We start from the raw sequence: 53,178 nt of genomic DNA on the forward strand, positions 1-53,178 counted from the left end.
GGCGATAGATCTGATCACCAAACGCCATGAATGTTCAATTATTTCTTTATTATACTATTGTTTTTTATATACATTTTGTGGGGATTTGTCAGGGTCAGAATAAAATTAAACCTGCTTACGCCAACCTACGGACGCTCTCGCTTAGCCCCATGCTGACGTAGCGCTGTTAAAATGTCAACTTCATGTTTAAACTGGTTATTTCCCAAGACTTTGCGGTCAAGTTTTCTAATTGCGGCATAAAGCTAGGCGGCTAAACCAGAAAACCCCGGTAAAAATAGTGTGATTATATTGGCAGGTGTTACTAAGCGTTATTAATCCAGCCCGTTGTTTGCTAACACCTTTAGCGAACAAGAATTACAGCCCTAAGCCACCTCTTTGCCGCAGTAAAGCCGCTTTTGCGGCCTTTGTACTTTACAGCTGCTTAAAAAACTTTCACACTGCGGCTATGCATAGTTATTGAGTAAGCGGCTAATGAAACAATTACTGCCATTCTTCCTAAGCTTTTTACTGTTGGCGGGCTGCAGTGAAAAACCGACAAGTAATGCCCATTGGGGCACACCCGAGCATATTGCTACCGAGTTTTTCCATGCGCTTTATAATGAAAAAGACTTAGATAAAGCCAAAAGCTACAGTACAGCAGAGTTTGCCAGCCTGTTAGAGGCTTATGTTACGCCGCGCCAGGTTGCCAGAACCTTGCTGAACATGTCGTATGATGAGGTTACCATTGAAGTTAATCGCAGTGGCCAAAACCTGCGCCAACAATATGATGACGATGCCGATGTTACCTTGATATTTAGCGGACAATTCAACGGTAAAAAAGTGGATAATATGCGCACCGTTCAAATGATCAAAAAAAGCGGCAAATGGCTGGTTCATTCCGTAAAAATCGACCGCTTTAGTAATACTGCCAGCTATTAATTCACAACAATGCTACTTACTATACTACTTACTTACTTAATGCCACTTACTTAATACTACTTACTTTTTCGTTAAAAACCCGCGCAGTTGTTGCTGACACGTTTCGCCTTGCAGCAGTGCGCCAAATACTTCTAGCTCAACCGTAATCACTTTTTCGGCTTGGCGTTTAATTTTACCACGTAACAGGGCTTTGCTTTGCTGTACTGCCGCCGCAGGCAATTTTGCCAGTTGCAATGCTTTATCAGCAACAAAAGCCAACAAGTCTTCACTGGCAACCTGCTGATTAACCAAGCCCATAGCTTCAGCTTGTGCCGTATTAAACGCTTCGCCCAACAATAAATACTGCGCCGCCCGTTGATAGCCGACTAATTGTGGTAACAATAAGCTGGAAGCTGCTTCCGGACACAACCCTAACTGACTAAAAGGCATTTGAAAACGACAGCCAGGTGCCGCATAGACTAAATCACAATGTAGTAAGGCGGTGGTGCCTATGCCAATTGCCAGCCCGGCTACCGCAGCAATAATAGGTTTACTAAAAGCATTAAGCTGATATAAAAATACCACGGTTGGATGGTTGGCGTTTAAATCACCTGCTGATAGAAAATCCTGTAAATCATTGCCACTGGAAAAGCAGCTGGCAGACCCCTGTAATACCACAACCTTTATGGCAGCATCGCGCTCGGCTTGCTGCAATGCGCCAGTTAACTGGCGATACATAGCCAGGCTTATTGCATTTTTTTTATCCGCTCGTTGCAGGGTAAGCGTTAACACACCCTCAGGGCTTTGTTTTATTTCAACCGTCATCGTTAGTTCTCGTTGTTACTATTTCATTTAACCAAAAACGTTATTGTTATTGTTAATGACCCGCTGCCGTGCCCTCACGACGCGGATCCGCGACACCTTCCAGCGTGTTCGCTTTAACTTCAATAGCATGAATACCTGAGTTTAAATCTTGTATCCGCACCTGGTATCCCATTGCTTCCAGCACAGGCTTTAATGCAGTAAGCGGGGTGCCCGCTTCCAGCGCCAGATAATCGTTGCGGTGGGTAAAGCGCGGCAAATTTACTGCCTGCTCTAAATTTAACTGCCAGTCGAGAACGGCTACCAGGTTCTGCAGCACATAATTAATAATGCGGCTGCCACCGGGCGACCCGGTTAATAACTTCAGGTTATTATTGTTATCAAACACCATCATTGGCGCCATTGAACTTCGTGGCCTTTTACTGCCCTCTACCCGGTTGGCAACCAGTTTACCCTCAACGCTGGCACTCAAACTAAAATCGGTGAGTTGGTTATTAAGCAAATAACCGTTCACCATTAAACCTGAACCAAAAACGTTTTCGATGCTGGTGGTCATACTAACCGCATTACCGTACTGATCAACTACTGATAAATGGCTGGTATTTTCAAACTCTATGGCAGCAACGTCAGCAAGGGGCATGGCCCCTTCCGGTTGCCCTGCGCTTACAACTGCCAGATTACGCTGCGGCAAAATTAACGCGGCTCTGGCCGCTAAATAATTGCTGTCTAACATACCAGCTACCGGTACCGGGCTAAAATCTGTATCCGCCAGATAGCGCTCTCTATCGACAAACGCTAACCGCGCTGCCTGACTAAGTAAGTGCACGGCTTCAACCGAATTTGGCGCCAACTTGTTAAGTTCAAACGCTGATAAAATACCCAACATTTGCAGCACCGCTATACCACCAGAGCTGGGTGGCGCCATGCCGCACACCTGATATTGCCGATATGCCTGACACAATACCTCGCGTTCAATCGCTTGATAATTGGCTAAATCGTCCAGGCTTAGCTGTCCGGGGTTAGTTGCTGCCTGGCGCACTGTATTAACCAGTGCCTCGGCATTTGCGCCCTGATAAAACGCACTAACGCCTTCTTTGGCAATAGCCCTTAGCAATGCGGCATACTCAGGGTTAGTGATCTGCTGCTCAGCCGCCAGCGCCTGGCCTTCAGGATAAAAATAGTCTTTGGCTGGCGCTAACGTTTTTACTCCCTCATTCCAGCCCATTGTTAAATGATGTGCCATCCTCGGAGAAACGTTAAACCCTTGCTCGGCGGCGGTTATCGCATCGTCAAACAAGGCTTGCCATGGTAAACGACCATATTGTTGATGCGCCAACGCCAGAGCTTTTAACACGCCAGGCACGCCCACTGATTTACCGCCAACATAGGCCACACGCCAATCAAGCGTTTTACCATTTTCAGTGAATAATTGGTCAGTCGCCGTTGCTGGTGCCGTTTCTCTGCCATCAAAACTGGTTAAACGCTGGCCGGCTTTGTGCCAATGTAAAATAAAGGCACCACCGCCAATCCCTGAACTTTGCGGCTCAACCAAACCCAACATTAATTGAGTAGCAATGGCCGCATCAATTGCGCTACCCCCCTTGGCCAGCACACGTTGCCCAGCCGCTACCGCCAGCGGGTGTGCCGCCGCTACCATGGCATGTTTACTGCTAATTAATTGCTGTTGCGTTAATCCGGTGGCAGCTTCAGGCTCACGAATTTCCTGCTGCACGGGTGCGGCAACAATAAAATAACTGGCCAGCAGCAGATTTAAACCAGATAACAACAGATAGGGCGGCTTCATAAATTACTCTCGAATTAAGCAGTGTTACACCCTAACCAGAAGCGCAGAACAGATCAAGCGGCATCAGCCTGTTATCACTGGCGCTTAGCGAAATATAACTTGATATTCATCACAATTTAGTTTGGGATAGGTTCACTGGTATTTTCTTAGTTTATGGCAGAGTTGTATGCTGGCGTTATTTATCAAAAAACAGGGTTATGCTGCATACTGCATGCTGCTTTTGTTGGCGGTATTATTGTTTGTTTTACCCAGTTCTTGGCAGCAGTTATTAGCCTATCAACGCGAAAGCCTGGCGAGCGGTGAGCTATGGCGATTAATCACTGGTCATCTGCTGCATTCTAACCTTTATCATTTACTGCTAAATGGGGGCGGATTACTGATAATAATGCTGCTACATGCCAGTTATCAGCGCCAGCTTGCGCTACTGTGGCAACTGCTTTTTACCGCTATTGTTATCAGTAGCCTAATGTATTGGCGCCAGCCCGACATTCAGCAGTATGTTGGGCTGTCGGGGGTGTTACATGGCTTACTTTTTTTTGGCGCGCTGCTGGATATTAAAACCGCTAAAACCGGCGGTGTTTTACTTACTTTAGGTATTTTGGCTAAAGTGGCTTACGAGCAATATCAGGGGCCAGATGCCGAACTTGGCCAGCTTATTAATGCTACGGTGGCAATTGACGCCCATTGGTATGGGGTTATTGCCGGTGGCGTGATGTTTAGCTTGCTATACCTAAAAAACTTTTTTGTTAAAGAAACAGCTAGCTAGAAGATTTATAGATCAGCGTTTAATGCCGCCTAGCATGATTAACCACGGCTTTAAATAAATGACGCTGACAACGGATAAACAACAAAAACTCCGGATGCCATTGCACCCCCAACACAAAGGCAACGCTTGGATCTTCTACTGCCTGCACTATATTATCCAGATCACGCCCCACAACTTGTAAGCCTTTACCTAGTTTATCTATCGCCTGATTATGTAAACTGTTGATACGGGCTTTTTGGCACTGAAAAATGGCCTGCAAGGTAGAGTCTGCTTCGCTCAGGCACAACGTTTTTAATGGCAATACCGTCCAGCGCTTTGAGGTATGTTGCCGCAGCTTAGTAAGTTGCTGCAATAAACTGCCGCCACGGCTGACATTCAGTAGCTGCGCACCGCGGCAAATACCCAGTAACGGTAAATCGTTAGCTGCTGCCTGTTTTATTACTGCCAGCTCGAGCTCGTCGCGGGCAGAATCATATTTTGGCTGTACTTCAGCTTTAGCGGCATACAGTACCGGGTCAATATCATGGCCGCCCGTTATTACCACGCCGCTAAATTGCTGTGCATCAAGTTTACTAGAGGGCTTAAGTTGCAAAGGGATACCGCCATACCAACGCACAGCGAGTGCGACCAACAACCGTGGCCCGAAAGCGCCCCGCTCTGGCCCGGTTATGGCAATTACCGGCTTAGCCATTGCTGCTCTACCTCACTAATCCACGGTTTAACATTGTTACCCGCCTTGGTTAATTGCTGCCGATAAGCGGCCATGCAGCGCCGTAACCGCTCTGGTTCTGCTGCTAGCATTTCAACTTCAGCCCAGCCATTCCACGCTCGCGACAACCCCCATTCAGCCTGATGAATTTCACAGCTCGGCAAGCGGTAATGAAAAGTAGGCCGGGCTTTTATCAATTTATCGTCGGTTATCGCCCGTACCCGCTGTTTATCTAAATGTAAAAATAACGGCAAGCAATCTAGCGCCCGGTTGCGGCTAGCGTTGAACTGCAGATAGTCGTCAATTAACTCAGCAAGGTTTGGCTGATAGTCTTTATCCATAATCTGTAATTGGTATGCTGTTGGATAGGGCGCAATAAAAGACGTGAGGCTCCTGATAAAATCAATATTTTCCCGCTGTCGCAACCAGTCATGTAAGCAAACAAACGCCTGAATAACGTGCAGCAATGCGCTGGCGTCAGTGGCTGGTACTTCCGGGTTAAGTTGTAAACCAAACGCATACCGAAAAGACTCAGACGATCCTTTGGCACCAGCCTGATGCAGTAACGTGATCAGCTGTTCTACTTCGGTTAAACGTGCATAGGGTAGCGGCGGACTTACCAACTCTAGCGGCACGAGTGGTTTGGCGACAGCTGCCAGCAATGCCTCCAGCGAAGCTTGTAAAGTATCGGTTAGTGAGTCGGTATTAAACTTTTGTTCGCCCATCACAGTTAACAGCTGAAAATCCAGTTCAACCCGCCAGTCGCCGGCCGGATCACCCGTTAATTTATGGCGATAACGGCCACTGGGGGCGCCAGACAACGACAAATGTTCCGCCACCAACTGTTGTACTTCATTTAGCTCCAGACCGCTAAATTCAATTTCGATTCCAAAGCGCCGAGGGTGACCATTATAACTGGTTTGCCAGGGTAATCGCCTAAGCTGCTGTTGCTGCGTCACAAGCACCTCAAGAATAATGTTTTAAAATTAGCCTAAAGTAGCAGCCAGAAGATGTCAAATAGCCGCTGGGCTGCAGCCAGTGCCGCTATTTTAGGTTAAACTGCACGCATGTAATTTATAAAGAGGCTGTCTTGAAAACCATTTTTCGCTCTACCTGGCCGTTATTTCTAGGGGTGGCTATTGTTGGCATGACCACCGGACTGCAAAACACGCTGCTGTCACTGCGCGCAGAGTTAGAAGGGTTTGCCAGCGCCAGTATAGGGGTAATGTTAGCCGGCTATTTTATCGGGTTTTTACTGGGCTCACTGCGCGCACCCAAAATGATTATGCGGGTTGGTCATATTCGCGCTTTTGCAGCACTGGCCTCACTGGCGTCTATCAGTATTTTGTTGCACGCCATCTGGATTAATACCTATGCCTGGTTTTTTCTGCGCCTGCTGTCTGGTTTTTGTTTTTCCGCCATCTTTGTTATTGCAGAAAGCTGGATAAACGACAAAGCGGATAACCAGAATCGCGGTACTTTACTGTCAATTTATGTGTCAATGCTGTTTGGGGGCATTGGCTTGGGCCAGTTTTTGATTACGGTTGGCGATCCGCGAGACTTTATTCAATTTACACTGGTATCGGTATTAATCAGTGCTGCGGTTATTCCGTTATTGATCACCAAAACGCCTGCCCCTACTTTTCAGCAGGCTGAGAAAATGCCAGCACGCCAATTACTTAAAATTGCACCACTGGGTGTATTGGGCTGTTTTATTTTGCAGTTTGGTTACGCGTCAATGTTTGGCTTTGGCCCGGTGTATTTCTCAAGACTGGGGTTGTCGTTACTGCAAATAGCCAGCTTAATGGCCATTTTTATTTTTGGCTGTTTGTGTATGCAGTTTCAGTTAGGCAAATTATCTGACAAATTTGACCGCAAACTGATTATGACAGTCTGCGGTGTATCAGCCAGCATGGTCGCTATCTGGTTAGCTCAGTTAACAGCAGCCAGCGGCTGGCAGCTGTATTTAGCCTTTTATATTTTTGGTGCTTTATTTTTACCCCTTTATTCAATGGCAATTGCCCATACTAACGATCACCTGGCTAAGCGACAAATGGTAGCGGCCAGCAGTGTATTAATTCGGGCTAATGGTTTAGGTGCTATCGGCGGGTTGTTGTTGTCGGGTATTTTACTGGACCAATTTGGCAGTTTGGTATTCTTTTATTTTATTAGTCTGTTGCCGGCCATTGTGGCACTAATGGCTTTTTATCATTACTGTTTCCGGCGACAAACTAGCCAGCGCCCTCATTCTAATACGGTGTCACCCACTCAGGTTACCCAAACCATGATCAACAATTCACTGAATGACGATTAATTACCGCTGCCATACTGCCGCTGTGGCGCTAACCCGCCACACTAGGTAGCTGGCATATTCAGCAATCAGTTTGCTATATAAATCAAAATTACTAAGGTTAACGGTAAACATACAATTCCAGCTGCAGTTAAGCGGCCGGAACGTCTGACTGCTGACGGTACTTAACCCGGCATTTAATTGATGATAATGAAGCAGTTTACTCACACGCCAACCATGAAAATCACTGGTAATAAACTGTAATCGTTGCTGCTGGCTTACACGCTGGTTTAAACTGCTAAATTCCTGATAAGTGTTGCTACCTGCGTCAAAACAATCAATAACTAAAGGCTGGTGTTGCTGGCTTAACAAATAGTCTTGATACGGCTGACAATAACGGGTGGTGATAAGCACCGGCGCCATCTGACCGCCGAGGCTTTGCCCTAAGCGATCGAGCCTGGCGCGGGCACAAGCGGGTAACGCATTCGCTGAACCGCCACAACCCAGCACCACATAAGTAGTGTTACTTTGCGCCAGACTAGTGCCACTGATTTGCGCACTATAATAGCTACGTACCATATTGGCAAAAAACGTGTTACCCGCTAAATAGAAGCACAGTAGTAGCAACCACAGGCCTTTTTTCCGATAAAAAATACACGCCAGCAACAAGCCATACAAAAAAATATTTTGTGGGTATAAAAAAGGTTCAAGCAGATCTTTCATCGGTCCCTCGTGGTATTGCTGGTGTAGTAACTGGCATAGCAGTAATTAAAAGCGTATTAAACACTGCAGCATTTAACAAAGCCCAAGGCAACCACAGCATACCCGATGTTAATATGTGCCCGGCTAACATAGCCACGCCCAGTAGTAAAACATTAATAAACAACAGTGTTGCCGCCAGCGGGTGTTTGCTTAACTGGCGAAAACTGCTATAAAAAAACTGGCCAAAGGTCAGCCCAAATATGGCTGCACCCGCCACGCCATAAAACACCATTAGATCAAAAAGATCGATTTCAATAAAGTATTTTTTTAACAGAACGCTCACTCCTGCGACACCCACCCCAAATAATCGATGTAGCAGCGCATAATGTTGCTCTGTCTGTTGCCAAACTACGCTTAAATACAGGTCGCGGGATGACAAAACAATACCCAGCACGCCACGTTGCTGAAAGGCATAGGCTAATTTATCGTACAAGCCGGCAGCACGAAGTAGCGCTTCAGCTTGCCAAATTAATACCAATAACCCGCTTAGGGCCAGCAAAAGCGCAACCGCTATCTGCCGACGGTATTGCCGGTAAAATCCAGCTTTAGCGGATAAAAGTGGTATAGCGAACACCAGCATTAAACTACCCAGTAAGCCGGTTTTGGTCAGCAACAACAAGGCACTGGCAATGGTTAACAGGCTTATCAGCCCATAACGCGCTTTATGTAGCGGCCAACTGCGCCATAACAACCAACCACTGACCACCAGTAATACTGCGGCCAGTTCGTTAGTGGAATAAAAAAAGCCTTTAAGCCCTAAAAAAGGTTGCACTACATTGTCCATTGGCTGATACGCGGTATAGCCAAAGCCCGCCAGGCCTAGCAGCAAATTAACAACAATAACCCCAAAGCTTAGCAGCATCAGCCGGTCGATCATCACTACAAAGGCCGCGGGATAACGCAGGCAAAAATGACAAAAAAAACTAAAAGCCAATAGCGGTGCTAACGCCTTTATCAGCAAAGGCAGCTCGGTCGCCAGAAAACCAGCAGCCCCAACGTTTTGCAACGCCGCAAGGGTTAAATAGCTATAAAGCGGGCCACTTAGCGCCAGAAGCAGTAACCCCAGCAGTAGCACCAGCGCTTTGCTACGCCACAGAATTAACTGCCATAGCAGCACACTAAGCAATAGCGCTTTATACATTAGTGACCAAAGCAATGCCCCTGGCAGCTGTTGTAAGCCGCCACTAATACTATCGACCAGCAGGAACCAGGGCATTAAATAAAACAGTAGCCACGCTGGCCAGCTAGCGGAGTCAATGCGCGGCATCTGGTTGGATAATAATTGATTAGATAACAGAGCCAGCTGCATTATTTTTTGAACAACCCCGCCAGTCCTTTACTAAATAACTTGATGCGCCAGCTACTTAACCAGGCCATTTTTTGTTTCAAATAATAGCGACATTTTAATTTTTGCAAACCAAAGCGACTCAAGCGTAGTAATTCCAGTAAACCCAGTGGCTGCTTTTCCATCATTAATCGGTAAAACATCTGGTTTTGTAAATTACGCTCGCTCATTAGTTGACGGTGTTTTGCCACAAACTGTTTATGAGCGTCCAATCGTTTTGGTGAGTTAGTAATACGGCCCAGTTCATGGCCAACATTTACTTTATAGCTGGCATCACTTATCCGCAGGGCCGGACCAAAAGCAGCCACCACCCGCACCCACATATCATAATCTTGAAATGCCGCCAGGTTCTCATCAAACCCTTGTAACTGCAGCATACGTTCGCGTTTAACTAACGCCTGATTCGATAAGGTATGTAAGTCGAGCAGGCTACTTAATGTTACGACTTCATCTGTAGCAAATAAGGTTTTTTGCACACTGCCATAATCCCAGATATAGCCAGCACAAACACAACTGTATTGCGGATCATAGGCCCGATATAAACTGCTGAGACGATGCACTAAAAACTCGTCATCATCATCAATGCCAGTAACAAACTCCCCTTTTGCTGCAGCAATAGCACGGTTTCGGGCAGCACATGCCCCCTTACCTTCTAGCTGACGCAAAAAATGTACCTGCGGTACATTGCTATATTTGTCGGTCAAAATCGCCCAGGTATCGTCCGTAGACGCATCATCAACCACGAATAACTCAAAATTGGGATAGTCTTGCGCCAGCACTGAATCTATGGCCCGGGTTGCCATTTCTACCCGATTATAGGTTGGCATATAAACACTAATTAATGGCCAGTTTTGCTCTGCATTCATGCTTATCATCCTGTTTACACTTTACCCGTCCAATACCACCACAAATAGCGCAACAAGCCAAGCTGCCGCCCAATCCGGCTTGGCTGCGACAACAAGCGATATGCCCATTCCAGATTCAGTTTACACCACAGTAGCGGTGCCCGTTTCACATTGCCGGTATAAACATCGTAAGTGCCCCCTACCCCCATATAAAAACAGTTAGGGTGCGCCTGGCGGATCCTTTGGATCAACAACTCCTGACGGGGCGAACCCATTGCCACACTAACAATGCGGGCATCACTTTGTTTTATTTGGTGAATCAAGGCCGCTTCATCTTTAAAATAACCATCTACCGCACCAACCACAGTAGTTCCACTGGCAATAAGTTTATCGCGTGTTTGCGCCAGCACCTCAGGCTTTGCACCAATAATAAATACCGGTACCTGATAACTGGCCGCTCTTAGCATCAACGCTTGCCACAATTCACAGCCCGGGATCCGTTCAACATGACGGCCTAAACGACGGCGCATGGCTTTTACTACTCCAATACCATCGGCATAACGGATATCTGCCGCTTCAATAACGCGGCGTAATGCTGCGTTGTTACTGGCTGAGAGTACTTTTTCCGGATTAATGGCAATAGCAGAGCCGGCAAAAACCGGACCCGCATCCGGAATAATATACTGCAGCAGCGCTTGCATATTTTTAAAGGCTGCAACCTTAATTACCCCAACACTGATCTGCTCAGGCATAGTTGCTGTAAAATTTTCTGCAACAGTCTCTGAGATAATTTCTGACATGGTTATACTTCCTGATAAAGAACAATTAGCCGTTTGGCAACATCACTGACTAAGCACTGCTCTGCCCAGGCTCTGGCAGTATATTGCATCTGTTGATAATCGGCCGCTGGCAGCAACCACATTTTTTGCAAGGCATGTTGCAGCCCCGCTATTATTTGCTGCTCGTTTAGCGCCTCTCCAGCATCTTGCTGAGGGACCAAATAACCATTTTCACCCTCACGAAGCTGAGCAATAGAGCCATCGGTAACCGTTGCTACTACCGGAGTATAGCAAGCCATCGCTTCTGCCATTACCAACCCAAAAGACTCATTGCGTGACAAGCTTATAAAACAGCGGGCTTGCTGATATAAGTTGGCAAGTTCGCTGGAGGTTTGCGGCCCCACTACGCTTACATTTGAATATGGCGCTACAGCTTGCTGCAACCGCGCTAAGTAAGGGCCTGCACCTGCAATCACCACCTTTTTACTGGTTAATGTTGGCAATAAGCCAATTAACCTATCAATACCTTTATTGAAATCTAGGCTGCCTACATACAATACGTCTATGATTTTATTAGTAAAATCACGCCTCGGTTGCACCGCGAAACACTCGGCAATACCCGCCGACAACACAGTACTGTTTTTAATAGGCAAATTAAATCGGGCGGCCAGCGCGTCACTGGTAAAAACCCAGTGCTGAACCTTGCCAGCACACCAACGATAAAAAAAACCGGGTGGCTGATATTGGTAAATATCGCTACCGTGACAGGTAACAATAATGTTTGCCGCTGGATTGCGTAGCGCCCGATACAACAGCGCCAGCCAAATAGTGGGATAAAAAAAATGCACGTGTAAAACGGTATATTTATGGCGGCTAAAAATATAGCGCCAGATAAAGTCGAGAAAAAATACCGGATATTTTACTAATTGGTTCAGCTTTGAGTCAGTATGCCAACGCATAAAATGATAACCGGGTTTCAAGAGTGCCAATGCTTCCACTTGCTGACGGACAAATTGCCCCTGAAACGGTGCAGCCGGTTTCGGGCCCATATTGGTGATAATTAACACACTCGGTTTGCTACTCAAGGTTTTTCTATCCAAATGCCAGTAATACTGACTACAATAGGCGCAGTAGCCGCATAAAATACTTATTTTATAGCCAATTAGCGGGTGCTAACCAGTTAAGAATATACTAAAACTGATTATAAACCGATAGCAGCTGACGACAGGCTGAATAACGACAATTACGGGAAGACTATGCCACTACCTGAATTAACGTATACCGTGTTATTTGCGGTGGTAGCCAGCTTATTGGCAATACTGTTATTACGGCCAATGGCCGCTAAAATGGGCCTGCTGGACCTTCCACAGGGCCGCAAACAACATAACGGGGCCGTGCCGTTGATTGGTGGCCTTGCTATTTATATCACTTTATTACTGGTATTGGGCAGTAAAGTATCTTCCGATATTATGCTCGGCTATTATCTGGCTTGTGCGGCAGTAATTGTCATACTTGGTGCTTTTGATGATGCGCTGGATTTAAGTGTTAAGTTACGCTTGGCTATGCAGTTATTGGTGGGTATGGCCATGATTTACAGCCTGGACCTACACATCAGTAATTTAGGCAATATTTTTGGTTTTGGTCAGGTAGAGTTAGGTGTTTTTGGTATTCCTTTTACCTTAATTGCGGTTATTGCCGCCATTAATGCCTTTAACATGACCGATGGTATAGATGGCCTGGCGGGTTTACTCAGTATGGTAAGTTTTGGCAGCATTGCCGTGTTTATGTCGCTCTGGGGCCAACCAGGCGAAGCCATGTTACCCTTGGTATTTATTGCTGCGTTGCTACCTTACCTGGCGTTTAACCTTGGTTTAATTAACCATAAAAAAATCTTTATGGGTGATGCCGGTAGTATGTTAATTGGTTTATCGGTTATCTGGCTTTTATTAATCAGCACCCAAAGTGAAAGCGCTAGTTTTCGACCCGTTACTGCCTTGTGGTTAATTGCCATTCCATTAATGGATATGGTAGCAATAATGCTACGTCGGGTTTTAAAAGGCCAATCGCCGTTTCAGGCTGACCGGGAGCATTTGCACCATATCTCGTTGCGCCTGGGGCTAAGTTCACGCGAGTCATTAATGCTAATAAGCGCACTGGCTTGTGTGTTTGCCTGCGTGGGTATTATTGGTGAATATTTACTGGTGCCGGAAGTGGCCATGTTATTGCTGTTTTTTCTGGTATTTGCGCTGTATATCGGACTGATGCAAAACATCTGGCGCATTATTTCGGTTATTCGCCACAATATCGTTAACCGGCGTTAACCATCGTGTATTCTTTGCAACTCTTATTGAGCCCGTTATGCTAAAAAAACTGTTAGTCGCTCGCGCTACCGCTATGCTGGGAGATCGGCTGGTTAAACTGCTAGCAGGCGCTATATTAACAATATTTGTCGCAAGAGTGCTCGGTGCCAGTGAACTGGGTATCTATTCTATTGTGATGGCCTGGAGTTCGCTGCTAGTGCCACTTACCAGCATGGGCCTTAATAATAATGTTGTGCGCCGTATGGTGCAGCAGCAGAATGGCCAACAAGCCATGACGTTATTATACAGCGCAATAACTCTTCGCTTAGCATTGGGTTTGTTCGGTGGCAGCCTGATGTTGCTTGGCTTTTATTTTCTCTACCCTGAAATGTTTAGTGGTAATACGGCCATTGCCATTCCCATGTTGTTTTTATTACAAAGCTTCTTTGGCTTGCTGTTATTTGAATTTTACTTAAATTACCAGGGCACTTTTCGCAGCCCCGCCTACTTAAAAACGACTATTACGCTTTTTAGTTTTGGCGCTAAAATGGCGTTACTGTATAGCGGCTTTGGCATCGCCAGTTTACTACTAATGACCGGTATTGAATTTATGCTGGTTGGCCTGGCGCAATATCTGCTGTATCGCTATAAACACCAGCCCTTTATGGCTGGTGAAACCCGCTGGCCACCCTATCATCCGCGTTGGTTTAGTGCCGCACAGATAAAACCTCTGCTTAAACGTTCCAGCTGGTTATGGTTGTCGGGTATTGTCGCAGTAATTTACCTGAAAATTGATATTGTGATGCTCGGTAGCATGGCCGGCGCAGAACAAGCCGGTATTTATGCCGCTGCCAGCCGCTTGTCAGAACTGTGGTACGTATTCCCCGCCACCCTGGCTACCCGCTATTATCCTGATATGTTAAAAGCGTATCAGCAAGGATTACCCTATTATTACTTAAAATTACGCCGTTTTGCTCTGCTGTTTTTTGCTGCGGCATTTAGTATAGCGCTAATAATGACGTTGGCAGCGCCCTGGATTATTAACCTGCTGTTTGGCGAGGATTTCATTGCTGCGATAGAGGTGCTGCGCATTCATATCTGGGCTGGTTGCTTTATTTTTGTGCGTTATTTAATTAGCCAGCATCTGGTGATCACCGAACAAGAACCGTTATCATTACTAAGCCATGGTGTTGGTGCCTTACTTAATATCGGGCTGAACTTGTGGCTTATTCCTACCATGGGTATTGTTGGTGCGGCTTGGGCTACCTTAGTTTCTTATGCTTTTGCGTCGTTTTTCTTTTTATTTGTATTCGCCAGTACCCGTGCGCAGTTGTGGCAACTTGTTACCACCCGCCGCACTTCTCACCATAGCTAAAAGGTTTTTTTATGAACAAGCCACTGTTTGTGGAAATTAAAGGTGTGCAATTTCGAAATAAAGGCGCTTACCTGATGTTGTTGGCCTGTCTTGATGGCTTAAAAAGCCTACCAGACTATCAATTAGTGTTATCACCCGGCCCTAATTTACCCTACCCGGAGCGCGCGCGGCTTGGTGCCTGGCAAAAGCTGGCGTTTCGGCGCAAAGGGCTCGATTTAACTGGCCTGATTGGTAAGCTTCCCTCCGCTTTACAGCGGTTGTTTAAGCGTTATGGTATGGTAACAGAGCGTGATATTGATATTGTGCTGGAAGCCAGTGGTTTTGCTTATGGCGACCAATGGCCGCTGCAGTTTTTAGAAAATACCGCTAAAGAAGTTAAGCGTTTTAAGCAGGCCGGCAAACCTTTTATTTTTATGCCTCAAGCCTTTGGTCCTTTCGCCAGCGAGCAAAGCAAGGCCGCTATGCGGGATATTATTCAGCATGCCAGGCTTATTTTTGTCCGCGATCCGGTATCGCTGACACATTTGCAAAGCTGTCTTAGCCCACTGCCGGCCAGTGTGGTGTTAACGCCCGACTTTACCGTCGGTCTTAAACCCACTGCCCATTTTCAACTCCCTGTTATGGCTAAACCATATGTGGCACTTATTCCTAATTCAAAAGTGGTCTCTAAGTACAACCATGCTGATGCCGAAACCATGCGGATAAGTTATGTTGCGGCGTTTGCCGCGGCGGCAAACCAGCTAACATCGCTAGGTTATCAGGTAATGTTAGTTAATCATGAAGGGCGGGAAGACGCGGAGTTATGTGCTGAAATTGCCAATTTATCGCCTTGCGAATTAGTGCAACTTGAAGATCCATTAGCCGTAAAGGCGTTTATTGGTGGCGCCGAACTGGTTATTAGCTCACGCTTTCACGGTGCAGTTAACGCCTTAAGCCAGGCTGTGCCATGCATTGCAACAAGTTGGAGCCATAAATACCATGCCATGATGAGCGACTTTGCCATGGCCGATTATTGCGTAGAACAGTTGTCAGCCGACAGCCTATGTCAGGCTGTTGAAAAATTATTGGCCAACAAAGCAAACCTTTTACCGCAGTTGGCCGAACGTGCAGAGCAGCTTAAGCAGCGCAACCAACAAATGTGGCAGCAATTGCAGCAACATTTAACAACCGTTAGCGCTCGCTAAACGTTTATTCGCCGGTGCGACTAAAGTGAATAGCCAGCCTAAGGGTATTATCTACTTTTTCTGGCCCACCACACATTTCGTCATAAGCCGACTGGTGCACTAAAAATGCCTGACGCACCAGGCATTCATTCAAAGCCAACTTAACGGCCTCGATACTCTGAAACTGCTGTGGCCGGTTATTATCGGCCACTAAAAAACCTTTTCGGCCATCAAAATCGGCTTCGACTAAATAGATGCCCATTTCAAAAGAATGAATGATAACTTCGTCAATCCTGACATCTTGCCGGTTTAAATGGTCAATACGGTGGTTATGCATAGCAACTCTCCAATTATTATTATTAGTCATTTCGGTTCAACCATTTTTTCATACGCAGCAACATTCACTGTAGATTGTTTTAATTACTACGTCCCCAGATTAGCAAAAAGAACCAACCTACATAGTGCGCTAAACAACGATTGGCAAAATCAGCACTTTACCTGCAGATTAATTTAACGTTACTATCATGATAGGAGTAAGTTTATAGCGATATCTATCGCTTTTGAGTACCGCCATGGATGCCAGTTTTTTTCGTTGTAAACAGGTGCTTGTTGTCGAAGACAGCGCGCCGGTGCGTTCTGCCATTAAAATAATGCTGCAGCAAATGGGTTTCGAATCCATTCACCTAAGCCGTGATGCTAACGATGCGTTAAGCCGCTGCCATGACATTCCATTTGATTTTATTCTCTGTGATTTTAACCTCGGTGACGGCAAAGACGGTTACCAACTATTTGAAACCTTAAAACAGCAAGCGTTGATGCCTCCGTTATGTTGTTTTATCATTATAAGCGCCGAGAGTCAGCGCCAGCTGGTACATGGTGTTATTGAATTACAGCCAGACGACTACATTTTAAAACCTTTTACCTTTCCTATTTTAAACGAGCGATTAATCCGGGCGGTTAAGCTAAAAATTGCCTTGCGTAAGGTGTATCTAAACTTATTTGAAGATAACTATACCGCTGCTATCAAAGAGTGTGACAGCGTAGTGAGCCTAAAACCGGAATTTGCTTTTCAGGCACTGCGAATTAAAGGCGAGCTGTTACTAAATACTGAACAGTATCAAATAGCTGAAAAATTTTACAAAGCAGTACTGGCCGACAAACCCCTGCCCTGGGCCAGGCTGGGTGCGGCTATCGCCGCTTTTTATCTAGAGCGTTGGGACGATACCGAGCTGCAACTGGCCGATCTTACGCAATTTGACATTACCAAAGTAGAAGCGCTTGATTGGTTATCGCATTTATTAGTTAAATATGGCCGCTATGAGACAGCACAGCAAACGTTATATCAAGCCGTGTTATTGTCTCCACAAAATATTAAAAGACAACGAACGCTTAGCAACCTTAATGTCATAATTGGTGATAAAGAAGCCGCGGCTCGCATTAATGCCAAACTGGTGGCTGCCGCACGCTACTCTGTAGAGGAGTCAGCCGAAAACCACCTGAACCACGCCCGCAGTTTAATTGATGTTGCTTATAACAAAAACCCGCTGGAACGCACGGTACTTTTGCAAAATGCCAGTCAAATTCTAGATAGTGTAAGCAAGCGTTACACTGAGAACAGCTGGCTAAAAGCTATTAATGTAGTGCGTAGTCGCATTTTCGCCGCCAAAGGCCAACTTATCGAAGCCCGTAAACCTTTACTGGAGAACGGCGTTGCCGATAAAGCAGAAAAAATGACCATCGACAGCTGCATGGATGGTGCCAAGGCCTACTTCGAACTGGGCGATATTCATAGCAGCCAGTTTTATATTGATAAACTGGCCAGTTATTTAATTAATAATGATTATTTGACAGAAACCCAGAAAATTATGCTGAAAATGGAAAAAGTTCGGCACGAAGCGTTAAAAGCCACGATTAAACAAATTAGCACCGAAGCGGCTGCAGCCTACCAAGACGCCCTTTTTAACCAGGCATTTTACCTTTACTGCGAAACCTTTGATCATATGCCAACCAATAGCATTATTGCGCTTAATATCTTACAAACCGCAAGCAAGTGCAGCAATTTACCGATTAAATCACTGAGATACTGCAAACAAGCCATAAAGCTACTGCAAGCCTTTGTGCTGGAAAAGTCAAATAAGGACAAGTTTCAACACTACGTCATACTGCTGCGCGAGCAATACCCTCAACTTGTGGTTCGCACGCGTCGGCCTAAGGCTAATAGTTAACTGGGAATAGGTAGTAGAGGCAACTAGCGCGGTAAGATTTAACTCAGCTAAGCGTTAAACTATAAATACTAAAGTGAGTTTATGAAGGCAAAAAACCCGGCAATATCTGCCGGGTTAGTCTGGTTACTAATTACGGTTAGGTTGCCGGTTCTGGTTCTGATTTTTATCAGGATTAATTTCTGACTTTTGCTTATCCGGCTTTTGTTGATTCTTTTGATCTTGAGAACCACTTTGACGCTTTTCTTCATCCATTGCTGGACGACCACTTTGATCTTTTTGATTAGCCATGATAGGCCTCCTGATAGTAAGTTTGATAGTAAGTTAAATACATTTTTGAACATTACTAACGATAGAACTCATTACTTGGCGTAATATGACTCGACGGTCGAATTCCAACTGGCATCCGCCATATTTGGCCATTGGTCTTTGTCAAAGCCCGGTGCGTTCTTTATCTTCTCGGCATCTACGTCCAACATAAAACGCTTGTTTTCCTTATCCAACTTTAAAGCCTTCCATGGCACCGCAAACAGGCGATCACCCATGCCGAGGAACCCACCCGCAGACAACACGGCGTAACGTATTTTGCCCTCAGCCGTATCAATCATAATGTCTTGGATGTTGCCAAGCTTTTCGTCTTGCATATTGCAAACTTCGTCACCGGTAATACTGTCGGCGCTGAGTAACAAGCCGTTGGCCGGCATGTTACCTGCGGCATTTAAGCCACCGTTCGATTGTGTCTGTGTATAGTCCATTCCGATTCCCTCCTGGTAAAAGTGCCGTTTAGCATCTGCCTCTACCGTTCACTTAAGTAGCTACAGGGTGAACGTTTAAGTTAGTCTACTTTTGTAAACCGTTCTGTACGCTATCTAACGTAGCTCTAATAATTTAACTACGCCGGGTTTTAGATTAAACGACAGAGGCTTACCTTACCGTTTACTTACTTCCGCTTTCTGGATGTGATACCTCTTAATCCCGTTTTACGAACTTCGGTGCAGCAGTCAAGTTCTCACGGGTAACATCGAGCCGCAGCTGGCGATCATCAGCATTGCCTGATTTCGTTACATTTCCCCAGCCAATAGCTACGTCTTTTTCACCCATACCCAGGAAGCCACCAACACTGACCACAACAGCCACAACCTGACCATTACCATCAATAATCAGATCCTTAACCGAACCTAAATCTTCATTTCGGGAAGTTTTTATATCAGCACCAATCAGGTTGCTCGCGTGCATACCATTGGCCGGCATAGCGTTTAAATAACCACGGTTATGCATACCAGACTCAGCCGGCATATTTTTGCGTTCAGCATCTTTATGGGTATCCGCTTTCATAGTGCGCGGTGTGCTTTGGTTTGTTTGCTCAAGTTTGTCATTTGTTTGCTGCGCCAGCACAGAGCCTGCGCCTAAAGTAATTGCAGGTGTTATTAAAGCGTAAAATATAATTGAATTTAACTTTTTCATTTAAATCTCCGTCGAACTACTATGGCTATCGGACAATATGTCCAATATAACCGTTTCATTACAGCTTTTACTCCACGGTATTATTACCAGGAGGGAACTGAATCGCCATCCGATCTGGAATTCAGGATGAACGTTAATGTATAACGGGAAATGGGTTCAGTCGGTACGTTGTCGCACGTAGTGAGAACTAATAACGAAGGAAGGTAAATGTTCGATGGTAATTAATTCGACGGTAAATAATGTGGGATTAGCTGAATAAAGCCAATTATCCGCGAGTCGGCGCTGTTATCAAGGTTATCGTCAAGCACTAGATAATGCCCCGCGGGTACCTGCACTGGCGCAAAACTGGCAAGACTGCTGGAAACCGGCGCTAACTTTACCGTATGGCTAATGGTTGCTAATTGCTCAGTAAATAACATAGCGTTTTCTGTAACCGCTGAGTCGGCAGTACCAGTAATACCAGGCGCAGTATAATCCAGTGGCTTACCGTTAATGCTCAGTACGTTTTGCTTTGCTCATAACATTCCCTGTTCGTTATTATCAGCCAATTAACCTTACGTAGCTGCTGCCGGCTATTAAGCCTTTAAACCGTTCAGTCTGCCCCCCAAGGTTCAATTACTGTTAATTTCTTATATACCGACGTTTGTTATGTATGAACAATTATCTTAACGGCTGACTCATTGTTGTGAATTAGCCTCTCGAAACCTTCAGCTACCAAATCATCGAGTTTAATTCGCTGGGTAATGAAAGGTTCCAAATTAACTTTGCCTTCCTCCACCAGCTTAATAGTTTCTTCATGGTTATTTGCATAAGCAATCGTTCCGCGAATATCCAGTTCTTTCATCACGACGCTATGAACATTTACCGTTGCCGGATGGCTCCAAATAGATACGATCACTATGGTCCCAGCGGGCTTGGTCGTCTCTACCAGTACATCCAATACTTTATTGACACTGGTGCACTCGAAAGCAACATCGACACCGCGATTCCCAGTAATCCGCATAACCTCTTCGGTTACGTTAACTTCAGAGGGATCTAAAAGATAATCCGAAACACCGGTTTCTTCCGCTTTTTCCTTACGCTTTGCGCTCAATTCCGTGAGGATAACGGTTATACCCTTTGCCTTTAATACAGCCGCCAATAACAGGCCAATAGGCCCGCCACCGCCAACCAGAGCAATATCGCCGGCTTTGGCGCCACTGCGAACATACGCATGATAGCCAACAGTAAGCGGTTCAATCAAAGCGGCTTGATCGAGGGGAATGGTGTCAGAAATCGGATGCACCCAGCGACGTTTGACTGCGATTTTTTCGGATAAGCCGCCACCGTGGCCACCAAGGCCGATAAAGTTCATGTTTTTAGACAACTGATAACTCTCACCCGGGCCCGTGTCCACATCATCGGCAATAATATAAGGTTCAACCACAACATGCTGACCGATTTCAATATCGTCTACACCGTCACCAACAGCATAAACCACACCTGAAAACTCATGCCCCATTGTTATTGGCGCAGATTCTCCAGAGACTGGGTGGGGGTGGCCGCACGGAGGAATAAAGATTGGCCCCTCCATAAATTCATGCAAATCGGTACCACAGATACCGCACCAGGCTACATCTATGCCAACAGTTCCTGATTCTATGGTTGGTTCGGGGATATCTTCGATCCGAATATCACCTTTGTCATAAAAACGAGCAGCTTTCATTTGAATCTCCTTACGAAGATAATTATGATAGACCACATACCTAATCTATGCAAAAGGGAGCGATTTCGTTGGCGTTTAGATGTCTAGGTGATTTGACTGATTGTTGAATTAGCTTAATGGCAAAGAAAATTAGGTTTGCCTTAAATATACACTTTATTTTTGTATAATTTACCTGAATGGCCGTTGATCGCTCTTATGCGAAGTTCGGCTGCGTGCCATTTTTAGACAGTCAAACACCTCACTTAAAAGAGTCAATTTCAGCCAAAGTGAACATTTAATCGGCTCTGTATTGTGGGCTTTAACACGCCTAAAACCCTAAAATGCCGACTATCAACGGCTTGCCAATACTCGAAGCTTCAATTGACTTTAGCTGCATTGATGCAAAAACTAGGCTTAGTCCAAGGTTTTTATTAACATTTCTGACCCTCAAGGTTAAGAAATGCGAAACGAACAATGTATCGATAATTGTCTGCATTACAGCCGGTGACCGGTACGGCCCACTTGTTATTCTAAAAATACTGACTCACATCGATAAAAAAAACCTTCATTGACAAAGACAACGAATTTACTGCCGCCTATGCGAGCGCCCCCCTCAGCAAGACTTTGATTGGAGGATTTCAGAGGGTGCATGACACCAAACGGTGATCAGTGCTTTATATTATTCATTGAACGTGCACTCTTTCAAGAAGGGTGTGAGTTGTGGTGCTTGTTAAGGTCAAGAGTGGCGATTTTCTATAAGAATAAAGTGTATATTCAAGGCGAACTGACATGGTCTAATTTTCTTTGCCATCAAGCTACTCCAATAATCAGTTAAATCACCTAAATACCAACGAAATCGCTCCCTGTTGCATAGATCAGGGTTGTGCTTTATCCTTTTTATGCACTGCAAAGGAATATTACGACTATGAATACCAATAGATTAATAACACCGCTGCTTTTGATTTGGACGGCACTAGCGCTAACGGGCTGCAGTTTATCGCCATCGATGTCTGTTGGGGCAATAGTTGCCAAGGCCACAGTAGCTGAGTATATGAACTCTTCCGGCGTTGAGATTGAGATTGTCGATTACGATATCGACACCGGGCTTGAAAAGATTGCGGCCTCCGGTGTCTTTTTAGGCAATTTTACCGACCCAGTGATTTTTCGCAACAATAATGATGATAACGGTAATGGCATACCCGATGATCAAGACCGCATCGTCAATATTAAAGATGATGTGTTTGACATGACGGCCGGTGATTGCGCGACCATCGCCCGCTCGCCAGACTTTTCGAAAAGAGAATTTAAAGTTCCTATACTTAGCCACCACCTGCTTGACTGGGAGTCATGAGTCTCGACCTCACAAACGCCCAATGGGCCGGATTCTCGATCGTTGTACTGGGCATCGTGCTCTTACTGTCGGCTGTTATTCGGCGCTACGTCCCTCTCTTCTCAGCCCTGTTCATCCCGACTACGGTGATCGCTGGGTTTGTCATCCTGCTTCTTGGGCCCCAACTTCTCGGAGCGTGGACCGGCACCGCAGGACTGATCCCCGGCGAGGTTCTCGCCGTCTGGGCAACACTGCCCGGCCTGCTCATCAACGTCGTGTTCGCGGCTGTGATGCTCGGCAAAGCGCTGCCGTCGCCGCGGGTCATCTGGCAGGCCTCCGCCCCCCACGTCATTTTCGGCAGTGCCCTATCGTTCGGGCAGTTCGCGCTCGGCTCGCTCGCGGTCGTGCTGATCTTGACCCCGTTCTTTGGGGTAACCGACCTTGCTGGCTCGATCATCGAGCTGTCTTTTGCGGGCGGGCACGGCACGATTGCGGGCATGGGGCCATTGCTCACCGAGGCTGGAGCCGCTGAGCTGATCGACCTCGGGCTCGGCCTTGCCACCATCTCGATGGTGACGGGTATCGTCGGGGGTTCGCTGCTGGTGCGGTACGCGGTCAAGAACCCCCGAATTTCGCTCGCCCGCACCACGCCGCTCACCGGCAACGAGGCTCACGATCTCAACGCCTCAGGCGTCGACCCCACCGAGCTGGATGCGGAACCCGCGAACCGAGGAATGGGCCCGGTCACCGTCGCCGTCATGTGCATCGCCCTCGCGATAGCAGTTGCCATCGCGATTTTGGAGGGGTTCCGCTTCGTGTTCGGCTCCTTCGGCTCCGACATCTTCGAGAATTTCCCGCTGTTTCCGTTCACCGTGATCGGTGGCTTCCTTGTTCAGCTGATCGCTATCGCGCTGAAGCAAGATAACCTGATCGAGAAGCGGTCAGTCAATGGCATTTCGGCGATCTCGCTCGACGTGCTCATCGCATCCGCCATCGGCACCATGAGCCTGGCCACGCTGGGCGCTAACATCCCCGTTCTCATCATATTCACGGTGATCGCAGTGGTGTGGAGCGTGTTTGCCCTGCTCTACTTCGGCCCGCGCATCCACGGCCGTGACTGGTTTGAGCACACGATCGCCGACTTTGGGCAGTCGCAGGGCAACGTCGCGACCGGCTTTGTGCTGGCGGAGATGGTCGACCCGCAACGACGCACTAACGCGGCCAACGCCTACGGCTACAAACAGCTGGGGTACGAACCGTTTTTGGGCGGCGGACTGATCAGCGCCTTCTCGGTACCGCTGATCATCGCCTGGGGCTCCCTGACGTTCGGGATGGTGTCGCTGGCGCTCGCAGTCGGGTTCGTGACGTGGGGCATGCTGCGGCGTCGAAGCCTTAAGCGGGTTGACGTATAGGCTGACCGCACAATCCCGATAGAATAAACCCATTTATTAACAATTCAGTTATATTGCGGCGTCGTCAGATGGTTATTTCGCTTTATTCTTGATTTAAAGAGGTAATTATTAGACGTTATAGTGAATTTAGCGATATATTTTATTTAAGATCCCTCGGTTTTTATTATCCATACTGTTGACTTACACCTCAAAAATACCATGCTTGGATATGTATCGGTATTGAGAAATTATTATGCCTAAAAACACAAGTCGTAAAGTGTACTCGGCGAGAAGGTTGCCAGCCGTGGAGATAGACAATGAAAAACCGACCCGGCGATGACCCCGAGGTTACCGCATCGACCCAACAAGATGGTGACGCTGCGACAGACCTCAAATGGTATTCACTCGCCCAGGAAGATGTTCTCAGAGTTGTGGGCACTGGTCTGGATGGCCTGAGTACTGATGAAGCCGCGGACCGGCTTCGCAGAACCGGGCCAAACCGGCTGCCGGAAGCTGCACCCGACGGGCCGCTGCGCCGGTTTGTCAGGCAATTCCGCAATGTTCTGATCTATGTGCTGCTGGCGGCAGCCGGGGTTACGGCCGCGCTTGGTCATCTGGTCGATACCGGCGTGATTCTGGCGGTCGTGCTGGTTAACGCAGTAATCGGCTTCGTGCAAGAAGGCCGCGCCGAACAGGCGCTGTCGGCGATCCGCGATATGCTGGCACCGGACGCGCGCGTCCTGCGTGACGGACGCCGGGCAACGGTGCCTGCCGAGGAACTGGTACCGGGAGACATCGTGTTTCTGGACGCAGGCGACAAGGTGCCCGCCGATCTTCGGCTGGTCGCAGCCAAAGGCCTGCGCGTGCAGGAAGCGGTGCTCACCGGCGAATCCGTCCCGACCGACAAAGAGATAGATTCCGTCGCCGCCGATGCACCTGTCGGCGACCGCCACTCAATGGCTTTTAGCGGCACACTGGTCGCCGCAGGCACCGGGCGAGGCGTTGTTGTGGCAACAGGAGCGGCGACCGAAATTGGGCGAATTAGCGGGCTTCTTACCAGCGTCGAGACAACAACCACGCCGCTTCTGTTGCAGATGGAGGTCTTCGCCCGCCGCATTACCGGCGTTATCCTCGTGTTGGCCGCGATTATTCTTGCTTTTGGCTATGTCGTGGCTGAAATGGGCTTTGCCGAGATATTCATCGCCGTGGTCGGCCTGTCGGTAGCGGCAATCCCCGAGGGCCTGCCGGCCATCATGACCGTGACACTCGCCATCGGCGTGCAGGCGATGGCACGGCGCAACGCGATCGTGCGCCGTCTTCCCGCGATAGAGGCCCTAGGCTCGGTTTCAGTCATCTGCACGGACAAGACCGGCACGCTCACCCGCAACGAGATGACGGTGACTACGGTGGTCACCGCACAGCGGCGCTTTGCCGTGACCGGGGTGGGGTATGCGCCCCATGGCACCATCATATTTGACACACAGGAGGTCGGCCCTGGCACTCACCCGCTCCTGCGCGACCTCGCCCTTGGTGCCATGCTTTGCAACGACGCCGAACTGGCGCAAACAGACTCCGGCTGGACCGTCCAAGGCGATCCAATGGAGGGCGCGCTGGTCGCCTTTGCCTGCAAGGCAGGGCTGATGGCGGGTGATATCCGCCACGCTAATCCGCAGACCGACGCTATCCCCTTCGACGCGCAGCACCGCTTCATGGCGACATTGCACCATGATCAACACGGCGCAGCGACGATTCATGTAAAAGGTGCGCCCGAGCGTATTTTAGCCATGTGTATCTACCAGCACGCAGAAGAGGACGGGATTGGTCCGCTGGATGCGGAATACTGGCAGCGTGCAGCGTCCGAGATCGCCGCCCAGGGTCAGCGTGTTCTGGCCATCGCTACAAGAAGTGGGCCAGAGGGCGCGCGTAAGCTAACTTTCGACGATGTAGAAGGTGGCCTGACGCTTCTGGGGCTAGTCGGGCTGATTGACCCGCCGCGTGAGGAGGCTATCGTTGCGGTGGCCGAATGCCAGGCAGCGAGTATCCGCGTCAAGATGATTACCGGCGATCATGCGGGCACGGCCCTAGCCATCGCTCGGCAACTGGGGCTTGAGAACACCGAAGAGGTGCTAGAAGGCGGGCAGATCGACGGGCTGGGCGCCACAGAACTTATGGAGCGCGCTACTCGCATAGACGTTTTCGCGCGCACCAGTCCCGAAAACAAGCTGCGTCTGGTCGAAGCATTGCAGGCCAGCGGACTTGTTGTGGCGATGACCGGCGACGGGGTGAACGACGCACCTTCGCTGAAACGTGCGGATATAGGCATAGCAATGGGGCGAACCGGAACCGAGGTCGCAAAGGAGGCAGCCGATATCGTACTGGCCGACGACAATTTTGCCACCATTACCGCCGCCGTCCGAGCCGGCCGCACCGTCTACGATAACCTGCAAAAGGCCATTGTGTTTCTTCTGCCGGTAAATGGCGGCGAAGCGCTAGCGCTGATCGCCGCTCTCCTTCTGGGCCTGACACTGCCGATCACGCCGGTGCAGATCCTCTGGGTAAACATGGTCAGTTCGGTGGTTTTAGCCATGGCGCTTGCCTTCGAAGGTCCGGAGCCCGGCATCATGCGCCGCCCGCCACGCCCGGCCTCCGAGTCAATCCTGTCGCGCTTCGTTATATGGCGCGTAGCCTTCGTGTCAATTCTGTTCTGCGCGGGCATCTTTGGGATGTTTATCTGGGCGCAGCAGCAAGGCGCAGGAACCGAGGAAGCGCGCACTATCGCGGTCAACACTCTGGTGGTGATGGAGATATTCTATCTCTTCTCTGTACGTTTTCTGAACAGCACCTCACTGTCACTCAAAGCCTTGCTGGGAACGCGGCCCGTGCTTATCGCCATTGCTGTGGTCACCGCGCTGCAATTTCTTTTCACATACGCACCCTTCATGGAAGCCTTCTTCGATACTCGGCCGCTGAGCCTAGCGCAGGGCCTAACGGTGATTGCAGTCGGGCCGGTGCTACTTGTGATTCTTGAAATCGAAAAGCGTATCTTACTTCATCGAAGAAAACACTAACAGGAGCAGGTCTTGACCCCAATGCCATGCTGCTTTTTATACTATTACGAATATCGCTCAGTAAAGCCGGGTTAATTTCAACGCTAAATAATTGCTGATATGCTCTGGCACACCCGCCAAATAAACCCGGGGAAGTCTTGCCATACCAGAGCCGTAGTGTTGTGAAGGCGCAGGTTGAGCATAGACAATTTAATTCTGTTCTGCCCCCCTTTTATTAACATTAAACCAGCAATTAAGATCAGTAATAAAGCATTCGACGCGCTATCTTTTTATTGTTTATCGCCATTTTTCGCTATCAAAGAGGTGACAGTAAAACCAATAATGACACTGATTAAAGCCAATGGGCCAATGTTAACCGCTAACATTATTTACCTAGCATTTTATTAAGTGCTTCTGGTCTTGGTAAACCTTGAGTACTCACTACTTCGCCGTTTTCATCTTTATAAAAGCTACTGGGGGTTGCTGAATAACCTAACTCTTGAAGTAGCTGGGTATTAGCATTAACGCCAGCATTACCGTTTTTAATCGCTTTCTGGTCTTGTTCGATGCCACCATCCCCTAACATTTTATGATGCTGTAATAGTGCCTGAACAGGATCAGCCGCACCTAAAATGTTTGCCGCTTGTGATGGGCTATCTTGACGGATAATACCAACCATAATATGGCGTAATTGCACAGTACCCGCAGCAATTTCTGCAGCAGCTGCTGCACGCAATTTATGGCAATAAGGACAGTTAGGATCGGTAAAAGTATAAATAATCCGTGGTGCACTAGCTTTACCATCGGCTACCCAGTTTGAATCACTTAAACGCTGCCACGCTTTATCGTTGGCAGGGCCAGTGATAAGACGCTGTATTGCCTCAGCACCTAAATCATTGCCTTGAGCATCAATTAAATTGCCAATCATTGCATGCTTTTTATCTGGCGTTAAGTACACGCTTACCGCACGGCCATTAATAGTAACAGCGTAACCGGTTAAGCCGGCTTTTGTTTTAAAAGTATCGACAACTTCAACACCTTGTTGCTCTAAAAACGTTATCACTTCTGGCGTTTTTTCTTGTGCATAGGCAAAGCTGCATAAGGCTGCAGTTAATCCGATTATTGCGATGTGACGAGAAAACTTCATTCAACTACTCTCCAATTTAATACACGGCTTACACTATAATATTAATGTTATGTCACCTTAATTGGCAGTAGAACGGATTTAGCCGGAATATATTTCAACTAAATGAAACTTTATTAATTAGCAACTGCGCAACTGCTGAATGATGTATCCAATCATAAACACAGCATTAAACACTTGAACTACATCATCAGGATTTTCAGCTCCATGTAAATTAATTTAGTAGAGCAGTCTGATATATGATTTTTAGTTTTTAAAGCTATGAATTTTTAGCATCATCTGACCGGCGGCTTAGAGCGTGAAGCAGCCGTTAAAGACCGTCAATTTTTAAATAAGCCAAGGTCTACTTTGCTTTAAAAGCGGACATTGCTAACTATTCTTTAATTGACTTTAGCTGCATTAATGCAAAAACTAGGCTTAGTCCAAGGTTTTTATTAACAATTGGATCTGCCCCCAAGGCTATAAATATGCACCTGCTAATACCAGCCTATTCCTTTAGCCAGTTCGCATAGGCGGCAAAATCTTCGCCGCAGGCAAAGCATAGCTGCCGGTTATTACCACGCTGAATGCTATGCTCTGGCACACCCGCCAAATGAACCCGGGGAAGTCTTGCCATACCAGAGCCGTAGTGTTGTGAAGGCGCAGGTTAAGCATAGACAGTTTAATTCTGTTCTGACTTCCTTTTATTGCTGACCCCTCTCATTATTAATAAATAGTGCATCACAATTATTCCGCTTTAACCGTCGCCTGCCAGTTCACTGCCTGCCATTTGCCGTTATTGCGAATAAAAGTACCGCTGTTTAAAAAGCGCAGGGTTTTAGTATCGGAGGTGCCTACCAGAGTAAAGGCGACGACAGCGGTGTCACCATATTGCAGAATTTGAACATCTTCACTACTGTAGCGCATGTCAATATCATCAGCAGAAAGTTCGCCACGGCTATTTACGGATTGCATTAAAAACGTTTTACCAAAGCGGCTACCGTTTGAGCTGGTGTAAATAAGCTCATCAGCCCAATATTTATTATGTATAGCTGGGTCGTTCCGAGTGGCACCGTCTAAAAACTCACCCAATAAGGCGGTAAGTTCGGCTTTATCGTCAGCGATAGCAAAAGTTGGGGTAAATAGCGCCGGGGTAAGTAATAGCGTGGCAAGTAGTAAGCTGGTTTTCATGCAAAGTTCCCTGTTAAATGTCCCGTTTTTACAGTTAAGCTACCACACAATTTTGAAATATACCTAAATTTTGATAGTGACAACTATGCAAAGACAGGATGACTGCGAATGCTTACTGCAGCGCTCACAAAGATTACATCCCAGTACCTTTTACCTGCGAGGCATCAATGCCGCTAATACCCGTGCACATTAACCTTAGGGCCTCTTAGAATTTACGCTAAATTTTTACGTTATAATCCAACAACAGCAAGCAGCTTACATGCTAATGCCGCCGTCGATTTCTACTACACGGCCGGTGAAAAAGTCATTTTCAAATATGTATTTGGCGGTATGGGCAATTTCGCTGGCCTCACCTAAACGACCTACTGGCTTCATTTTTTCCAAGCGGTCACGGGCTTCTGGCTTCATTGCGTCGGTCATGGCGGTGCGAATAACACCTGGCGCGATAGCACCAACCCGAATACCGTAACGGCCAAGCTCACGCGCCCAGGTGACTGTCATGGCCACCACACCGGCTTTTGAGGCGGCGTAGTTGGTTTGGCCCATGTTACCGCTACGAGCTACGCTCGACATATTAATAATAACGCCCTTAATGCCGCGCTTAACCATCACTGCGGCGGCTTCACGGCCACATAAAAACACCCCGGTCAGGTTCACGTCAATTACCGATTGGAACTGTGCCAGTGACATTTTACTGACCAGCTCACCGTCTTTGTATTTCAGCAGCAGGCCATCTCGCAAAATGCCGGCGTTGTTTATCAGGCCGTCGATGCCGTTAAAATCGCTGTCGATTTGGCTAAAGGTTGCTTCAACCTGCGCTTCGTCTGCCACGTTGGCGCTATACGTATGCACGGTGGTATTGGCCGAAAGCTCGGCTTTAGCCGCCGCTAACTGGTCGGCATTCATATCAATTAAGGCCAGTTTGGCGCCCTCATTAGCACACATGCGTGCCATTTCGAGGCCTAAGCCTTGTGCACCGCCGGTAATAACGATGGTTTTGTTATGCAGCTTCATCTGAGGTTCTCCATAGAGCCTGCGCTACGAACATTTTTGCTGCGACACGCCACGAGCCTTCCCTGGGGCTCGATTCCGGCCATCCATGGCCTCCAACGGTCTAACGCAAAAAGTATCTTCGCGCAGGCTTATCATCTTGTTTTGAACGAAGTCTGCAACTCCGCTCTGTTTAAACTCGTTTAAGTTTGACAACTGCTACAGCGGCTGACACGGATGTACTTTTTTGGCAGACCGTGTTTTTCATGGATGAAAAACAGGAGCCTACAAGGACGTATTTATGGCGTGTCTGACAAAAAATGTCAGCAGTGGCAGGCGATCTATCCAACTGCCACCGTTAAACTCAAACTAACCAGATTACTTTTCAAACATCTTAAAAATGCTGGAAAAATCCAGTTTGCCGTTGCCTGCCTGCTGGTGCTGCACATATAAACTATGCGCCAGTTCTCCTAACGGTGTACTGCTACTGCTCTGGTTAGCCGCTTCTAGCGCCAGGCCTAAGTCTTTGGTCATTAAATCAACCATAAAGCCGCCCTGATACTCATTGCTTGATGGCACATTTGGCATAACACCCGGGCAAGGGTTGTATAATTCCAGCGTCCAGTTACGGCCCGAGCTTTTCAGCATAATATCTGAGAGTATTTTTGGATCTAAGCCATTATTTACGCCCATTTGCAGCGCTTCAGACGTACCCGCCATCAGTATACTCAACAGCATGTTGTTGCAGATTTTTGCCACCTGCCCCGCACCAATAACGCCGGCATGAAACAGGTTTTTACCCATATCAGCAAGTACCGTTTTGGCATTGACAAAATCTGCTGCCGCGCCACCAATAATAAAGGTTAAGGTACCAGCTTTAGCACCACCTACGCCGCCTGATACCGGCGCATCAATAAAGGCAATACCTTGCTCAGCCAGCCCCGTACCAACCTTGCGGGCACTGTCGGCGTCAATGGTAGAGCAATCGATTACCAATGCTTGTTTGCTAATCGCACCAGCAATGCCTTGCTCACCTAAATAAAGCGCCAGTACATGCTTACCCGCAGGCAGCATAGAGATAACATAATCAGCACCCGCCACCGCTTCTTTAGCCGAATTGGCTACCTTAGCACCTTCTGCTGCTACCTGTGCAAGCGCTGCCGCTGATAAATCAAAGGCGATAACGTCATGGCCGGCTTTCACTAAATTAATGGCCATCGGGCCACCCATATTTCCTAAACCAATAAATGCAACTTTAGCCATTATAAATTCCTTGCCGTTGTCTTTATAAATTAATTATCTAACCGGCCTATGTCTTTTAATGGATGTTCATCATCCGGCCAGGGTGAGCTAAACAGTAAGTCAATAACCTCAGCGGGCACCTCGGCTACAGTCGGGTATTGCCATTTCGGTGTTAAGTCTTTATCAATTAACAAGGCGCGCACACCTTCCTGAAACTCGCCTAATTGGCCACACTGCACGCTGATACCCAACTCTAAGCGGAAACTGTCAGCCAGAATTTTGCTTTGGCCAAGCTGCATCAACTTAAACACAATATGCGCAGTAATAGGGCTGCCATAAGCCAGTGACTGTTTAGCTTTAACCAGCCATTTGTCATCGCCGTCTATCGCATTAATGGCACTGATAATATCTGGCATACTACTAATATTGGCCAACGCAGTAATGGCGCGCTGATGCGGTCGAATTTGACTTAATGGCATCTTGTTGCGGCACGCCTCTTCAGCACCACGCAGCGTATCTGACAACTTTTGATGATTAAGCGCAATGGTCTCGCCCCACTTCACTGTTAACAGCTTATCTAACAGGGCCGCTTTTTCTTCATGCAGTAAAAAATGATCAGCCAAATGAATAAATTTAGCATCGGCGGCGTTAATTGAAGCACCGGTTAAGCCCAAAAATATACCGCAGCCTGCCGGCATACGATTTAAAAACCAGCTGGCACCAACGTCAGGGTACAAACCAATAGCCATCTCGGGCATGGCGATGCGGCTAGTGGCCGTTACAACCCGGTGCGATGCACCAGCCATTAACCCTAAACCGCCGCCCATAACGATACCGTTACCCCATACCAACACCGGTTTGTCGAAGGTATGGATCAGGTAATCAAGGCGGTATTCTTTAGTAAAAAACTCTTCAACATACGGGTGATAGTAATCCGGGCTTTCTTTCATTGCCTGGTATAAGTCCCGAATATCGCCGCCAGCACAAAACGCTTTATCACCCGCCCCTTGTAGCAATACCATAGCAATGGTTGGGTCGTCTTTCCAAGCCTGCATTTGCGGCAATAACGACTCTACCATCGGCAAACTTAAGGCATTTAATGACTTTTCAGAGTTAAGGGTAGCAACCGCAATTTTTTTGCCGTTGTCAGCCGTAAGTTCCTGATATAACACTACGTCTGTGCTCATGCTTATCACCCGTTTATCCAGTTAGCCTGGCGTTTTTCTAAAAAGGCCTGCACCCCTTCTGCCTGATCTTTACTGTCAAACAACCCAACAAACAGCTCGCGTTCCAGCGGTAACGCTGCATTTATATTGCCACTGCGCCCTTGCTGAATCAGTTTTTTACAGGCACTTACTGCCACCGGGCTTTGCGCAGCAACATTTTCGGCCAACGCCATTGCAGCATCTAGTGCGGTACCGGTGGCGACCACTTCTTCTACCAGATTAATTTGCAGCGCTTTTTCAGCGTTAATACGCTCGCCGCATAAAATCATGCGCTTGGCCCAGCCTTCGCCTACCAGCCAGGCCAGGTTTTGCGTACCGCCGGCACATGGCAGTAAGCCAACTTTGGCTTCAGGTAGCGCCATTTGTGCCTGTTGCTCGGCTATGCGAATATCACAGGCTAGTGCCACCTCTAAACCGCCGCCCATAGCATAACCGTTAATAGCGGCAATCGACACGCCACGAAAAGCACTTAACGCTTCAAAGGCTTCACCAAAAATACGCGCCATATCACTGGCAACCGCTTTGTCGCCGTTAGCAAACAGTTTTAAATCGGCACCCGCTGAGAAGAATTTGTTACCTTCGCCGGTAATCACTAACGCATAGATATTTTTGTCGTTGTTCAGACTTTTTATGGTATCGCGCAACTCGGTTAAGCTGGCATAGGTCCAAGTGTTGGCTGGTGGGTTAGCCATGGTAATAAGCGCTGTATGACCACGCTTTTCTAGTTTTAGTTGAGTCATTGCAGTCTCCTAATATTGGCAATACTCGTGCGTTGAATGAGGTGAATAAGGTTTATTATAAGCCGACCGTTGTGAACAAACCTGTTTCACCTTTTCGCTTAACCACGAACATTATCCGTTGTCTTGGTTACAGAATGTCGCCTGCAGCTTCATCTAGTAAACGCCGGCCAATGATCAGCCGCATAATCTCATTGGTGCCTTCAAGAATTTGGTGCACCCGCACATCGCGAAAATGCCGCTCCAGCGGATATTCTTTAATGTAACCATAGCCGCCGTGCAACTGCAGTGCCTGGTCACACACCTGAAAACCAACATCGGTGGCGAAGCGTTTAGCCATGGCACAGTAAGCAGTGGCTTCACTGTCCTGCTGGTCTAATTTAAACGCTGCTAAACGCACTAACTGCCGAGCGGCGACCAACTCGGTTGCCATATCAGCCAGTTTAAACTGCAGTGCCTGAAACGCCGCTAATGGCTTGCCAAACTGCTGGCGCTCTAACATATAATTACGGGCGGTGTTCATCGCCTGTTGAGCAGTGCCAATAGAGCAGGTGGCAATATTAATGCGGCCGCCATCCAGGCCCTTCATCGCAAAACCAAATCCTTCACCTTCATTACCCAGCAGGTAATGGGCCGGAATACGCACATCAATAAAGGTAATTAAGCGAGTTGGCTGAGCATTCCAGCCCATTTTCTCTTCGGCTTTACCGTAAATAACGCCTTCAGCATCCGCTGGCACAATAAAGGCTGAAATACCTTTAGGGCCTGCTTCACCGGTGCGGGCCATCACCACTAATACTTCAGTCTCGCCGGCGCCTGAGATAAACATCTTCGAGCCGTTTAACACATACTCGTTGCCCTCTTTTTTAGCACTGGTACGAAGGCCTGCCGCATCGGAACCTGAGCCAGGCTCGGTTAAACAATAAGACGCCAGTTGTTGACCGGTCGCCAACGGCTCAACCCACTCTTTCTTCGCGGTATCGGTGCCCCAGGTAGCGATCATCCAGGTGGCCATGTTATGAATAGTTAACATAGCGGTAGTAGCGGTACAGCCCATGGCCAGTTGTTCAAAAATAATTGACGAGTCTAAACGGGATAAGCCCATACCGCCGTCTTCCTCTGCAGTATACAGCGAGCAAAAACCCAGCTCACCAGCTTTTTGAATCACGTCTTTTGGAAAGTGATGATCGCGGTCCCACTGTGCGGCATGTGGCGCCAATTCTTGTTCAGCAAACTGCTTGGCTACATCAACAAAGGCTTGTTGGTCTTCGGTTAAATTGAAATTCATTAATACACCTTTCAGGTTGAGGTATTTTCACACCTGCACTTTTACTAAATGGCATTTACAGCGGGCTTAGTGGCACACTTTACACGCCGACACGCTATAAACCATCCATGGAGCTCGGTTCCGGCCATCCATGGCCTGCAACGGTCGGCTAAGTAAAGTCTGCCACGCCGCTTTATTCTCTAAGGCTCTGAGTTTAGCGCAAGTTAATCGACATATTTGGGCCAGATACCGCAATATCGTCATCAAACCAGCGCGCGGTAATGGTTTTGGTTTCAGTATAAAACCGCACCGCCTGCTTACCATAAGCATGCTGATCGCCATAAAACGAGCCTTTCCAACCGGTAAACGAGAAAAACGGCAGTGGTACCGGAATAGGAATGTTAATGCCCACCTGGCCTACTTCCACTTCATGCTGATACTTACGCGCAGCAGCACCACTGGCAGTAAAGATAGAGGTACCATTACCGTATGGGCTATCGTTCACTACTTTTAATGCTGCGGCTAGCGAGTCAACATGCATGGTAGTGAGTACCGGGCCGAAAATTTCTTGCTTATAAATTTCCATATCAGTAGTAACATCGGAAAATACGGTTGGGCCTACCCAATTACCGTTCGGGTAACCTTCTACTTTGCAATCTGAGCCATCCAGTACACAGGTAGCACCTTCTTTTTTGCCTTGTTCAATTAGCGATAACACACGGGCACGGGCCTGCGGGCTAATTTGCGGACCATAAGCCGCGTTCGGATCGGTGTACACGCCCGGGCGTACTTTACCAATGGCAGCAGCCACCTCCGGGATCCACTCTGCGGCAGCACCCACAAACACCGCTACCGAAATAGCCATACAACGTTGGCCAGCAGCGCCTACTGATGCACCCACTAAAGCATTAACCACTTGTTGCCGGTTAGCATCAGGCATAATTACCATATGGTTTTTGGCACCGGCAAAAGCCTGTACACGTTTCAGGTTGTCGGTGCCGGTCTTATAAATATACTGGCCAACATTAACCGAACCAACAAAGGAAATAGCTTTAATGTCCGGGTGGTGCAAAATGGCATCTACCTGCTCTTTCGCCCCGTGTACCACTTGCAACACACCTTTTGGTGCGCCGGCTTTGACAAACAGCTCAGCAATTTTATTTACCGTCATTGGGTCTTGCTCAGACGGTTTTAAAATAAACGTATTACCGCAGGCAATGGCCATGGGGAACATCCACAGTGGGATCATGGCCGGGAAGTTAAACGGGGTAATACCCGCACACACGCCAAGTGGTTGAATATAACTGTAGGTGTCGATGCTGCGTGCGACGTTTTCTACCGTTTCGCCCATCATTAATGACGGAATGTTGGCCGCTTGTTCTACTACTTCAATACCGCGCCACACGTCGCCTTTGGCATCTTCTACCGTTTTACCTAATTCCTGACAAATAATGTCGGCAATTTCACCCTGGTGCTCTTTTAATAAATGGGCAAAGCGCATCATTAAACGCGCCCGCTCTGAAACCGGCACTTCTTTCCAGGTTAAAAAAGCGGCTTTAGCCGATTCAACTGCACGGGTCATTTCCTCCGGGGTAGCGCAAGGTACCTGGGCGATAATTTCCTGCGTAGCCGGATTAGTGACAGGAATCAGTTTGTCACTGGTAGAGGTGACGAACTCGCCGTCGATAAAATGTTTAACCTGATGTGTCATAGTGCTTCTCCCGGTTGTTTGGGTTTTGCCGTCGGCTTTATTAGAATTTAAAACACGCTATTTGCGCCGCGGCTTGAGATTATCTTTCATGCTAAAGTAGGGTTTGGTGCAAAGAAATCGGTTGCGATACCCTTTCTGAAAATCGTTATAAAACTTCAACTGCTAAGGCAACGGCTTCACCGCCACCAATACACAGTGACGCTATACCTTTAGTCAGGCCGCGCTGGCGCAGCGCATAAATCAGGGTAACTAAAATACGAGCGCCTGAAGCACCAATTGGGTGGCCCAGCGCACAAGCACCGCCGTTCACGTTTACTTTGGCGGCATCTAAACCTAATTCGTTAATGGCTAACATGGTGACCATGGCAAAGGCTTCGTTAATTTCCCATAAGTCTACCTGCTGTTTATCCCAGCCGGCTTTTTGCAGTACTTTTTGAATAGCGCCCACCGGAGCCACGGTAAACAAGGCTGGTTCCATTGAATTGGTAGCGTGGGCAACAATACGTATGAGAGGTGTTAAGCCCTGTGCTTTGGCATCGCTTTCTCGCATTAATACTAAAGCGGCTGCTCCGTCAGAAATAGAACTGGAATTCGCGGCGGTAATGGTACCGTCTTTGGCGAAGGCTGGCCGTAAGCTGGGTATTTTGTCTAATTTTGCCTGGCCTGGTTGCTCATCAATGTTAAAGGTCATTTCACCTTTTCGGGTCTGAAATGTTACCGGGGTAATTTCAGCTGCAAAATCGCCATTGGCAATAGCATGCTGTGCCCGGGTGGTCGACTGCACGGCAAAGGCGTCCATTTGCTCACGGGTTATGCCTTTTTCATCGGCGGTATCCTGCGCAAAGCAACCCATCGCTTTACCATCGTAGGCATTTTCCAGGCCATCCAGCATCATATGATCTTTAATTTCGCCATGGCCCATCCGGTAACCGGCGCGGGCTTTTGGCAGCAAGTAGGGTGCATTAGACATAGACTCCATACCCCCGGCTACCACTACATCGGCACTACCGGCTTTAAGTAAGTCACTGGCTAACATCACGGCTTTTAAACCCGAACCACACACTTTATTAATAGTGGTAGCACCGGCACTTAATGGTAAACCCGCTTTTAAGGTAGCTTGTCGCGCAGGGGCCTGGCCTAAACCCGCTGGCAGCACGTTGCCCATAATCACTTCACTTACCTTATCGCCGCTAATACCGGCTTGCTCTAATGCCGCTTTAATGGCAGTTGCGCCCAGCACTGTAGCGTCTACCTCGGTTAAGCCGCCCATAAAGCCGCCCATAGCGGTGCGCTTAGCAGCAACAATTACAATAGCGTGTTGTTTATTATGTTCTGTATTGTCCAATGCCATTTTACTCTCCTGATAAGGTTGGCCGGAAAAGATGCCAAAGAGCCTACACCAAATTTACGTTTACGCCAACGTCAACCATCTAACACTATGGTAGTGGCAGCGAATTATAGTTCTGTAAATGGTTCAATAAACTGTACACCTTACCCCATAAAATTTGGCATTTTTGCTTTACAAAGCCAATCAAATTAACCCTTAGTACATTTTTTACGCTAGCACCCAGCTTTACCTTTACGTAAACTTCACTTATAGTTGATGGCGTTTTTCGGGAAGGCAGTTATGACAGAAAAAGAAGAAAAAACCTACAGTATCAGCGAACTGGCAAAAGAGTTCGACATTACTACCCGCAGCATTCGTTTTTACGAAGATCAGCGGCTGCTTGCCCCACTACGCAGTGGCCAAACCCGTATTTACAGTAAACGCGATCGGGTGCGCCTAAAGCTTATTTTGCGCGGCAAACGACTGGGGTTTAGCCTTGCTGAAACCGGCCAGTTGTTCGAACTGTACGACGCTGATAAAAGCAGCGTAACCCAATTAAGTACCATGTTGAAATTGATAGAGCAGAAAAAAATCGAACTGCATCAGCAAATGGACGACATCAAAGTCGTGTTAATGGAACTGGTAACAGTAGAAAAACGTTGCCGCGATACCTTAGCCGACGCCAAACAATCAAAAACTGCTTAGCCAGTTTTAGCATACAGCAAACGGGGATTTACCATGATAAGCACTTATAAAGGCCTTAACTTTGATTTAGGCGAAACCGTCGATATGATCCGCGAACAGGTTAATGCCTTTGCCCGCGAAGCAATAGCACCACGCGCTGAGCATATTGATCAGGTTAACGAATTTCCAAATGAGTTATGGCGCAAGTTTGGTGATTTAGGCCTGCTGGGTATTACCGTTGATGAAAAATACGGCGGCTCTGGCATGGGGTATTTAGAGCACGTGGTGGCATTGGAAGAAATCAGCCGCGCCTCTGCTTCGGTTGGTTTATCGTATGGCGCGCACTCAAATCTTTGTGTCAACCAAATTTTCCGCAACGGTACTGAAGCCCAAAAAGTGAAGTACCTGCCTAAACTTTGTTCAGGTGAGCATATTGGCGCCTTGGCAATGAGCGAGCCTAACGCCGGCTCTGACGTGGTGAGCATGAAGCTGCGCGCGGAGAAAAAAGGCGATATGTACATTTTAAATGGCAATAAAATGTGGATCACCAACGGCCCGGATGCCCATACCTATGTCATTTATGCCAAAACGGATATCAATGCCGGCAGTAAAGGCATAACAGCGTTTATTGTAGAGCGTGGTACCAAAGGTTTTAGCACCGCACAAAAGCTTGATAAACTGGGCATGCGCGGCTCTAACACCTGTGAGCTGGTGTTTGCAGACTGCGAAGTACCTGCCGAAAACGTACTGGGTCAAATAGGCGGCGGTGTAAAAGTACTAATGAGTGGCCTAGACTACGAGCGAGTAGTATTAGCGGCCGGCCCGTTGGGCATAATGCAAGCCTGTATGGACGTGGTAATACCTTATATTCACGACCGTAAACAATTTGGCCAATCTATTGGCGAATTCCAGCTGGTGCAGGGCAAACTTGCCGACATGTACACCCAAATGAATGCCGCTAAATCTTATGTGTATACCGTTGCAAAAGCCTGCGACCGCGGTGAAGCCACCCGCAAAGATGCCGCGGCGGTTATTTTATACTCAGCCGAACTTGCCACTAAAATGGCACTGGATGCCATTCAGTTATTAGGCGGCAATGGCTACATTAACGAGTACCCTACTGGTCGTTTATTACGTGATGCCAAGTTATATGAAATTGGCGCCGGCACCTCAGAAATACGCCGGATGTTGATTGGCCGCGAGTTGTTTACCGAGTCAAACTGATATGACGAAAATTAGCAGCAAAATTAACCCTCGCACGGAGGAGTTTCAGAAAAACGCCAGCGCTATGCAGGCCGTGGTCGACGATCTGAATAGCAAGGTTCAGCAAATCAAACTCGGCGGCGGCGAAGCCTTAATTGCCCGCCATACCGCTCGCGGTAAGCTGTTTGTTCGCGATCGCATTCAAAAACTGTTAGACCCAGGCTCACCATTTTTAGAAGTAGCCCAGTTTGCCGGTTGGGAATGCTACGACGATTATGTGCCAAGCGCAGGGGTAGTTGCTGGTATTGGCCGGGTTAGCGGTATTGAGTGCATGATAGTCGCCAACGATGCCACGGTAAAAGGTGGCACCTATTATCCGCTTACCGTTAAAAAACATTTACGGGCGCAAGAAATAGCTGAACGCTGTCACCTGCCCTGCATTTATTTAGTAGATTCTGGCGGTGCTAACCTGCCCCGCCAGGACGATGTTTTCCCCGATAAGCTGCACTTTGGGCGTATTTTCTTTAATCAGGCGAATATGTCCGCTAAAGGCATACCCCAAATTGCAGTAGTAATGGGTTTGTGTACTGCTGGCGGTGCCTATGTGCCAGCGATGGCCGATGAAAGCATTATTGTTAAAAACCAAGGCACTATTTTTTTAGCCGGCCCGCCGCTGGTTAAAGCGGCTACCGGAGAAGAAGTTACCGCCGAGGAGCTGGGCGGTGCTGACGTGCACTGTAAAATTTCTGGGGTGGCAGATCATTATGCATTAAACGACGAGCATGCGTTGCAACTGGCCCGAAATGCCGTATCCCGCTTAAACCGCCCTGCAGCTCACGCCATGGATATAAAAACGCCTGAAGAGCCGCTTTTTGACAGCCAAGAGCTGTATGGCATTGTTGGCACCGACTTACGCAAGCCGTTCGATGTTAAAGAAGTAATTGCCCGCATTGTTGATGGCTCAGATTTTGATGAGTTTAAGCAATACTATGGCGCCACATTGGTCTGTGGTTTTGCCCGCATTTTTGGCTATCCGGTGGGTATTGTGGCCAATAACGGCATATTGTTCTCTGAATCGGCACAAAAAGGCGCGCACTTTATTGAACTGTGCGCCCAGCGAAAAATTCCGCTGTTGTTCCTGCAAAATATTACCGGTTTTATGGTCGGTAAAAAGTATGAAGCTGAAGGTATTGCCAAACACGGTGCCAAAATGGTGATGGCAGTTAGTTGTGCCAAAGTGCCGAAATTTACCGTGTTAATTGGTGGCAGCTATGGCGCAGGTAACTACGGTATGTGTGGCCGTGCCTTCGACCCCACCATGATGTGGATGTGGCCCAATGCCCGCATTTCGGTGATGGGTGGTGAGCAAGCCGCCGGCGTTATGGCGCAGGTCACCAAAGACGGTTTAGCCCGTAAAGGCGAAACGCTGTCAAGCGATGCTGAAAAAGCACTTAAACAACCCATTATTGAGCAGTACGAAAAACAAGGGCACCCTTATTATGCCAGTGGCCGCTTGTGGGATGACGGCATTATTGATCCGGCGCAAACCCGTATGACCGTTGGCCTGGCGTTAGCCGCCGCACTGAATGCGCCGATTGAAGAGACTAAATTTGGTGTGTTTCGGATGTAGATAGTTGTGAGGGGTGCTCGGAGCTTATGTAATTATCGAAGACGCCATCACTCCTTGCATTTTTTCTGCGACACGCTTGCTGGATCAGCTATAGAGGTAAGTGCACAGTACATTTAGCCAGAACCGTGTTTATCATGGATGAAAAACAGGAGCCCCCATGGAAGGGTTTACGGCGTGTTCTGGCAAAGTTGTGCGGCGCGCTTGCCGATTTAGAAACGCACATATTTAGCAACCGCCATGTCAGAGAAATAGTGTTTCAAGTTGCATTACTACTTTCGGAGATAAAATGAACCAGGTTTACACACAAGTAAGTATCGACCAGCGTGGCGTGGCCAGCCTGGTACTAAACCGGCCAGACGTTCATAACGCCTTTGACGACCTGATGATTGCCGAGCTTATTGCCGTACTTAACCAGCTGGCAACAGACGACAATGTGCGGCTGTTACTGTTAAAAGCTACTGGTAAAAACTTCTCTGCCGGCGCCGATTTAAACTGGATGCGCTCGATGGCCGAAAAAGACTATTCGCAAAACGTAAACGATGCCAACGAGCTGGCATTACTGATGCACACGTTAGATAAATTTCCTAAACCAACCATTGCGATGGTGCAAGGTGCCGCTTTTGGCGGTGCAGTTGGCCTGGTGGCGTGTTGCGACATGGCCATTGCCAGTGATAACGCCAGTTTTTGTTTAAGCGAAGTAAAAATTGGTTTAATTCCAGCCGTTATAAGCCCTTATGTAATGCGTGCTATGGGCGAGCGGCAAAGCCGGCGCTATTTTTTAAGTGCCGAGCGCTTTAGTGCCGATACCGCCAAACAACTGGGCTTGTTGCACGAAGTCGTTACTGCAAATGCATTGCAAGATAGTGCTGAAGGGCTGATTAGCAGCTTGCTGCAAAATAGCCCAGCAGCGATGAGTGCCGCAAAAACCCTGATCCATAATATATATAACCGCAAAATCAGTAACAATGTGGTAGCACATACTACCCAGGCTATTGCTGAAATTCGCGTGTCGGCAGAAGGCCAGGAGGGCTTGGGTGCTTTTCTTGAAAAACGCCGCCCCAACTGGTTACCAGCACAAGCAAACGCCAAGCTAAAGGACGAATAAGCATGTTCCGGAAAATATTAATAGCCAACCGTGGTGAAATAGCCTGTCGCGTTATCGACACCGCCCATAAGCTTGGCATTCGTTGCGTAGCGGTTTACTCCGATGCCGATGCCAATGCCCGCCATGTCAGCATGGCTGACGAAGCTTATTTACTGGGCCCCGCCCCCAGTAAAGATTCATATCTGCGCAGCGATAAAATTATTGCTATTGCCAAACAAAGCGGCGCTGAAGCCATACACCCTGGCTACGGTTTTTTATCTGAAAACGAAAGCTTTGCAAAAGCCTGTGATGATGCGGGTATCGTTTTTATTGGGCCACCTGTTGCAGCCATTACCGCCATGGGCTCAAAAAGTGCCGCCAAAATTATTATGCACCAAGCCGGTGTACCGTTAGTACCTGGCTACCATGGTGATGATCAGTCTGACAAGCTACTAGCCAGCGAGTCGGCTAAAATTGGTTATCCACAGCTAATAAAAGCCGCCTATGGTGGCGGTGGCAAAGGCATGCGGGTGGTGTGGAAAAAAGAAGAATTTAGCGATGCGCTGGCCAGTGCACGCCGTGAAGCCAAAGCCGGTTTTGGCAACGACAAAATGTTGCTTGAGCGCTATTTAACCAAACCACGGCATATTGAAATTCAAGTGTTTTGCGATAATCACGGTAATGCTGTGTATTTGGCAGAACGCGACTGCTCTATTCAACGTCGCCACCAGAAAGTGATTGAAGAAGCACCAGCACCCAATTTCAGTAACGAGCAACGCCAGGCCATGGGCGAAGCGGCAGTAAAAGCGGCCAAAGCCATTGATTATCGTGGTGCTGGCACCGTTGAGTTTTTGTTTGACGAAGACGGCTCGTTTTACTTTATGGAAATGAATACCCGGTTGCAGGTGGAACACCCGGTGACTGAAATGATAACCGGTCAGGATTTAGTAAAATGGCAGCTGTTAGTTGCGGCTAACGAGCCACTGCCACTGAGCCAAAACCAGGTACAAATTGATGGCCACGCCATTGAAGTTCGGGTGTATGCTGAAGATCCTGATAACGACTTTATGCCGGCGACGGGCAAACTAACTTATTTACGCCAACCTGAAGCCAGCCGTTATGTGCGGGTTGATACCGGTGTGGTAGAAAACGATGAAGTATCGCCCTTTTATGATCCGATGATTGCCAAACTGATCGTTTGGGATGAAAGCCGCGATCGCGCCATCGCCAGAATGCTGCGGGCACTGGATGACTATCGCATTGCCGGTGTTACTACTAACTTAAGTTTTCTAACCAGCTTAACCGAACATCCGGCATTTAAAGCCGCTGAGCTGGATACCAACTTTATTAATCAACATCAGGCTACGCTCTTTGCACCGGCCAATAAGGAAGATAATCAGGCGCTGGTGCTGGCGGCGTTATTTATTATGGCGCAGCAAAAAGCCCCGGTAACAAGTGGTGTCAGTGCCAGTCCATGGCAATACAGCCACGGTTGGCGCCTGAATGAAACACCCACCGTGTTGTTAACTTTATTGCAAGGCGAAGCGACACATCAGTTAATTATTCGCGAGCAACAACAACATTACGTGGTTGAATTGCAAGGTCAGCAACTGTGTTGCCAAGCGGCGTTAAAGGGTGATGAGCTTAGCGCAACATTGGGCGACCATAAAACCAAAGTGCGGGTTAGCCGCTATCAGGACACCATTAGTGTCTTTATTAAACATCACCGCTACGACTTTACTTATCGCACTGAAGTAACACCAGAGCTTGATGGGAGTGAACATGCCGGCAGCCTAACCGCGCCGATGAACGGTACAATTGTCGCTGTTATGACTAAAGCCGGCACCACGGTAAAAGTAGGTGACACCCTGATTATTATGGAAGCGATGAAAATGGAATACAGCATAAAAGCGCCAAAAAATGGTGTGGTGAATGATGTGTTTTATGCTGCGGGCGACATTGTAAAAGATGGCGCCGAGTTAGTCGACTTTAGCCCGGAGGAAGCATGAGCCTGCCGCAACATGTGCAAATAGTGGAAGTAGGCCCGCGCGATGGCCTGCAAAACGAAGCGGCAGTGTCAACCGCCGATAAAGTTGTACTCATTGATATGCTTAGCGCCGCTGGCCTTAGCTATATTGAAAGTGGTGCCTTTGTCTCACCGAAGTGGGTCCCCCAAATGGCGGATTCTGGCGAAGTATTTGCCGGTATTAAGCGAAAAGCCGGGGTAACCTATGCCGCACTTACGCCAAATTTAAAAGGCTATGCAGCAGCAAAAGCAGCAGGTGCAACTGAAGTAGCCATATTTGGTGCTGCCTCAGAAGCCTTTAGCCAGAAAAATATTAACTGCACTATTGCTGAAAGCTTAGCGCGCTTTGCACCGGTCGTGGAAGCGGCGCTGGCTGATGGTATTAAAGTACGGGGTTATGTCTCATGTGCGCTGGGCTGCCCTTATCAGGGTGAAGTTGCCCCAACTGAAGTGGCATTAGTTGCTAAGGCACTACTGGAGCTGGGCTGCTATGAAATATCACTGGGTGATACCATCGGTGTCGGTACCCCGAAAAAAGTGAATGCCATGCTCGACGCAGTACTTGCAATGGTACCCGCAGAAAAAGTAGCAGTACATTTTCATGACACTTATGGCCAGGCCCTCACCAATATTTATGTGGCGCTAAACCGTGGTATTAGCATTATTGATAGTGCCGTAGCCGGTTTGGGTGGCTGCCCTTACGCAGCCGGGGCATCTGGCAACGTGGCTACTGAAGATGTGGTGTATTTACTTAACGGCTTAGGTATTACCCATGGCATCGATTTAACGGCGCTGGCGCAGGCAGGTTGGTTTATTACCGACAAGCTGGGCAAGCAGCCTAGTTCTAAAGTAGGATTGGCATTTAAGGCTAAGTGCAGTCAGACTGGTGGTTAGTTAACAGCAGCTAAAAAGGTTCTTCGAACACGGTAAACACTCCGTACAACTTTGCCGAAACACGCCGTAAATACGTCCCTGTAGGCTCCTGTTTTTCATCCATGAAAAACACGGTTTCGGCTAAAGTGTACTGTGCGCTTCCCTTTACTCAGGTGTAAGCGGATGCGGATGTGATTTTTTCTGAGACCGTTGAAGCCCTGGACGGGCGGAAACGAGCCCCCAGGGAGGGGTTCACGGCGTGTCGCAGACAAAAATACACTTAGCAGCAGCGTAATCGAAGAACGGCTCTAAAATACAGTTCAGCAAAGAACAGAGGACATCAAATGGCAGGGTTTAATAAAGTCGTACATAGCTACGAAGACGCCATGGCTGGCCTGCAAGACGGCATGACCGTTATTGCCGGTGGCTTTGGTTTATGCGGTATACCGGAAGGTTTAATTGCCCAGATTAAAAAAATGGGCACCACCGACTTAACGGTGGTGTCGAACAACTGCGGTGTTGACGGCTTTGGCCTTGGTATTTTGCTGGAAGACCGCCAAATCAAAAAAATGGTCGCCTCATATGTTGGTGAAAACGCCCTGTTTGAAAAACAACTGCTTAGCGGCGAGTTGGAAGTAGAACTTACCCCACAAGGCACGCTGGCCGAAAAAATGCGGGCCGGCGGTGCAGGCATACCCGCTTTTTTTACTGCAACCGGTTATGGCACCCCCGTCGCTGAAGGTAAAGAAACTCGCGAAATTAATGGCCGCCATTATGTGTTAGAGCCAGCAATTACCGGTGACTTTGCCATAATACGTGCCTGGAAAGCTGACCGATACGGTAATTTGGTATTTCGCCACACCTCAATGAATTTCAACCCAATGGCCGCAACAGCCGGTAAAATTACCGTGGTTGAAGTAGAAGAAATTGTTGAACCGGGCGAACTGGAACCGTCACAAATTCACACCCCGGGTATTTACGTCCAGCGCGTTATTAAAGGCAACTTTGAAAAGCGCATCGAACGTCGTATGGTTCGGCAAGATTAAGGAGGCAATTATGGCTTTATCTCGTGAACAAGTGGCAATGCGCGTAGCGCAAGAGCTGCAAGATGGTTATTACGTTAACTTGGGTATTGGCATTCCAACCTTGGTGGCCAATTACGTGCCAGCCGGTATTGAAGTAATGCTGCAGTCTGAAAACGGCCTGCTGGGCATGGGACCTTACCCAACAGATGCAGAACTTGACGCTGATATGATTAATGCCGGCAAAGAAACCGTGACCGCTATTAAAGGCGCAGCCATTTTCAGCTCAGCAGAAAGCTTTGCCATGATCCGCGGCGGTCATGTTGATTTAACCGTGCTGGGCGCATTTGAAGTAGACCAAAACGGCAACATCGCCAGCTGGATGATCCCGGGTAAACTGATTAAAGGTATGGGCGGCGCCATGGATTTAGTGGCCGGCGCACAAAATATTGTGGTTACCATGACCCATGCTGACAAATACGGCAATAGTAAGCTATTAAACGACTGCACCCTGCCACTGACAGGCGTAGGTTGCGTTAAAAAAATTGTCACCGATTTAGCGGTATTAGAAGTACGTAACGGCGCCTTCCACCTACTAGAGCGCGCCCCGGGTATTAGTATTGAAGAAATTCAGCAAAAAACCGCTGGCAAGCTGGTCGTCGACGGCGACATACCGGAAATGGCGTTTAGTTAACACTATTGTTGTGATACTTAAGCGCCTACGGGCGCTTTTTTGTTATATCGCCCGAAATAAGCGACAGTTTACCGCCAGCCTAATTGTCAATAGCTTACTTTAACGCCAAGATAACGACAATAAAATTACTAAGGAGTTTTACCTATGTTTCGTCTTTCTACCTTGGCTGCACTATTGCTGGCCACTTACAGCGCTAACGCTGATCAATTTGCCATTAAAGCTAGCGCCAATGTCGCACATTCAGCCGATACCCTATTACTGCTGGTTAGCCCGGACCAACTAAATACTAATCCACAACTGGCCGCCATTAGTAAACAAGAAAACTTTAGTGCCGAGCATGGCAAAACCCTAACCTGGCTGGCCCCGGCTGCACCATATGCCCAGTACCAGCGAGTAGTACTAGTTGGCGCTGGCGAGAGCGAGCTACTTACCCCGTACCAAGTTAGTTTGTTAGGCTCAACCGTGGCGCACTCGTTGCTAAATTCAGCAGCTCACACTATTCAGCTAGATTCCACCTTGCTGCAATCAGCAATTGCCCAACCAGAGCTGCTGGCACAGTTAAGCCATGGCATTAACCTGGCAAGCTACACCTTTAATCGTTATCACACTGATGACGAACCGGAAAAAATCCGAAATATCTATTTATTAAGCCGTGAGCTAACCGCTACCGAGCAGCGGCTAGCGCAGATAAATGCGCTAACGGAAGGGGTAGTACTGGCCCGCAATCTTATTAATGAACCGGCTAATGGCATTTATCCAGAAACCTTTGTCAAACAAGCTCTGGAGCTGCGCAAGCTAGGTGCCAAAGTAACAGTACTGGATCAGGCTGCACTGAAAAAAGCCGGTATGGGTGCGCATTTGGCAGTTGGTCAGGGTAGCCAAAGACCACCATATTTAGTGATTGTGCATTGGGAAGGCAGCAAGCAACAACCTTTAGCACTGGTGGGAAAAGGTATTACCTTTGATACCGGCGGTTATAACCTAAAAACACAGGCCGACACCCTATTACGCATGACCAGTGATATGGCGGGTGCCGCAGCAGTGCTTGGCACCATGCATACCCTGGCCAAGCAAAAAGCCCCGGTTAATGTAGTAGGTTTAATGGCGCTGGCCGAAAATATGATTTCAGATCGGGCGTACCTGCCGGGCGATGTTATTACTGCTGGCAATGGTAAAACTATTGAAATTATTAACACCGATGCTGAAGGTCGTTTGGTGATGGCCGATGCACTTTGGTATGCCGAGCAAAACTTTAAACCGCGGGCAATAGTCGATATCGCGACGCTTACCGGCTCTAAAGTGACGGCACTAGGTGCTTATTACGCTGGTATGTTTAGTAAAGATGAGCAACTGGTTGCACAGCTAACCCAAGCCGGTGTGACAGTCCAAGAGAAAGTGTGGCGCTTACCGCTAACTGATGAAATGTTGCCGGAATTAAAAAGCCGTATCGCCGATTTACGCAACACCGGCAGCACTACAGGTGCCTCTACTGCTGCGCTGTTTTTACAGCAGTTTGTGACAGACACCCCTTTTGCTCACCTTGATATTGCCGGTAATGCGCTAAGTAGTAGCAACAAAGGCTTGCACACTGAAGGTGGCACAGGCTTTGGCGTGCGTTTGCTTACTGAGTGGGTGTTAACTCAGCAATAATACGGTAATTACCCAAGCACTTTTACCAAAAATACAATGTGCAAAAAATAGCCGCCCGGTAACAGGTTACCGGGCAAATTTAGCGCTGTAGCCGTGCCAATAGGCTAGACGTATCCCAGCGGCTACCACCCATTTGTTGCACTTCACTATAAAACTGGTCGACTAACGCTGTAATGGGTAAATGGCTACCATTTTGCCGTGCTTCATGTAAGGCAATGCCTAAGTCTTTACGCATCCAATCAACCGCAAAGCCAAAATCGTATTTATTATCGAGCATGGTTTTATAGCGGTTTTGCATCTGCCACGACTGTGCAGCTCCTTGTGAAATAACTTCTACTACCGCGGCGGCATCGAGGCCGGCATTTTGTGCAAAATTAAGCGCTTCAGCCAGGCCTTGCACTACGCCAGCAATACAAATCTGGTTAACCATTTTTGCTAACTGGCCACTGCCGGCTGGTCCGAGTAATTTGGCACAGCGCGCATAGCACATGATGGCTGGCTCAGCCTTAATCATAGCAGTGGCATCACCGCCAATCATTACCGTTAAACTGCCATTCTCAGCGCCAGCCTGGCCTCCGGAAACCGGTGCATCTAAAAAGCCAACGTGTTGCTCGGTACACGCTGCGCCAAGCTCTCGGGCTAGCTCGGCTGAGGCCGTAGTATGGTCAACCAATACGGCACCCGGTTGCAGAGTACCTAAAACACCTTGCTCGCCATAGACCACTGATCGTACATCGTGGTCATTGCCAACACATAAAAACACCAGTTTGGCATTAACCGCTGCCAATGCCGGGTTAACGGCACTACTGCCACCATATTGATTGACCCAGGCTTGTGCTTTACTGGCAGTACGGTTATACACCGTTACCTCATAACCTTTTTGCTGCAAGTAACCCGCCATCGGATAGCCCATAACACCCAAGCCGATAAACGCGACTTTATCTTTCTGATCGTTTGACATAAAAATGACTTATACCTGTGAAATGATAAGATGTTAGCTTACAAACTTAACCAGTGAAAAGAAAGTGAGTTGCGCTAAAGACCGTTAATCCATCAGTTGAAGTATCATCGGGAAGCATAATGATCAACATACACCAGTTCAAAGTTAAAGATGCGCAGGGCAGAGACGTCGATCTAACAGAATACCGCGGTAAAGTGGTGTTAATTGTCAATACCGCCAGCCAATGTGGCTTTACGCCGCAATATCAGCAGCTGGAACAATTGTATCAACAATACAAAGCACGTGACTTGATGATCCTGGCGTTTCCCTGTAACCAATTTGGTGGCCAGGAGCCGGGTGACGATAACGACATTCAGCAATTTTGTCAGCTAAACTATGGAGTGAGTTTTCCGGTAATGGCCAAAATTAATGTTAATGGTCTAAAGGCCTCGCCACTATTTGATCATTTAAAAGACAATGCCCGCGGTTTGCTGAAAACCCGCGCCATTAAATGGAACTTCACTAAGTTCCTTATTAATAAACAGGGCGAAGTGGTAAAGCGCTACGCTCCACGTACCAAACCCGGCAGCATCGTTCAGGCGATAGAAGAACTGCTATAACTTTGATCTGGCGCTAATTATGACACTATCAACTGATCTACACTTTACACATGCCAAAAACGGGATGTTACCGATGAAAGTTGCCGTGTTCAGTGCCAAAAAATATGATCAAGACGGGTTTAGTCAATGGGCCGATCCCAGTTTGCAGTTCAGCTACTTTGATAGCCGCCTAAGTACGCTTAACCTGAAATTAGCTCAGGGTTGTCATGCTATTTGCGCCTTTGTTAACGATGATTTGTCTGCTCCAGTATTACAACAAATGTCAGCGATGGGCATTGAAATGGTGGCGCTGCGTTGTGCTGGCTTTAACAATGTTGACTTGGACACGGCAAAAGCGTTGGGTATTCGGGTTGCCAGAGTGCCAGCATACTCACCCGAAGCAGTGGCAGAACATACTGTTGCCATGATGCTTACGTTAAATCGCAAACTACACAAAGCCTATAACCGGGTTAGGGATAACAATTTTTCTCTTGACGGTTTAATGGGTTTTAATATGCACGGCAAAACAGTAGGGTTAATTGGTACCGGCAGGATTGGCTTGGCCACTGCCCGTATTTTACAAGGTTTTGGCTGTAAATTAGTGTGCTATGACATTGAACCCGTGGCTGAACTGGCAGAGCATTATGTTAGCCTGAACGAGTTATATGCTCAAAGCGATATTATTAGCTTACATTGCCCGCTTAATCCAGCCACTAAACACCTGATCAATGCCAATTCATTGGCAAAAATGCGCGATGGCGTTATGCTAATTAATACCAGCCGCGGTGGCTTAATTAATACCAAAACCGTCATTGCAGGTTTAAAAGATCGAAAAATTGGCTATCTGGGTTTAGATGTCTACGAGCAGGAAGCGGATATCTTTTTTGAAAACTTATCAGAACAAATGATTGATGACGAAGTATTTGAGCGACTGCTCACCTTCCCTAATGTGCTTATCACCAGCCATCAGGCCTTTTTTACCAAGGAAGCACTGCAGCAAATCAGCAGTATTACCAGTGACAACTTAATGGCATTTGCCGGCGGTAACGCCACCGGCAATGAACTAGTAACGTAATTTATTAGTGCAAAAAACGCGGCGCTCAGGCGTCGTCGCTCATTTCATCTAATAATGTTTCGGCCAGCTCATCCGGCATTACAACCACACCCGGGCCATCTGCATCAGGCAGTACCGCAATGGCTAATTCATCGCCATTTAAGCCTGAGGTCCATTTTTCCAGCCAGGTTTTAATATCAATAGCTTTGGCAGTACAATGCTGCCATTCACCTTCAATCCATTGCTCGGCCAGTTCCGCATGAGGCCATACCGGAATACAACGATCATCTTCGGCACTAACTAGCACAAAACCTTCTTCGTCGGTTAAAATCCAGATTTCTGCTAAGTCGGCTACGGCCTGAATAAAGTAGTCATAACGTTGCTCGGCATCAAGTGCCAGAATGCGGCCTAGCTCTTCAGGGCTTAATTGATATTCCATAAGGGTATCCTGCAAATAAAAAAGTGCGCTTATGATGCCGGATTTGCTGCTATAAAGCCATCAGAAAAACGTTTTACCACAGCTGCCGGGCTAACACTAATAGTAGTGCATAACGTGCGCCCTTACCTAATGCCACCAGCATTAAGAACAGGCTAAAACGAACCCGCAAGGTGCCGGCAACCAGGGTTAGTGGGTCACCCACTATTGGCAGCCAGGCCAGTAACAGGCTCCAGCTGCCATAGCGTTGAAACTGTAGCTGTGCTTTATGTAGTTGCTGCGGGCTTACCGGAAACCAGCGCTTATGCTGAAAACGCAGCAATTCTTTACCCAGATACCAGTTAACACAAGAACCCAGAGTATTGCCGCTGGTTGCTGCCAGCCACAGCCCTAATGGCGCATAGCCTTGCTGCGCTAAAGCCAGAAGCAGCACCTCGGATGAGGCTGGCAATAAGGTTGCAGCAATAAAGCTGGTAGCAAACAGTGAGACGTATCCGAAAAACATGGTGTGGTGTTAACCCATCGTTTGAAAACGCAGGCACTGTAGCAGATTATCAGAATAAGTTAATAATACTGCTAGTGAAAATTGCTCGATTTGCTGGCAAAAGCAGCTAGTGCATTAATACAGTGCAGCTCAACGAAAGCCGGATGCAAATAGCTTGCGTCAGAGAATTAAGCTGGCATTAATCTCATAGGGGTTAAAACCTATGTTCAAAGTAAAAGGAGTTCCACCATGAAAAATGCTATTTTCGTTGTTTGCAGTTTTGCATTAGTGATAAGCCAATCACTTATGGCTAAACCGGACCACGATAAATCATTACCACCAGGCCTGGTGAAAAAAATGGAAAGTGGTAAACCACTGCCTCCGGGCTGGCAGAAAAAACTCTCTGCCGGTCAGTATCTTGCTGATGATTACTATCGTCGTAGCACGGTACTGCGAAAGCCAAATGTCGATGGCATTATTACCGTTCAGATTGAAGGCACGGTCATTGAGTTATTTGAACACAGCCGGGAAATTGTTCGCATTCTGGAAGGCAAGCGCTAATACTTTATTTGTAATAACGTTAGTACTTCATAATGACTGCTATGGGCAAACATATCAAACAGCTGCACTTTTAATAATGTGTAATCAGTAAGATGCTGTAAGTCTTCTGCAAGACTTTTTGCATTACAACTGGAATATAAAAGCCAGGCGGGTGCCAATCGCTGTACATCCTGACACAGCGCTGCCCCCAAGCCGCGCCGTGGCGGGTTAACCACCAGTAAATCAGGTGCGCTGGCAGCGGCGTTGGCAAAAGCGATGGCATCGAGCGCCTGAAAACTAACATTCTGCAGACCCATTGCAGCCGCTGAACGCGTAGCGCTGGCAATTGCTGCTGGGGCAATTTCAATTCCCACCAGCTTCTGGCCAGGCCTTACCAGATGCAAACCAAAACCACCCACCCCGCAAAAAAGATCCCAAATTTGTTTAAAT

At 47.8% G+C, this 53,178-nt stretch carries 51 protein-coding genes; 22 read left to right on the top strand and 29 right to left on the bottom strand.

The annotated features are described in order from the left end of the window. The first annotated feature begins 471 nt into the window (after positions 1-471). The gene (locus VT06_RS14415) at positions 472-918 is read left to right on the top strand and encodes a hypothetical protein (RefSeq protein ID WP_052750290.1); all 447 of its coding nucleotides are present in this window, start codon (positions 472-474) and stop codon (positions 916-918) included. Between the two features lie 60 nt (positions 919-978). On the opposite strand, the gene VT06_RS14420 is transcribed toward VT06_RS14415, so the two are convergent. Then, positions 979-1,722: an enoyl-CoA hydratase-related protein gene (locus VT06_RS14420; RefSeq protein ID WP_046555031.1), complete on the bottom strand. Its 744-nt coding sequence runs from the start codon at positions 1,720-1,722 to the stop codon at positions 979-981. A gap of 52 nt (positions 1,723-1,774) precedes the next feature. After that, positions 1,775-3,523, bottom strand: a complete 1,749-nt coding sequence (gene ggt, locus VT06_RS14425) for a gamma-glutamyltransferase (protein ID WP_082122548.1) — start codon at positions 3,521-3,523, stop codon at positions 1,775-1,777. A gap of 166 nt (positions 3,524-3,689) precedes the next feature. Here ggt and rrtA point away from each other — a divergent pair, with 166 nt between their 5' ends. Next, complete coding sequence (rrtA, locus tag VT06_RS14430) at positions 3,690-4,289, top strand: rhombosortase (RefSeq protein WP_046555032.1); 600 nt, start codon at positions 3,690-3,692, stop codon at positions 4,287-4,289. Between the two features lie 19 nt (positions 4,290-4,308). On the opposite strand, the gene VT06_RS14435 is transcribed toward rrtA, so the two are convergent. Then, positions 4,309-4,980 carry a gamma-glutamyl-gamma-aminobutyrate hydrolase family protein gene (locus tag VT06_RS14435; RefSeq protein ID WP_046555033.1) on the bottom strand — a complete coding sequence of 224 codons (672 nt, stop codon included), beginning with the start codon at positions 4,978-4,980 and terminating at the stop codon, positions 4,309-4,311. Beyond that, complete coding sequence (locus VT06_RS14440; RefSeq protein WP_046555034.1) at positions 4,965-5,957, bottom strand: amidoligase family protein; 993 nt, start codon at positions 5,955-5,957, stop codon at positions 4,965-4,967. Before VT06_RS14440 ends, VT06_RS14435 begins: the two co-directional genes overlap by 16 nt. Before the next feature lie 131 nt (positions 5,958-6,088). Between VT06_RS14440 and VT06_RS14445 the strand changes: the two genes are divergently transcribed. After that, positions 6,089-7,312, top strand: a complete 1,224-nt coding sequence (locus VT06_RS14445; RefSeq protein WP_052750291.1) for an MFS transporter — start codon at positions 6,089-6,091, stop codon at positions 7,310-7,312. Here VT06_RS14445 and VT06_RS14450 read toward each other — a convergent pair whose 3' ends face one another. From VT06_RS14450 to VT06_RS14470, 5 genes are read right to left on the bottom strand one after another with little or no spacing between them, the layout of a single operon-like run. After that, positions 7,313-8,011: a hypothetical protein gene (locus VT06_RS14450; RefSeq protein ID WP_046555035.1), complete on the bottom strand. Its 699-nt coding sequence runs from the start codon at positions 8,009-8,011 to the stop codon at positions 7,313-7,315. Continuing rightward, complete coding sequence (locus VT06_RS14455) at positions 7,995-9,359, bottom strand: O-antigen ligase family protein (RefSeq protein ID WP_052750292.1); 1,365 nt, start codon at positions 9,357-9,359, stop codon at positions 7,995-7,997. The genes VT06_RS14450 and VT06_RS14455 overlap by 17 nt, the downstream gene beginning before the upstream one ends. Continuing rightward, complete coding sequence (locus tag VT06_RS14460) at positions 9,359-10,261, bottom strand: glycosyltransferase (protein ID WP_046555036.1); 903 nt, start codon at positions 10,259-10,261, stop codon at positions 9,359-9,361. The genes VT06_RS14455 and VT06_RS14460 overlap by 1 nt, the downstream gene beginning before the upstream one ends. 14 nt (positions 10,262-10,275) lie before the next feature. Then, on the bottom strand, positions 10,276-11,040 hold the full coding sequence (locus VT06_RS14465; RefSeq protein WP_046555037.1) for a WecB/TagA/CpsF family glycosyltransferase: 765 nt from the start codon (positions 11,038-11,040) through the stop codon (positions 10,276-10,278). A 2-nt stretch (positions 11,041-11,042) separates the two neighbouring features. Beyond that, a complete protein-coding gene (locus VT06_RS14470; RefSeq protein WP_235357440.1) occupies positions 11,043-12,104 on the bottom strand; it encodes a glycosyltransferase family 4 protein in 1,062 nt (353 codons plus the stop codon). A gap of 171 nt (positions 12,105-12,275) precedes the next feature. Here VT06_RS14470 and wecA point away from each other — a divergent pair, with 171 nt between their 5' ends. Genes wecA through VT06_RS14485 form a run of 3 tightly spaced genes read left to right on the top strand, consistent with a single transcriptional unit; the run spans position 12,276 to position 15,878 of the window. Beyond that, positions 12,276-13,340 (top strand): UDP-N-acetylglucosamine--undecaprenyl-phosphate N-acetylglucosaminephosphotransferase, encoded by a 1,065-nt coding sequence (gene wecA, locus VT06_RS14475; RefSeq protein WP_046555038.1) that lies wholly within the window; start codon positions 12,276-12,278, stop codon positions 13,338-13,340. Positions 13,341-13,377: 37 nt separating this feature from the next. Then, positions 13,378-14,694, top strand: a complete 1,317-nt coding sequence (locus VT06_RS14480; RefSeq protein ID WP_046555039.1) for a flippase — start codon at positions 13,378-13,380, stop codon at positions 14,692-14,694. 11 nt (positions 14,695-14,705) lie between these two features. Beyond that, complete coding sequence (locus VT06_RS14485; RefSeq protein ID WP_046555040.1) at positions 14,706-15,878, top strand: polysaccharide pyruvyl transferase family protein; 1,173 nt, start codon at positions 14,706-14,708, stop codon at positions 15,876-15,878. A 4-nt stretch (positions 15,879-15,882) separates the two neighbouring features. Here the strand turns inward: VT06_RS14485 and VT06_RS14490 are convergent, their stop codons facing one another. Beyond that, a complete protein-coding gene (locus tag VT06_RS14490) occupies positions 15,883-16,194 on the bottom strand; it encodes a DUF6482 family protein (RefSeq protein ID WP_046555041.1) in 312 nt (103 codons plus the stop codon). A gap of 235 nt (positions 16,195-16,429) precedes the next feature. Here VT06_RS14490 and VT06_RS14495 point away from each other — a divergent pair, with 235 nt between their 5' ends. Beyond that, the gene (locus tag VT06_RS14495) at positions 16,430-18,082 is read left to right on the top strand and encodes a response regulator (protein ID WP_046555042.1); all 1,653 of its coding nucleotides are present in this window, start codon (positions 16,430-16,432) and stop codon (positions 18,080-18,082) included. A gap of 126 nt (positions 18,083-18,208) precedes the next feature. Here VT06_RS14495 and VT06_RS18255 read toward each other — a convergent pair whose 3' ends face one another. The 5 genes from VT06_RS18255 to VT06_RS14515 all read right to left on the bottom strand — a co-directional run bounded on the left by VT06_RS18255 (position 18,209) and on the right by VT06_RS14515 (position 21,248). Further along, entirely contained in the window at positions 18,209-18,370 is a 162-nt protein-coding gene (locus VT06_RS18255; protein ID WP_161795043.1) for a hypothetical protein, read from the bottom strand. Positions 18,371-18,441: 71 nt separating this feature from the next. After that, positions 18,442-18,783: a PRC-barrel domain-containing protein gene (locus tag VT06_RS14500; protein ID WP_046555075.1), complete on the bottom strand. Its 342-nt coding sequence runs from the start codon at positions 18,781-18,783 to the stop codon at positions 18,442-18,444. A gap of 265 nt (positions 18,784-19,048) precedes the next feature. Beyond that, a complete protein-coding gene (locus tag VT06_RS14505; protein ID WP_046555043.1) occupies positions 19,049-19,543 on the bottom strand; it encodes a PRC-barrel domain-containing protein in 495 nt (164 codons plus the stop codon). A 221-nt stretch (positions 19,544-19,764) separates the two neighbouring features. Continuing rightward, on the bottom strand, positions 19,765-20,043 hold the full coding sequence (locus VT06_RS14510; RefSeq protein ID WP_255353047.1) for a S26 family signal peptidase: 279 nt from the start codon (positions 20,041-20,043) through the stop codon (positions 19,765-19,767). A 146-nt stretch (positions 20,044-20,189) separates the two neighbouring features. Next, positions 20,190-21,248 (bottom strand): 2,3-butanediol dehydrogenase, encoded by a 1,059-nt coding sequence (locus tag VT06_RS14515; RefSeq protein ID WP_046555044.1) that lies wholly within the window; start codon positions 21,246-21,248, stop codon positions 20,190-20,192. Between the two features lie 904 nt (positions 21,249-22,152). On the opposite strand from VT06_RS14515, the gene VT06_RS14520 reads away from it, so the two are divergent. The 3 genes from VT06_RS14520 (at position 22,153) to VT06_RS14530 (ending at position 27,016) form a co-directional block, all read left to right on the top strand. Next, the gene (locus VT06_RS14520) at positions 22,153-22,578 is read left to right on the top strand and encodes a hypothetical protein (RefSeq protein ID WP_046555045.1); all 426 of its coding nucleotides are present in this window, start codon (positions 22,153-22,155) and stop codon (positions 22,576-22,578) included. Continuing rightward, positions 22,575-23,969, top strand: coding sequence for a sodium/glutamate symporter (locus VT06_RS14525; protein ID WP_046555046.1), 1,395 nt, complete (start codon positions 22,575-22,577; stop codon positions 23,967-23,969). Before VT06_RS14520 ends, VT06_RS14525 begins: the two co-directional genes overlap by 4 nt. 296 nt (positions 23,970-24,265) lie before the next feature. Continuing rightward, positions 24,266-27,016, top strand: coding sequence for a cation-transporting P-type ATPase (locus VT06_RS14530; protein ID WP_046555047.1), 2,751 nt, complete (start codon positions 24,266-24,268; stop codon positions 27,014-27,016). Positions 27,017-27,380: 364 nt separating this feature from the next. Here VT06_RS14530 and dsbG read toward each other — a convergent pair whose 3' ends face one another. The 10 genes from dsbG to VT06_RS14580 all read right to left on the bottom strand — a co-directional run bounded on the left by dsbG (position 27,381) and on the right by VT06_RS14580 (position 37,833). After that, positions 27,381-28,142 (bottom strand): thiol:disulfide interchange protein DsbG, encoded by a 762-nt coding sequence (dsbG, locus tag VT06_RS14535; RefSeq protein ID WP_046555048.1) that lies wholly within the window; start codon positions 28,140-28,142, stop codon positions 27,381-27,383. 484 nt (positions 28,143-28,626) lie between these two features. Then, positions 28,627-28,755, bottom strand: coding sequence for a hypothetical protein (locus tag VT06_RS18745; protein WP_046555076.1), 129 nt, complete (start codon positions 28,753-28,755; stop codon positions 28,627-28,629). Between the two features lie 110 nt (positions 28,756-28,865). Beyond that, on the bottom strand, positions 28,866-29,309 hold the full coding sequence (locus tag VT06_RS14545; RefSeq protein WP_046555049.1) for a nuclear transport factor 2 family protein: 444 nt from the start codon (positions 29,307-29,309) through the stop codon (positions 28,866-28,868). Positions 29,310-29,564: 255 nt separating this feature from the next. Beyond that, entirely contained in the window at positions 29,565-30,323 is a 759-nt protein-coding gene (locus VT06_RS14550; protein WP_046555050.1) for an SDR family oxidoreductase, read from the bottom strand. 354 nt (positions 30,324-30,677) lie between these two features. Continuing rightward, positions 30,678-31,562: a 3-hydroxyisobutyrate dehydrogenase gene (mmsB, locus tag VT06_RS14555; RefSeq protein WP_046555051.1), complete on the bottom strand. Its 885-nt coding sequence runs from the start codon at positions 31,560-31,562 to the stop codon at positions 30,678-30,680. A gap of 29 nt (positions 31,563-31,591) precedes the next feature. Further along, the gene (locus VT06_RS14560; RefSeq protein WP_046555052.1) at positions 31,592-32,728 is read right to left on the bottom strand and encodes an enoyl-CoA hydratase/isomerase family protein; all 1,137 of its coding nucleotides are present in this window, start codon (positions 32,726-32,728) and stop codon (positions 31,592-31,594) included. A gap of 5 nt (positions 32,729-32,733) precedes the next feature. Beyond that, positions 32,734-33,507 (bottom strand): enoyl-CoA hydratase, encoded by a 774-nt coding sequence (locus VT06_RS14565; protein ID WP_046555053.1) that lies wholly within the window; start codon positions 33,505-33,507, stop codon positions 32,734-32,736. A 127-nt stretch (positions 33,508-33,634) separates the two neighbouring features. Further along, the gene (locus tag VT06_RS14570) at positions 33,635-34,792 is read right to left on the bottom strand and encodes an acyl-CoA dehydrogenase family protein (protein WP_046555054.1); all 1,158 of its coding nucleotides are present in this window, start codon (positions 34,790-34,792) and stop codon (positions 33,635-33,637) included. A 193-nt stretch (positions 34,793-34,985) separates the two neighbouring features. After that, complete coding sequence (locus tag VT06_RS14575; RefSeq protein WP_046555055.1) at positions 34,986-36,482, bottom strand: CoA-acylating methylmalonate-semialdehyde dehydrogenase; 1,497 nt, start codon at positions 36,480-36,482, stop codon at positions 34,986-34,988. A gap of 145 nt (positions 36,483-36,627) precedes the next feature. Beyond that, positions 36,628-37,833 carry an acetyl-CoA C-acyltransferase gene (locus tag VT06_RS14580; protein WP_046555056.1) on the bottom strand — a complete coding sequence of 402 codons (1,206 nt, stop codon included), beginning with the start codon at positions 37,831-37,833 and terminating at the stop codon, positions 36,628-36,630. A 276-nt stretch (positions 37,834-38,109) separates the two neighbouring features. On the opposite strand from VT06_RS14580, the gene VT06_RS14585 reads away from it, so the two are divergent. The 9 genes from VT06_RS14585 (at position 38,110) to VT06_RS14625 (ending at position 48,675) form a co-directional block, all read left to right on the top strand. Next, entirely contained in the window at positions 38,110-38,514 is a 405-nt protein-coding gene (locus VT06_RS14585) for a MerR family DNA-binding transcriptional regulator (RefSeq protein WP_046555057.1), read from the top strand. Between the two features lie 33 nt (positions 38,515-38,547). Then, positions 38,548-39,717 carry an isovaleryl-CoA dehydrogenase gene (locus tag VT06_RS14590; protein ID WP_046555058.1) on the top strand — a complete coding sequence of 390 codons (1,170 nt, stop codon included), beginning with the start codon at positions 38,548-38,550 and terminating at the stop codon, positions 39,715-39,717. A 1-nt stretch (position 39,718) separates the two neighbouring features. Next, complete coding sequence (locus tag VT06_RS14595; RefSeq protein WP_046555059.1) at positions 39,719-41,326, top strand: carboxyl transferase domain-containing protein; 1,608 nt, start codon at positions 39,719-39,721, stop codon at positions 41,324-41,326. A gap of 286 nt (positions 41,327-41,612) precedes the next feature. Beyond that, complete coding sequence (locus VT06_RS14600) at positions 41,613-42,431, top strand: enoyl-CoA hydratase/isomerase family protein (RefSeq protein ID WP_082122549.1); 819 nt, start codon at positions 41,613-41,615, stop codon at positions 42,429-42,431. A gap of 2 nt (positions 42,432-42,433) precedes the next feature. Beyond that, on the top strand, positions 42,434-44,419 hold the full coding sequence (locus VT06_RS14605) for an acetyl/propionyl/methylcrotonyl-CoA carboxylase subunit alpha (RefSeq protein WP_046555061.1): 1,986 nt from the start codon (positions 42,434-42,436) through the stop codon (positions 44,417-44,419). Beyond that, a complete protein-coding gene (locus tag VT06_RS14610; RefSeq protein WP_046555062.1) occupies positions 44,416-45,330 on the top strand; it encodes a hydroxymethylglutaryl-CoA lyase in 915 nt (304 codons plus the stop codon). Before VT06_RS14605 ends, VT06_RS14610 begins: the two co-directional genes overlap by 4 nt. A 323-nt stretch (positions 45,331-45,653) precedes the next feature. Continuing rightward, positions 45,654-46,355 (top strand): CoA transferase subunit A, encoded by a 702-nt coding sequence (locus VT06_RS14615; protein WP_046555063.1) that lies wholly within the window; start codon positions 45,654-45,656, stop codon positions 46,353-46,355. Positions 46,356-46,365: 10 nt separating this feature from the next. Then, positions 46,366-47,025, top strand: a complete 660-nt coding sequence (locus VT06_RS14620) for a CoA transferase subunit B (protein ID WP_046555064.1) — start codon at positions 46,366-46,368, stop codon at positions 47,023-47,025. Positions 47,026-47,169: 144 nt separating this feature from the next. After that, on the top strand, positions 47,170-48,675 hold the full coding sequence (locus tag VT06_RS14625) for a leucyl aminopeptidase (protein WP_046555065.1): 1,506 nt from the start codon (positions 47,170-47,172) through the stop codon (positions 48,673-48,675). Positions 48,676-48,754: 79 nt separating this feature from the next. Here VT06_RS14625 and VT06_RS14630 read toward each other — a convergent pair whose 3' ends face one another. After that, entirely contained in the window at positions 48,755-49,636 is an 882-nt protein-coding gene (locus VT06_RS14630; protein ID WP_046555066.1) for an NAD(P)-dependent oxidoreductase, read from the bottom strand. A gap of 122 nt (positions 49,637-49,758) precedes the next feature. Between VT06_RS14630 and VT06_RS14635 the strand changes: the two genes are divergently transcribed. Both VT06_RS14635 and VT06_RS14640 read left to right on the top strand, forming a co-directional pair. Then, positions 49,759-50,235, top strand: a complete 477-nt coding sequence (locus VT06_RS14635; RefSeq protein ID WP_369796922.1) for a glutathione peroxidase — start codon at positions 49,759-49,761, stop codon at positions 50,233-50,235. 73 nt (positions 50,236-50,308) lie between these two features. Further along, positions 50,309-51,289 carry a 2-hydroxyacid dehydrogenase gene (locus VT06_RS14640; protein ID WP_046555077.1) on the top strand — a complete coding sequence of 327 codons (981 nt, stop codon included), beginning with the start codon at positions 50,309-50,311 and terminating at the stop codon, positions 51,287-51,289. Positions 51,290-51,314: 25 nt separating this feature from the next. Here the strand turns inward: VT06_RS14640 and VT06_RS14645 are convergent, their stop codons facing one another. Together VT06_RS14645 and VT06_RS14650 are read right to left on the bottom strand one after the other, a co-directional pair. Next, positions 51,315-51,707: a DUF2750 domain-containing protein gene (locus tag VT06_RS14645; RefSeq protein ID WP_046555068.1), complete on the bottom strand. Its 393-nt coding sequence runs from the start codon at positions 51,705-51,707 to the stop codon at positions 51,315-51,317. A gap of 73 nt (positions 51,708-51,780) precedes the next feature. Next, positions 51,781-52,209, bottom strand: a complete 429-nt coding sequence (locus VT06_RS14650) for a YqaA family protein (RefSeq protein WP_046555069.1) — start codon at positions 52,207-52,209, stop codon at positions 51,781-51,783. A 228-nt stretch (positions 52,210-52,437) separates the two neighbouring features. On the opposite strand from VT06_RS14650, the gene VT06_RS14655 reads away from it, so the two are divergent. Then, positions 52,438-52,749, top strand: a complete 312-nt coding sequence (locus VT06_RS14655; RefSeq protein ID WP_046555070.1) for a hypothetical protein — start codon at positions 52,438-52,440, stop codon at positions 52,747-52,749. Here VT06_RS14655 and VT06_RS14660 read toward each other — a convergent pair. Then, a partial coding sequence (locus VT06_RS14660) for a methyltransferase domain-containing protein (protein WP_046555078.1) occupies positions 52,746-53,178 on the bottom strand: 433 nt, incomplete at its 5' end. The genes VT06_RS14655 and VT06_RS14660 overlap by 4 nt on opposite strands.

It is taken from the genome of Arsukibacterium sp. MJ3 (genome assembly GCF_000987765.1).
Classification (GTDB): domain Bacteria; phylum Pseudomonadota; class Gammaproteobacteria; order Enterobacterales; family Alteromonadaceae; genus Alishewanella.

What these genes read in the sequence shown, in the direction of transcription:
- VT06_RS14415 (WP_052750290.1), top strand. Translation starts at nt 472, where the DNA reads ATGAAACAATTACTGCCATTCTTCCTAAGCTTTTTACTGTTGGCGGGC.
- VT06_RS14420 (WP_046555031.1), bottom strand. Translation starts at nt 1,722, where the DNA reads ATGACGGTTGAAATAAAACAAAGCCCTGAGGGTGTGTTAACGCTTACC.
- ggt (WP_082122548.1), bottom strand. Translation starts at nt 3,523, where the DNA reads ATGAAGCCGCCCTATCTGTTGTTATCTGGTTTAAATCTGCTGCTGGCC.
- rrtA (WP_046555032.1), top strand. Translation starts at nt 3,690, where the DNA reads ATGCTGGCGTTATTTATCAAAAAACAGGGTTATGCTGCATACTGCATG.
- VT06_RS14435 (WP_046555033.1), bottom strand. Translation starts at nt 4,980, where the DNA reads ATGGCTAAGCCGGTAATTGCCATAACCGGGCCAGAGCGGGGCGCTTTC.
- VT06_RS14450 (WP_046555035.1), bottom strand. Translation starts at nt 8,011, where the DNA reads ATGAAAGATCTGCTTGAACCTTTTTTATACCCACAAAATATTTTTTTG.
- VT06_RS14455 (WP_052750292.1), bottom strand. Translation starts at nt 9,359, where the DNA reads ATGCAGCTGGCTCTGTTATCTAATCAATTATTATCCAACCAGATGCCG.
- VT06_RS14460 (WP_046555036.1), bottom strand. Translation starts at nt 10,261, where the DNA reads ATGAATGCAGAGCAAAACTGGCCATTAATTAGTGTTTATATGCCAACC.
- VT06_RS14465 (WP_046555037.1), bottom strand. Translation starts at nt 11,040, where the DNA reads ATGTCAGAAATTATCTCAGAGACTGTTGCAGAAAATTTTACAGCAACT.
- wecA (WP_046555038.1), top strand. Translation starts at nt 12,276, where the DNA reads ATGCCACTACCTGAATTAACGTATACCGTGTTATTTGCGGTGGTAGCC.
- VT06_RS14480 (WP_046555039.1), top strand. Translation starts at nt 13,378, where the DNA reads ATGCTAAAAAAACTGTTAGTCGCTCGCGCTACCGCTATGCTGGGAGAT.
- VT06_RS14485 (WP_046555040.1), top strand. Translation starts at nt 14,706, where the DNA reads ATGAACAAGCCACTGTTTGTGGAAATTAAAGGTGTGCAATTTCGAAAT.
- VT06_RS14490 (WP_046555041.1), bottom strand. Translation starts at nt 16,194, where the DNA reads ATGCATAACCACCGTATTGACCATTTAAACCGGCAAGATGTCAGGATT.
- VT06_RS14495 (WP_046555042.1), top strand. Translation starts at nt 16,430, where the DNA reads ATGGATGCCAGTTTTTTTCGTTGTAAACAGGTGCTTGTTGTCGAAGAC.
- VT06_RS18255 (WP_161795043.1), bottom strand. Translation starts at nt 18,370, where the DNA reads ATGGCTAATCAAAAAGATCAAAGTGGTCGTCCAGCAATGGATGAAGAA.
- VT06_RS14500 (WP_046555075.1), bottom strand. Translation starts at nt 18,783, where the DNA reads ATGCCGGCCAACGGCTTGTTACTCAGCGCCGACAGTATTACCGGTGAC.
- VT06_RS14505 (WP_046555043.1), bottom strand. Translation starts at nt 19,543, where the DNA reads ATGAAAAAGTTAAATTCAATTATATTTTACGCTTTAATAACACCTGCA.
- VT06_RS14515 (WP_046555044.1), bottom strand. Translation starts at nt 21,248, where the DNA reads ATGAAAGCTGCTCGTTTTTATGACAAAGGTGATATTCGGATCGAAGAT.
- VT06_RS14520 (WP_046555045.1), top strand. Translation starts at nt 22,153, where the DNA reads ATGAATACCAATAGATTAATAACACCGCTGCTTTTGATTTGGACGGCA.
- VT06_RS14525 (WP_046555046.1), top strand. Translation starts at nt 22,575, where the DNA reads ATGAGTCTCGACCTCACAAACGCCCAATGGGCCGGATTCTCGATCGTT.
- VT06_RS14530 (WP_046555047.1), top strand. Translation starts at nt 24,266, where the DNA reads ATGAAAAACCGACCCGGCGATGACCCCGAGGTTACCGCATCGACCCAA.
- dsbG (WP_046555048.1), bottom strand. Translation starts at nt 28,142, where the DNA reads ATGAAGTTTTCTCGTCACATCGCAATAATCGGATTAACTGCAGCCTTA.
- VT06_RS18745 (WP_046555076.1), bottom strand. Translation starts at nt 28,755, where the DNA reads ATGGCAAGACTTCCCCGGGTTCATTTGGCGGGTGTGCCAGAGCATAGC.
- VT06_RS14545 (WP_046555049.1), bottom strand. Translation starts at nt 29,309, where the DNA reads ATGAAAACCAGCTTACTACTTGCCACGCTATTACTTACCCCGGCGCTA.
- VT06_RS14550 (WP_046555050.1), bottom strand. Translation starts at nt 30,323, where the DNA reads ATGAAGCTGCATAACAAAACCATCGTTATTACCGGCGGTGCACAAGGC.
- mmsB (WP_046555051.1), bottom strand. Translation starts at nt 31,562, where the DNA reads ATGGCTAAAGTTGCATTTATTGGTTTAGGAAATATGGGTGGCCCGATG.
- VT06_RS14560 (WP_046555052.1), bottom strand. Translation starts at nt 32,728, where the DNA reads ATGAGCACAGACGTAGTGTTATATCAGGAACTTACGGCTGACAACGGC.
- VT06_RS14565 (WP_046555053.1), bottom strand. Translation starts at nt 33,507, where the DNA reads ATGACTCAACTAAAACTAGAAAAGCGTGGTCATACAGCGCTTATTACC.
- VT06_RS14570 (WP_046555054.1), bottom strand. Translation starts at nt 34,792, where the DNA reads ATGAATTTCAATTTAACCGAAGACCAACAAGCCTTTGTTGATGTAGCC.
- VT06_RS14575 (WP_046555055.1), bottom strand. Translation starts at nt 36,482, where the DNA reads ATGACACATCAGGTTAAACATTTTATCGACGGCGAGTTCGTCACCTCT.
- VT06_RS14580 (WP_046555056.1), bottom strand. Translation starts at nt 37,833, where the DNA reads ATGGCATTGGACAATACAGAACATAATAAACAACACGCTATTGTAATT.
- VT06_RS14585 (WP_046555057.1), top strand. Translation starts at nt 38,110, where the DNA reads ATGACAGAAAAAGAAGAAAAAACCTACAGTATCAGCGAACTGGCAAAA.
- VT06_RS14590 (WP_046555058.1), top strand. Translation starts at nt 38,548, where the DNA reads ATGATAAGCACTTATAAAGGCCTTAACTTTGATTTAGGCGAAACCGTC.
- VT06_RS14595 (WP_046555059.1), top strand. Translation starts at nt 39,719, where the DNA reads ATGACGAAAATTAGCAGCAAAATTAACCCTCGCACGGAGGAGTTTCAG.
- VT06_RS14600 (WP_082122549.1), top strand. Translation starts at nt 41,613, where the DNA reads ATGAACCAGGTTTACACACAAGTAAGTATCGACCAGCGTGGCGTGGCC.
- VT06_RS14605 (WP_046555061.1), top strand. Translation starts at nt 42,434, where the DNA reads ATGTTCCGGAAAATATTAATAGCCAACCGTGGTGAAATAGCCTGTCGC.
- VT06_RS14610 (WP_046555062.1), top strand. Translation starts at nt 44,416, where the DNA reads ATGAGCCTGCCGCAACATGTGCAAATAGTGGAAGTAGGCCCGCGCGAT.
- VT06_RS14615 (WP_046555063.1), top strand. Translation starts at nt 45,654, where the DNA reads ATGGCAGGGTTTAATAAAGTCGTACATAGCTACGAAGACGCCATGGCT.
- VT06_RS14620 (WP_046555064.1), top strand. Translation starts at nt 46,366, where the DNA reads ATGGCTTTATCTCGTGAACAAGTGGCAATGCGCGTAGCGCAAGAGCTG.
- VT06_RS14625 (WP_046555065.1), top strand. Translation starts at nt 47,170, where the DNA reads ATGTTTCGTCTTTCTACCTTGGCTGCACTATTGCTGGCCACTTACAGC.
- VT06_RS14630 (WP_046555066.1), bottom strand. Translation starts at nt 49,636, where the DNA reads ATGTCAAACGATCAGAAAGATAAAGTCGCGTTTATCGGCTTGGGTGTT.
- VT06_RS14640 (WP_046555077.1), top strand. Translation starts at nt 50,309, where the DNA reads ATGAAAGTTGCCGTGTTCAGTGCCAAAAAATATGATCAAGACGGGTTT.
- VT06_RS14645 (WP_046555068.1), bottom strand. Translation starts at nt 51,707, where the DNA reads ATGGAATATCAATTAAGCCCTGAAGAGCTAGGCCGCATTCTGGCACTT.
- VT06_RS14650 (WP_046555069.1), bottom strand. Translation starts at nt 52,209, where the DNA reads ATGTTTTTCGGATACGTCTCACTGTTTGCTACCAGCTTTATTGCTGCA.
- VT06_RS14655 (WP_046555070.1), top strand. Translation starts at nt 52,438, where the DNA reads ATGAAAAATGCTATTTTCGTTGTTTGCAGTTTTGCATTAGTGATAAGC.